This is a genomic window from Modestobacter italicus, assembly GCF_019799965.1.
GTDB classification, from domain to species: Bacteria; Actinomycetota; Actinomycetes; order Mycobacteriales; family Geodermatophilaceae; genus Modestobacter; species Modestobacter italicus_A.
Genome location: NZ_JABGCJ010000001.1, coordinates 734,606 through 791,263, shown reverse-complemented (window position 1 = coordinate 791,263; position 56,658 = coordinate 734,606). Strand labels below are relative to the sequence as shown.

The window sequence follows — 56,658 nt, the reverse complement described above, 5'->3', positions numbered from 1 at the left end:
GTCTCCGAGGCGCCGGCCTGGTCGAGGACGGCCGAGCGCAGCGGCTCGCGCATGGTGAACGAGCTGGAGATCGGCGCCCCGGCGAGCGTCGCGCCGGCAGCCTGCTGGGTGAGCTCCCAGGACCAGCCGTAGAGCCCGTCCGCCCCCGGGGCCAGCCTGCGCAGCACGTGCAGCAGCGCGAGGAACACCGGGGCCTGCAGCAGTGCCGGCAGGCAGCCGGCCAGCGGGTTGACCCCGCGCTCCTGCTGGAGCGCCAGGACCTCGCGGCTGAGGCGCTGTGCGTCGCCGGAGTGCCGCTCGCGCAGCGCCCGGATCTCCGGCTGGAGCTCCTGCACCGCCCGCTGCGAGCGCAGCTGCCGCACGAACAGCGGGAACAGCAGCAGTCGGACGGTGATGACGAGCAGGACGATGGCCAGCACCCAGGCGGGGCCGCCGGCCGGGTCGAGGAACGTGGCGAGCAGTGCGTGCCACTGCGCCAACGTCCAGGCGATCACGGTGTAGAGCCAGTCGAGCATGCGAGACCTCGAGACGGTTCGGGTGCGTCGCTGCGCGGCCGCAGTGGGAGACCGGTGCGGGGCGCGACGCGAGGGGACGGGGTAGCACCCGGGCTCCGTACGGAGACCGGGTGGTCGAGCCGGCAGCCCCCTCGGCCGACGAGGCGCGGCGAGCGCGATGGCTCAGCCGGCGGGCGCGGCCACCGAGGGGGTCAGGCGGGCTGAGGTGCGCGCGGCAGGACCCGGCCGGGCGCGTCGGGGCTGCTCTGCCGGCGGAAGGACCCTCGGCGGCACCGCTCGTCGGCGGCCGGGGCGTCGGGGGAGACGTCGACCCGCAGGGCCGACCGGCCGGTCAGCGGCGCGCGGGACAGCAGGCGCGCGGCGAGCGCGAGGGCCAGGGCCGTGCTGAGCGCGGTGACCGAGCCGGTGGACCCGTGCACCGGGAGCACCAGCAGCAGGGTGCTCAGCAGCAGAGCCAGCAGCAGGCTCCACCTGGCTGCCTCCGCCTCCGCACGCACGGCCTGAGTCTCTGCCTCCGGTACCCAGGAGGCAAGGACCGCGCGTGGCGGTCGGCTCAGCCGTACGGGGTGAGCGTGGCGGCCCAGGAGCCGGACGCCGTCCGGGCGAACGCGGCGGCCTCGTCGGCGGCGATGTCCCGGGCGGCGTAGCCACCGGTGCCGGCGCCGACGCAGGCGAGCACGGTGACCAGCCCGGCGCGGCGCTGCACCACCGACTGCCGCACCTGCCAGCCGACGACGGCGCGGCCCTGCAGCACGGTGTGCTCCCGCACCAGCCACCCCGACCGGACGGCGAACGAGCGGGGCCCTGCCGCGTGCCCGAGCGCGGCGTAGCGGGCCAGCCCGAGCGGGACGCCCAGCGCGGTCAGCACCGCGCCGGCGACCAGCACCGGCCACCAGCCGTGCAGGGCGGTGAGCACCGCGCCGGCGACCAGCACCAGCAGGCCCAGGGCGGTGGCGCGGACCACCGAGCGGCGCCGCGCGGCCGGCGGGTGGGCGATCAACGGGCCGGGGTGCTCGACCAGCCGGCCGGCCAGCGACCACGCCTCCGCGTGCGGCCCCAGTGGCAGCAGCTGGCCGCGGCGGGCGGCGTCCCCGAGGCCGGTCACCAGCGCGCTCGCCCGGGCCGCCCCGACCAGCCGCATGCCCACGCCCTGGCTCACCGTGCAGCCCCGGATCCGGTCGATCTCCAGCTCGGTGTGCCGGCGGGTCACCAGGCCGCGCACGGCGATCAGCGAGCCGCCGCGGCGGACCAGCCGGAACCCCCAGTTGACCACCGCGCTGCCCACGATCGACCCGAGGGCCAGCAGCACGACGGCGATGGCCACGGCGCCGGCGGCCACCGTGCCGTCGGGCAGGTCGGGCCGGTCGAGGTCGGGCACGAAGCGGTCGGGCACTTCGTCCAGCAGCCGGAAGAGCGCGCCGATCGCGGCCAGCGGGACGGCCAGGTAGCTGCCGACCAGTGGCGCGTACAGCAGCCAGCGCCGGTCGAAGCGGGCGATCTCCTCCTCCGGCTCCTCGGCCGGCGGCGCGACGGCACCCTCGGTCCCGGCTGCCGCGACGTCCCCGGCGACCACCCGCGCGCGGCGGGCCAGCAGCCGGGCGCGCAGCCGGTCGCCCTCCGCCTGGGGCACGCCGTCGACGAGCAGCTCCTCCTCCGTGCCGCCCGTCGAGCCCGCCGCGGCGTCGATCCGCACCCGGACCAAGCCGAACAACCGGTGCAGCGCCGGTGCCTCCACCTCCACCCCGCGCACCCGGTCCAGCGGGACGGTGCGCACCGACCGGGACAGCAGCCCGCGGGTGACGACCATGGCGGTCTCGGTGTCGGCGTAGCTGAACCGCCACCAGGTGACCGCGGCCCCCAGCAGCGAGAGCAGGGTGACCCCGACGACCAGCGCGACCACCGTGAGCGCCCCGCCGTCCAGGCCGCGGGTGGCGCCGAACGCCAGTGCCGCCGGCACCAGCGCGCGGGCCTGCCGGAACGTGATCGTGTGCAGCAGCAGCACCCAGGCCGACGTGCGCCGTCCGGGCACCTCCACCGGGTCGATCACGTCGCCTCGTCCCGCACCAGCTCCGCCCGGCGGGCCAGGTCGTCGGCGACCCGCCGGGCCACATCGGCGCCCAGGTGCGGGATCCGGACGGTGCCCTGCGAGGAGGCGGTGAGCACCGCGACGGTGGCCAGGCCGAACACCTGCTGCAGGACCCCGCGGGTCACGTCGACGGTCTGGATCCGGGAGATCGGCACCAGCGTCCAGGTGCGGGTGAGCCAGCCGGTGAGGGTGTAGACCGCCTCGTCGGTGACCTCCCACCGGTGCACCCGGTACCGCAGCCGCGGCTGCACCCCGATGTCGAGGACCACGGTGACCAGCACGAGCGCCGGCCCGCCCCAGCGCACCAGAGTGGGCCACCAGCCGGCGTCCCCGGGCACGAAGACGATGAGCGCGGCGACGACGGCCGCCTCGACCAGCGCGGCGATCACGCCCTGGGCGACCCAGAGGCTGATCGCCGAGCGGGACAGCGACCAGGCTGGTTCCCGGACGGGGGCCGGTGGGGGAGAGGACATCGGGCTCATCCTGGCAGTGCCGGGGCCCCGGTGAGCCGCTCCACCGGTGGTGGCGGCATGCGGATGGGACGATGGGTGCCGTGATGATGCCGATGCAGGTCCCCACCGTCCCCGCTGCCGAGGTCCCCGACGACGCCGTCGTGCTCGACGTGCGCGAGGACGACGAGTGGGCGGCCGGGCACATCGACGGTGCCACCCACATCGCGATGGGCGACGTCCCGGCCCGGCTCGCCGACGTGCCCGAGGGTGACCCGCTCTACGTCACCTGCCGCAGCGGCGGCCGCTCTGCCCGGGTCACCGCCTGGCTGAACCAGAACGGCTACGACGCGGTGAACGTGGGCGGCGGCATGGGCGAGTGGGACGCGGCCGGCCGGCCGATGGTCAGCGAGACCGGTCGCCCGCCCTACGTCGTCTGAGGGGGACCCTCGTCCGGCCATGTTGGCGAACATGGCCGGACGGGGATCAGCCCCGGGCCGGGTACTCGGCGAAGCGGGTGCGCAGGTCCTTCTTGGAGAACTTGCCGACGCTGGTCTTGGGCACCTCGTCGATGAACTCCACCGCGTCCGGCAGCCACCACTTGGCCACCAGCGGCGTGATGTGGTCCAGGATCTCCTGCTCGCTGGCCTGCTCGCCGGGCTTGAGGACGACGCAGGCCAGCGGCCGCTCGTCCCACTTGGGGTGCGGGATCGCCACGACCGCGGCCTCGGCGACCGCCGGGTGGCTCATGATCGCGTTCTCCAGGTCGACCGAGGAGATCCACTCCCCACCGGACTTGATCAGGTCCTTGGTGCGGTCGGCGATCCGGATGTTGCCGGCCTCGTCCATCGCGGCCACGTCGCCGGTCTTCATCCAGCCGTCCTCGGTCGACAGCTCCACCCCGGCGTCGGGCTGGTAGTAGTCGCGGGCGCACCACGGGCCGCGCACCTGCAGCTCGCCGGTGGCGGTGTCGTCCCAGGGCAGCCGGTCGGTCGTGCCGGCCTCCACGATCCGGGCCTCGACCCCGAACAGCGGCACGCCCTGTCGCGCCCGCCGGTCGGCCTTCGTGGCGTCGTCGGCGTCGGCCCAGCGTGCGGACAGGGTGCCGCCCGAGGCGACCGGGTGGGTCTCGGTCATGCCCCACGCCTGGTACAGCGGCAGGCCGACCTGCTCGCGGTAGGCCTCGGACAGCGCCTTGGGCACCGCTGACCCGCCGCAGCCGATCTTGCGCAGCCGGTGCGGGCGCCCGGCCAGGTGCGGCAGCGCCCCCTGGAAGATCGTCGGCACGCCGGCGGTGAAGGTGACCCCCTCGTCGACGATCAGCTCGGCCAGCGCCTGCGGCTGCATCATCGCGCCGGGGAAGACCATCGCCGCGCCGGCCGCCGGGGCCGCGTGCGCGATCCCCCAGGCGTTGGCGTGGAACATCGGCACGATCGGCATCGCGACGTCCTCCACGCCGATGCCGAAGCCGTTGGGGGAGACCACGGCCATGGTGTGCAGCACCGTCGAGCGGTGGGAGTAGACGACGCCCTTCGGGTTGCCGGTGGTGCCGCTCGTGTAGCACATGGAGGCCGCGGCGTTCTCGTCCGTCGTGTGGAAGTCGACCGGCTGTGCGTCGGCCAGCAGTGCCTCGTAGTCGTGCACCCGGGGGTCGTCGGGGATCTCGGCGTCCCCGCCGTCGTCCATCACCACCACGTGCCGGACGGTCGTCATCGTGTCGATCAGCGGCCACAGCAGCGGGAGCACCGTGCGGTCGACGAAGACGACCTCGTCCTCGGCGTGGTTGGCGATGTAGGTCAGCTGCTCGGGGAAGAGGCGCACGTTCAGGGTGTGCAGCACGCGGCCGGTGCACGGGGCGGCGAAGTAGAGCTCCAGGTGGCGGGCGGAGTTCCAGGCGAAGGTGCCCACCCGGCCGTCAGCGCTGATGTCGAGGGTGTCCAGCACCCCGCCCAGCCGCCGGGTGCGCATCGCCCACTCGGCGTAGGTGGTGCGGACCTTCCCGCCGGGGTTGTTCGTGACGATCGGGACGTCGCCGTGGTGCTGTTCGGCGTGCCGGAAGATCGAGTCGACGGTCAGGGGGACGTCCTGCATCAGCCCGCGCATGGCCGCATGGTGCCAGTGACCGGGCTCACGTTCCACCCGTGTCGGACGCGGTCCGGCCCTGCATGGTCGGGCCAGCCCGACCCCCGTACACCGGCTGGCGGCATCGTCTCCGGGCCGCGCGCCGGGTCATGATCATCCGTGGCGCGGCCACGTGGCGGCGCCCGGCCCGGCGGCTGCCCTCGTCGGCCCGTCCGAACCCGCGTGCCGGGTCTCGGGCGTCGGCCCGATGACAGCCGGCGGCCGCTCGGTCATGATCCGCATCGACAGTGCCGTCGCCTGACCTGACCCACGAGACAGAGAGGCACGGCATGAGGTCCAGCCGGCAGCGTTCGCGAGAGAGCGCTCCCACACCCGTCCCACCGTCGGAGACCGCGGACGTCGTCTCGCTGACCGACGTCACGCGCACCTTCGGGCGCGGCGACTCCGTGGTGCACGCCCTCCGGGGCGTCTCCATCGGCATGACCCGCGGCAGCTTCACCGCCGTCATGGGGCCGTCGGGCTCGGGCAAGAGCACGTTGCTGCAGACCGCGGCCGGTCTCGACCGGCCCAGCTCCGGGTCGGTCCGGCTCGGTGGCACCGAGCTGACCACGCTCAGCGAGGAGGAGCTCACCCGGTTGCGGCGGGAGCGGATCGGCTTCGTCTTCCAGTCCTTCAACCTGCTGCCCTCGCTGACGGCCGCGGACAACGTGCTGCTCCCGCTCCGCCTGTCCGGACGGCCGGCCAGGCAGCAGATGGCCCGCGAGGTGCTCGACCGGGTGGGCCTGGGCGGTCACGTCCGCCGCCGCCCGGCAGAGCTCTCCGGTGGCCAGCAGCAGCGGGTCGCCATCGCCCGGGCGCTGGTCAGCCGGCCCGACGTCGTCTTCGGTGACGAGCCGACCGGCGCGCTGGACAGCGGGACGGCGGCGGAGGTGTTGCGCCTGCTGCGCGGCATCGTCGACGAGGACCGGGCCACCGTGGTCATGGTCACCCACGACGCGCTGGCCGCCTCCTACGCCGACCGGGTGGTCTTCCTGGCCGACGGGCGGATCGTGGCCGACCTCGCGCGCCCGTCGGTGCAGCAGATCGCCGACCGGATGGTGGAGCTGACCGGCCCGGGGGCGCAGGCCGGGGCGCTGCGATGAGCTGGCGTCCCAACGGTCTGGCCAGGGCGTCCATCCGCTTCCGGCCGTCGTCGTTCGTCGGTGCCTTCGTCGCGCTGCTGTTCGCCTCGGCCACCGTGTCGGCCGCGGCGCTCTTCCTGCAGACCGGGATCACCGCCGGCGCCACCCCCGACCGCTACGTCACCGCGCCGGTGGTGGTCGCCGCCGGCGACGAGGTCCGCGAGGTCCAGGACGACGGCTGGACGGCGAGCACGGTGCTCGGTGAGCGCCCGCTGGTGGACGCCGGCCTGGCCGACCGGCTGGCCGCACTCGCCGGCGTGGGCACCGTCGTCCCCGACACCTCGTTCCCGGTCTCCCCGGCCGAGGACGCGTTGGCGACGGCGACCGGGCCGGCGTGGACGGCCGAGGGCTGGTCGGCCACCGCCCTGTGGCCGCCGTCCGACGTCCCGGCCTCGGACGGACCGGACAGCGGCGAGGTCGCGCTCGACCCGGCCACCGCTGGAGCGGCCGGGCTGCGGGTCGGTGACGACGTCGCGCTGACCACGCCGTCGGGCCAGGCGTCGTTCACCGTCGCCGCGCTGGTCGAGTCGCCGTCCGGGGGCGGCCCGCGGGCCTGGTTCGCCGATGCGGACGCCGCCACGCTGGCCGGGCACCCCGGCCGGGTCCAGGCGATCGCCGTGTTGCCGGCGGCCGGGACGTCGACCGCCGAGCTGGCCGGTGCCGTGCGGGACGTCGTCGACGACGCCGCGGCCGGCCCGACCGGCCTGGTGGTCACCACCGGGGACGAGCGGGGCGAGGTGGAGAGCCCGGGGTTCGCGATGACCCGGGAGATGCTGACCGCCCTGGGGGGCTCGCTCGGCGGCATCCTGCTCGTGGTCGCCGTCTTCGTGGTGGTGTCCACGACGTCGCTGGCGGTCGAGCAGCGGGGACGCGAGCTGGCCCTGCTCCGGGCGATCGGTGCGACGCCGCGCCAGCTGCGCCGCACGGTGGGGGTGGAGGCCGGCCTGGTGGCGCTCCTGGCCGCACCTCTGGGGCTGGTGCCCGGGGTGCTGCTGAGCCGGTGGCTGCTGGGCGCGATGCAGGACCGCGGCCTCCTCGTGCCCGGTGTCGAGCTGTCGGTCGGCCCGCTCGCGCTGGGGGTGAGCGCGCTGATCGTGGCGGCCTCGGCGATCGTCGCCGGGGTGCTGGCCGCCCGCCGTCCGGCCCGGATCCGGCCGGCGGAGGCGCTGCGCGAGGTCACCCTGGCCGGTGGCCGGCTCGGGCCGATGCGCTGGCTGCTGGGGCTCGTCGCGCTGGCCGGCAGCGTGCCGCTGGCCGTCGTGTCGGCCAACGCCCCGGGCGACCTGGGCATGGGCCTGGCCACGACCGTCGTGCTGACCCTGTTGATCGCCGTCGGGCTGCTCGGCCCGGTGCTGGCCGGGCTGATCGCCCGCCTGGTGCAGCCGCTGCTCGACCGGTTCGGGGTCGCGGGCCGGCTGGCCGCTGCCAACGGCCGTACGAACAGCCGCCGGCTCGCCTCGGCGATCACGCCGCTGGTCATGGCGGTCGCCTTCGCCGGCACGACGCTGTTCCTCCAGGGCAGCGTCGACCGGGCCGCCCGCACCCAGGCCGAGGCGGCCCTGGTCGCCGACACGGTGGTCACCTCCGCCGGCGTGCTGCCGGCCGAGGTGACCGGGCAGGTGGCCGACCTGCCGGGGGTCAGCGCGGCGATCGGCGTGCTGCCGAGCTCGGTGGTGGGCGGCTCGGTCGGTGAGCTGGTGCCCTACAGCGCCTACGGCGTGGCCGGCGACCTCGACGGCCTGTCCGAGACCCTCGACCTGGGGGTGCGCGCCGGTGACCTGGCGCGGTTGCGGCCGGCGACCGGCGGGGACGACGCCGGCACGATCGCCCTGGACCACCAGCTGGCCGGGGCACTGGGCGCCACGGTCGGCGAGCGGGTCGACCTCTACGCCCCCGACGGCACCCCGATGCGCCCGGAGGTCGTCGCCGTCTACAGCCGGGGCCTGGGCACGGCCTCGGCGCTGATGCCCTACGAGTCGGTGCGCGGGCCGGCCTCCGGCCCGGTGGTCCAGCAGGTGCTGGTCCGCCATGCCGGGCCACCCACCGACGGCCGGCTCGCCGCCCTCCGGGACGTGGCCGGGCCGGGGGCACGGACGGCGACCCCGGCCGCCCTCGCGGCCGAGCAGCGCGCCGAGGGGCAGGCCGACACGTGGCTGAACAACGTGGTGGCCGCGGCCCTGGCCGGGTTCGCCGCGATCGCGGCGGTGAACACCCTGGTGATGATCGGGCTCGCCCGCGGCCGGGAGGTCGCGCTGCTGGGCATGATCGGTGCGACCCGGCGTCAGGTGCTGCGCACCGCCCGGCTGGAGGCGCTCGTCGTCTCGGGGGCCGCGGTCGTGCTCGGCTCGCTGATCGCCTGGGGGACGCTCCAGCAGTCGGTGCGCGGGGCGACGGGGGCCGGGCCGTACGTGCCCGCGCCGGTCGCGGTGGCGATCCTCGGTGGGGTCGTCGTCCTCACCCTGGTGGCCACCGGCCTGCCCACCCGAGCGCTGCTGCGCCGATCGCGCGCGGCCGCGGCGGGCACCCGGGAGTAGCGGGCCCGGTGCCGACCCCCTCCCATCGGAGGGGGTCGGCAGCCGGGGTGCCCTGGTCGGGAGCACGTGAACGCGTCGTTACGCGACCGTGACGATCAACTTGGGGTCAAGGGGTTGACGCACCCCCGTTGTTAGCGCTCACACTGTCTCGGCCCGCACAGCGGCGGGCCTGCGCCAACGGGCGGCAGATGTCTCGAAGGAGAGATGTGGCAGTGAACAAGAAGCTCGGGCTGACCGCCCTCGGTGCCGCACTGGCCCTCGGCCTCACGGCCTGTGGCGGCGGCGGCGCCGGCAGCAACAACGACACCGCGGACGCCGACCCGGGTGACCTCACCATCGGTGTCGCGATGCCCACGCAGACCTCTGAGCGGTGGATCGCCGACGGCGAGGCCGTCGAGTCGCAGCTGGAGGAGGCCGGGTACGACGTCAACCTGCAGTTCGCCGGTGACGACATCCCGACCCAGGCGCAGCAGATCGACCAGATGATCACCGAGGGTGCCGATCTGCTGATCGTCGCCGCGATCGACGGCACCGCGCTGAGCGCGCAGCTGCAGAACGCCGCCGACCAGGGCATCCCGGTCATCAGCTACGACCGGCTGATCCGCGACACCGAGAACGTCGACTTCTACGTCAGCTTCGACAACTACAAGGTCGGCGTCGCGCAGGGCACCGCCCTGCTGGCCGGCCTGGGTGTCACCGACAAGGACGGCAACCCGACGGGTGCCACCGGTCCGTTCAACGTCGAGCTGTTCGCCGGCTCGCTGGACGACAACAACGCCGGGTTCTTCTTCAACGGTGCCTACGACACCCTGGAGCCGTTCATCGAGGACGGCACGCTGGTCGTGAAGTCGGGCCAGACGAGCATCGAGCAGGCTGCCACGCTGCGCTGGTCGCAGGAGACGGCCCAGCGCCGCATGGAGGACCTGCTCACCTCCAGCTACAGCGACGGCTCGGTCGTCAACGGCGTCCTCTCGCCCTACGACGGCATCTCGCGCGGCATCATCACCGCCCTGCAGAACGCCGGCTACGGCACCGACGCCAAGCCGATGCCGGTCATCACCGGTCAGGACGCCGAGATCGCCTCGGTCAAGCTGATCCAGGACGGTGTCCAGAGCTCCACGATCTTCAAGGACACCCGCCAGCTGGCCGAGCAGGCCGTCACCGCGGCCGAGGCCTTCCTCGAGGGTGAGGAGCCGGAGGCCAACGACACCGAGACGTACGACAACGGTGTCAAGGTCGTCCCCTCCTACCTGCTGCCCGTCGAGACGGTCTACGCCGAGGACATCCAGTCCAAGCTGATCGACTCGGGCTACTGGACGGCCGAAGAGGTCGCCTCGGGCCAGTCGGACTGACGTCCGGCCCCACAGTCCCGGCCGGGCTCGGCGCACAGCTGCCGAGCCCGGCCGGTACCACCTCCTGGACCTGCCACTGGACAGGGCCGGGACAGCCCGGGGAGCCGGGCAACCGGAAACGCGGGGCCGTGTGTCGCACACCGGCCCCCACCCATCCCGCTGAGAGGGCGAGGACGACGTAGTCCCATGGACAACATCCTGGAGATGCGCTCCATCACCAAGACCTTCCCGGGCGTCAAGGCGCTGTCGGAGGTCTCCCTCGCCGTGGCGCGTGGCGAGGTCCACGCCATCTGCGGCGAGAACGGTGCCGGCAAGTCGACGCTGATGAAGGTGCTGTCCGGGGTCTACCCCGCGGGCACCTACGACGGCGAGATCGTCTTCGACGGCGAGGTCAGCCGCTTCTCCGGCATCCGGGACAGCGAGCACGCCGGCATCGTGATCATCCACCAGGAACTGGCCCTGGTGCCCTACCTCTCGATCGCCGAGAACATCTTCCTGGGCAACGAGCGGCGCGGCCGCAACGGCCTGATCGACTGGAACAAGGCCAACGCCGAGGCCGCGGCACTGCTGGACTCGGTGGGCCTGCGGGAGAACCCGACCACCCCGGTGGGCCAGCTCGGCGTGGGCAAGCAGCAGCTGGTGGAGATCGCCAAGGCGCTGTCCAAGGACGTCAAGCTGCTGATCCTGGACGAGCCGACCGCAGCGCTGAACGACACCGACTCCGAGCACCTGCTGGGTCTGCTGCGCAGCCTCAAGGAGCGCGGCATCACCTCGATCATGATCTCGCACAAGCTCAACGAGATCACCGCGATCGCCGACAGCGTGACGATCATCCGCGACGGGCAGACCGTCGAGACGCTGAGCCTGCACGCCGGCGAGGTCACCCAGGACCGGATCATCCGCGGGATGGTCGGCCGCGACCTGGAGTCGTACTACCCCGAGCGTGAGTCGCACCCCGGCGAGGAGGTGCTCCGCGTCGAGGACTGGTCGGTCAAGCACCCCACCCAGGACCGGCTGGTCGTCGACGGCGCCTCGTTCTCCGTCCGCGCCGGTGAGGTCATCGGCATCGCCGGCCTCATGGGCGCCGGGCGCACCGAGCTGGCCATGAGCATCTTCGGCCGGTCCTACGGCCGGGACGTCACCGGCCGGATCTTCATGCACGGCCGCGAGGTCAAGGCCCGCAGCGTCACCGAGGCGATCGACAACGGCATCGCCTACGCGACCGAGGACCGCAAGAAGTACGGCCTGAACCTCATCGAGGACATCCGCCGCAACGTGTCCGCCGCGGGCCTGAGCAAGCTGGCCCGCCGCGGCTGGGTGGACGGCAACGAGGAGACGAAGGTCGCCGAGGACAGCCGGCGCAGCATGAACATCAAGGCGCCCAGCGTCTCGTCGATCGTCGGCAAGCTGTCGGGCGGCAACCAGCAGAAGGTCGTGCTGTCCAAGTGGCTGTTCACCGACCCGGACGTGCTGATCCTCGACGAGCCCACCCGGGGCATCGACGTGGGCGCCAAGTACGAGATCTACACCATCATCAACCGGCTGGTCGCCGCCGGTAAGGCCGTCGTGGTCATCTCCTCCGAGCTGCCTGAGCTGCTCGGCATCTGTGACCGCATCTACACGCTGTCGGCCGGCCGGATCACCGGTGAGCTGCCGGTGCGCGAGGCCACGCAGGAGAACCTGATGGTGCTCATGACCAAGGACAAGGAGCTCGCAGCATGACCAGGACCGTGCCTCCGTCGTCGGAGCCGGAAGCGCAGTCGGCCACCGCCCAGAAGGACGTGGCGCCTGCCATCGCCGCTGGCGGCGAGGGCAGCGACTTCCGCTCGCTGTTCTCCCGCAACCTGCGGACCAGCGGCATCTACATCGCCTTCGTGGCGATCGTCGCGCTGTTCGCGATCCTGACCGAGGGCACCTCGCTGAGCCCCGGCAACATCACGAACATCGTCCTGCAGTACTCCTACATCCTGGTGCTGGCCATCGGCATGGTCATCGTGATCATCGCCGGCCACATCGACCTGTCGGTCGGCTCGGTGGTGGCGCTGACCGGTGCCGTCTCCGCGGTGCTGGTCATCCGGCAGGGCGTGCCCTGGTGGGTCGGCGCGCTCGCCGCGATCGCCGTCGGCCTGGTGGTCGGGGCCTGGCACGGCTTCTGGGTCGCCTACGTGGGCATCCCCGCCTTCATCGTGACCCTCGCCGGCATGCTGCTGTTCCGCGGCCTGACCCTGCAGGTGCTGGAGAACATCTCCCTCTCGCCGTTCCCCAGCGAGTACCAGAAGATCGCCAGCGGCTTCTCCAACGGGCTGATCGGCGGCAACGGCTACGACGCCTTCACCCTGCTCATCGGTGGGGTCGCGGTCGCCGGTTACGCCTTCAGCCAGTTCCGCACCCGCCAGGCCCGCACGGCCTACAAGCAGCCGGTCGAGTCTTTCCCGCTGTTCGTGGCGAAGATCGTCGCCGTCGGCCTGGTCGTCATGGCCTTCGCCTGGCAGCTCGCGAACGCCCGTGGCCTGCCGTACGTGCTGGTCATCCTGGCGGCGCTGATCCTGGTCTACAGCGTGGTCACCAAGCGGTCGGTCTTCGGCCGCCAGGTCTACGCGATCGGCGGCAACCTGTCGGCCGCGACGCTCTCCGGCGTCAAGGTCAAGGCCGTCAACTTCTGGATCTTCGTCAACATGGGCTTCCTGTCCGCGGTGGCGGGGATCATCTACTCCTCGCGGTCCAACGGCGCCCAGCCGGCCGCCGGTGAGATGTTCGAGCTCGACGCCATCGCCGCCGCGTTCATCGGTGGCGCTGCCGTCACCGGCGGTGTCGGCACCGTCGTCGGCGCCATGGTCGGTGGTCTGATCATGGCCGTCATGAGCAACGGCATGCAGCTCATGGGCGTCGACCAGTCGATCCAGTCGGTCGTCAAGGGCCTGGTGCTCCTGCTCGCCGTCGCCTTCGACGTCTACAACAAGCGGCGCGCCGGCTCCTCCCGCTGACGTAGTCCGCAGCACCACCGGTCGGGGGGCGGCATCGGGGCCGCCCCCCAGTCGAGGACGGCATCGTCGCCGTCCTCCGGAAGGGGGAACCGTGCTGCCGGACGGATCGACGCGTTCCCTCGGGCTGTCCGACGTGGCGGCCCGCGCCGGGGTCTCGCACCAGACGGTCTCCCGGGTGGTCAACGGGCACCCGAACGTGGCGCCCGGCACCCGCGAGCGGGTGCAACGGGCGATCGCCGAACTCGGGTACCGCCCCAACACGGCCGCCCGCGCCCTGGTGACCGGCTCGACGCGGACGATCGGGCTGGTCACCTCGCACATCAACCAGTACGGCCCGGCCCAGACGCTGCTCGGGCTGGAGAAGGCCGCCCGCGCCGCGGGCTACTCGCTCAGCGTCGCCATCCTGGACGACGACAGCGAGGTCGCCATGCGTGAGGCCGTCGACCTGTTCGTCGGCCAGTCGGTCGACGCAGTGGTGGCGTTGTCCACCTACGGGCAGGCCGTCGATGCGCTGCGCCGGTTCGAGGCGCCGGTGCCGCTGATCGCCGTCCAGGTCGGTCGGGACGACGCCCGGCCGACCGTCTGGGTGGACCAGGAGGTCGGCGCCGCACTGGCCACCCGCCACCTGCTCGACCTGGGGCACCGCACGGTGCACCACGTGACCGGGCCGGGGGACTCCCTGGAGGCGCGGGGCCGGCGGGTCGGCTGGCGCCGCGAGCTGGAGGCCGCCGGGGCGCCGGTGCCCGAGGTGCTGTGCGGCGACTGGTGGCCCTCCTCCGGCTTCGCGGCCGGCCGGGAGCTGGCCGCCATGGCGCGCGCCGCCCGTGGCACGGCCGACGAGGTCACCGCGGTGTTCGTGGCCAACGACCAGATGGCCCTGGGGGTGCTCAACGCGCTCTGCGAGGAGGGTCTGTCGGTGCCCGGTGACATCAGCGTGGTCGGCTTCGACGACGTCCCCGAGTGCGCCTACTACCTGCCCCCGCTGACGACGGTGCGCCAGGACTTCGCCGAACTGGGGCGCCGCGGCGTCGAGCTGGTGCTCGCCCGGCTGCGCGGTGAGGAGCTGGAGGCCGATCCGGTGCTGCCCGAGCTGGTGGTGCGGGCGTCGACCGCGCCGGCCCGACTCATGCCCCGTGCCGTTTGACGACGCGGATGTTAACGCTAACAATCACGACTCGTGCCGCGTCTCGCGGTCGATCGGATCGCTGAGACGAGCCCACCCACCGGTGGGCGGGAGGGAACCCCTGACATGACGACCGACGCCGGCGCCGCGATCACCTCGGGCCGCACGGCCCTGGGCATCGAACTCGGTTCGACCCGGATCAAGGCGGTGCTGATCGGGCCGGACCACGAGCCCCTGGCCGTCGGCAGCCACGACTGGGAGAACCAGCTGGTCGACGGGCTCTGGACCTACTCGCTGGACGAGGTCTGGTCCGGCGTGCAGCGGAGCGTGTCCGCCCTGGCCGAGGACGTGCGCCGCCGGCACGATGTCGAGCTCGCCGGGGTCGGCGCGCTCGGGGTGTCGGCGATGATGCACGGCTACCTCGCCTTCGACGCCGACGGGACGCTGCTCGCGCCGTTCCGCACCTGGCGGAACACCAACACCGGCCGGGCGACCGAGCGGCTCAGCGCCGAGTTCGGGGTCAACATCCCGCACCGGTGGAGCGTGGCGCACCTCTACCAGGCCGTGCTGGACGGCGAGGAGCACGTCGGTCGGCTGGACCACCTGACGACCCTGGCCGGGTACGTGCACTGGCAGCTCACCGGCGAGAAGGTCCTGGGCGTCGGCGACGCCAGCGGCATGTTCCCCATCGACGCCACCACCGGCGGGTACGACGCCACCATGCTTGCCCGGTTCGACCAGCTGGCCGCCGAGGCCGGGGCCGAGCTCGGCCTCGCCGGGCTGCTGCCCGCCGTCGCCGTCGCCGGCCAGCCGGCCGGCACCCTCACCGAGGCCGGCGCGCGGCTGCTCGACCCGGCCGGACGGCTGCGGGCGGGCACCCCGCTGTGCCCGCCGGAGGGGGACGCCGGCACGGGGATGGTGGCCACCAACTCGGTCGCGCCCCGCACCGGCAACGTCTCCGCCGGCACCAGCATCTTCGCCATGGTCGTGCTCGAGGGCGACCTCGCCGGGGTGCACCGCGAGCTGGACCTGGTCACCACGCCGGCCGGTGACCCGGTGGCGATGGTGCACTGCAACAACGGGGCCAGTGAGCTGGACGCCTGGGCCGGGCTGTTCACCCAGTTCGCCCGGGCACTGGGGGCCGAGGTCGACTCCGCGCAGGTGTTCCAGACGCTGTTCACCGCCGCGCTGGACGGCGCGCGGGACGGCGGCGGGATGCTCGCCTACAACTACCTCTCCGGTGAGCCGATCACCGACTTCGAGGAGGGGCGCCCGCTGTTCCTGCGGTCCCCGGACAGCCCGCTGGACCTGGGCAGCTTCATGCGCACCCAGCTGTTCTCCTCGCTGGCCACGCTGCGGATCGGCATGGACGTGCTGCAGGCCGAGGGCGTGCGGCTGGACCGGATGTTCGCCCACGGTGGCCTGTTCAAGACCGAGGGAGTGGCGCAGCGGTTCCTGGCCGCCGCGATCGACACCCCGGTCTCGGTCGGCGACGTGGCCGCAGAGGGCGGTGCCTGGGGCATCGCCGTCCTGGCCGCCTTCGCCACCGGTCGTGCGCCGGGGCAGGACCTGGCCGACTACCTGGCCACCTCGGTCTTCGCCGGCACCAGCCTGCAGACCGTCGAGCCCGACCCGGACGACGTCGCCGGCTTCGACGCCTTCATGCGCCGCTACGTCGCCGCCCTCCCGGTCGAGCGGGCCGCCGTGGCGCACGTGCGCGTGGGCGACCGGCCGGCCGCATCCGACCCGACCCCGTCCACCACCAGCGAGGAGCAGCCGGCATGACCGCCACCCCCACCCGCACGGAGCAGGGGACGTTCCGCGCGCAGCGCGAGCACGTCGCCCACCTGCACTCGTACCTCACCCGCTACGAGCTGGTCACCTGGACCTCGGGCAACGTGTCCGAGCGGGTGCCCGGCGAGGACCTGTTCGTCATCAAGGGCAGCGGCGTCGAGTACGACCAGCTGACCTGGGAGGGCATCACCGTCTGCGACCTGGACGGCAACGCCGTCGACGGCGTCCGGGCGCCGTCGTCCGACACGGCCGCGCACGCCTACGTCTACCGGAACATGCCCGAGGTCAACGGCCAGGTGCACACGCACAGCACCTACGCCGCGGCCTGGGCGGCCCGGCACGAGGAGATCCCCTGCGTGCTCACCGCGATGGCCGACGAGTTCGGCGGACCGATCCCGGTGGGGCCGTTCGCGCTGATCGGTGACGACTCCATCGGCCAGGGCATCGTCGCCACCCTGCAGGGGCACCGCTCGCCGGCGGTGCTGATGAAGAACCACGGCGTCTTCACCATCGGGCCCTCGGCCAAGGCCGCGGTCAAGGCCGCCGTGATGACCGAGGACGTCGCCCGCACCGTCCACCTCTCCCGCCAGCTGGGGGAGCCGAAGCCGATCGCGCAGGCGGACATCGACTCGCTGTACGCGCGCTACCAGAACGTCTACGGACAGCGATGAACACGAAGGAGCAGCAGGTGGCATTCGAGGGTTCCGAGATCTGGTTCCTCACCGGCAGCCAGGGGCTGTACGGCGAGGAGACCCTCCAGCAGGTCGCCGAGCAGTCGCAGCGGGTCGCCGCGGCCCTGGACGGCGCCGACGCCGTGCCGGTGCGGGTGGTGTGGAAGCCGGTGCTCACCGACGCCGGCGCCATCCGGAAGACGATGGGCGAGGCGAACGAGGACCCGAACTGCCTGGGCGTCATCACCTGGATGCACACCTTCTCCCCGGCGAAGATGTGGATCTCCGGGCTGGACGCGCTGCGCAAGCCCCTGCTCCACCTGCACACCCAGGCCGACGCCGCCCTGCCGTGGGCGACGATCGACATGGACTTCATGAACCTCAACCAGGCCGCCCACGGCGACCGGGAGTACGGGTTCATGCTCACCCGGCTGCGCACCCCGCGCACCACCGTCTCCGGCCACGCGGGCAGCCCCCGGGTCCAGGCCCGGGTCGGCTCATGGGCCCGCGCCGCCGCCGGTGCCGCCGCCGCGCGCGGCCTGAAGCTGGCCCGGTTCGGCGACAACATGCGCAACGTCGCCGTGACCGAGGGCGACAAGGTCGAGGCGGAGATCCGCTTCGGCATGTCGGTGAACACCTGGGGCGTCAACGACCTGGTCGCCGTGGTCGAGCGGGTCTCCGACTCCGCCGTCGACGCGGTCGTCGCCGAGTACGGCGACCTCTACGAGATGGACGCCGACCTGCGCCCCGGCGGCGACCGGCACCACAGCGTCCGCTATCAGGCCCGGATCGAGGTGGCGCTGCGCTCGTTCCTGGAGGAGGGCGGCTTCGGCGCGTTCACCACGAACTTCGAGGACCTCGGCGGGCTGCGCCAGCTCCCCGGCCTGGCCGTGCAGCGGCTGATGGCCGACGGCTACGGCTTCGGCGGCGAGGGGGACTGGAAGACCTCGGCGCTGCTGCGGGTGCTCAAGGTCGCCGCCCAGGGCCTGCCCGGTGGCACCTCCTTCATGGAGGACTACACCTACGACCTGGCCTCGGAGACCCCGAAGATCCTCGGCGCGCACATGCTCGAGGTGTGCCCGACGATCGCGGGGGAGAAGCCGCGGCTGGAGGTGCACCCGCTGGGCATCGGCGGCCGCGAGGACCCGGCCCGCCTCGTGTTCACCGCCGCCCCCGCCGCCGGCATCACCATCGGCTGGTCGGACCTGGGCGACCGGTTCCGCTGGGTGGCCAACGAGATCGACGTCGTCGAGCCCTCCGAGCCGCTGCCGAACCTGCCGGTGGCCCGGGCGGTCTGGGAGCCCCGGCCGGACTTCGAGACCGCGACCGAGGGCTGGCTGACCGCCGGCGGGCCGCACCACACGGTGCTGTCCACCCAGCTCGGCGCCGACGAGCTGACCGACCTGGCCGAGGTCTTCCAGACCGAGCTGGTGCTCATCGACGCCGACACCACCCGCCGCAGCCTGGCCAAGGAGCTGCGCTGGTCCGCGGCCTACCACCGCCTCAACCAGCGCCTCTGAGGCAGAGCCCCCACCACGCGCAGGCTCGTGGTGGGGGCACAGGGCCGTGCGACGCCCCGGCCGGGACTCCCGGCCGGGGCGTCGTCGTCCCTCGGACCCGGCGGAGGGCTCAGCCCTCGCGGCCGGGCCCGAGCAGGCGCACTCCCGCCGCGGCCAGCTCGACCAGCGTCGGGTCGTCGGCCGGCACGTCGGTGACCACGCCGGCGACCTCGGTGAACGGCAGCACGGTGAACGGCGAGGCCGCCCCGATCTTCTCCGCGCTGGCCAGCACGTAGGTGTCCGCCGCCCGGCGGGCCAGGGCCCGCTTCATCGCGGCCTCGTCCGCGTCGCCGGTCGTGAGCCCGGCGACCGGGTGCACCCCGGTGACCCCCAGCAGGAACAGGTCGGCCTGGACGCCGGCCAGCGCCTCGACGGCGGCGGCCCCGCTGGTGACCGCGGAGTGCTTGAACAGCCGCCCGCCGATCACGAACACCTCCACGGTCGGGTGCTCGACGAGCGCCGCGGCCACGGTCGGGCTGTGGGTCACCACGGTGGCCCGCAGGTCCGGCGGCAGGGCGTGCGCGACGGCCAGCGCGGTGGTGCCGCCGTCCAGCAGCAGGGTGGCCCCCGGCCGGACCAGGGCGGCCGCGGCAGCGGCCACCACCTGCTTGCTCGCCGTCCCCACGGACTGGCGGGCCCGGTAGTCGGCGACGGCCGGGGACGCCGGCAGCGCCCCGCCGTAGACCCGCTGGCACAGGCCGGCCGCGGCCAGGTCCCGGAGGTCGCGGCGCACGGTGTCCTCGGAGGTGCCCAGCTCCTCGGCGAGGTCGCGGGCGATGACGCGCCCCTCGGTGCGGAGCCGGTCCAGGATGGTGTCCCGTCGTTGCGCGGCCAGCATGCACGTTCTCCCTCGTTCTTGCACGATTGTGCCGATACTATGCCGGCCATGACGACGACCATGGCGAGACCGATGCTCATCCTGCTGGCCGGCCCCTCCCGGTCGGGCACCGGCGACGACCCGGAGCCGACGGCCGCCGGGCCGGAGGAGTCGGTGGGCGCCGACCAGGACGTCGCCCTCGCCCGCGATCGGGGTCTCCCTGTCCACCGGTCGGTCGACGAGGTGCCCGGGGTCCGGCCGTGACCGGGGCGCGGGCCACCGGGCGGCCGGGCATCGACGTGCCCGATCACCGCGGCCGCACCGGGCTGGACCAGGCCGGGCGCGACCTGACCGGCAACCCCGACGTCCGCGTCGTGGACGTCGAGCTGCTCGCCTCCGGCTGGCACGTGCTGCGCAAGAGCACCTACGACCGGCGCCGGTCGGACGGCACGTGGGTCCGCGAGGCGCGGGAGACCTACGACCGCGGCAACGGGGCCACCGTGCTGCTGTACGACACCGCGCGCCGCACGGTCCTGCTGACTCGCCAGTTCCGCTGGCCGGTGTACGTCAACGGCCACCCCGACGGGCTGCTGGTCGAGACCGCCGCGGGCCTGCTGGACGACGACGCGCCCGAGGCCGCCATCCGCCGGGAGGCCGCCGAGGAGACCGGTGTCGCGATCGGTGAGCTCGAGCACGTGTTCGACGTGTACATGAGCCCCGGGTCGGTCACCGAGCGGCTGCACTTCTACGCCGCGCCCTACACGCCGGCCCAGCGCACCACCGCCGGCGGCGGGCTGGCCGAGGAGGGCGAGGACATCGACGTGCTGGAGCTGCCCTTCGACGAGGCGCAGGAGATGGTCGCAGACGGGCGCATCGCCGACGCCAAGACGATCCTGCTGCTCCAGTGGGCGGCCCTGAGCGGGCCCTTCCGCCCCTGACGGCCATGGTGGCCGACATGGCCGTCAGGGGGTGAGGACCACCGGCAGGTCGTGCAGGCCGCGCAGGACGAACTCCGGACGGCGGCGGGCCGGGGCGCCGAGCTCGAGCGCCGAGGTGCGGCCGAGCAGTGCGCCGAAGGAGGCCTGCAGCTCCACCCGGGCCAGCGGGGCGCCGATGCAGAAGTGCACGCCGGCACCGAAGGAGATGTGCGGGTTGTCGGTGCGCCCCACGTCCAGGGTGTCGGGGTCGGCGAAGACAGCCGGGTCGCGGTTGGCGCTGCCCAGCAGGGCGGCGATCTTCTGTCCCCGTTCGACGGTGACCCCGCCGATCTCGACGTCCTCGGTGGCCGTGCGCTCGAACAGCTGCAGCGGTGAGTCGAAGCGCATCAGCTCCTCGATCGCGGTGGGCAGCAGTGCCCGGTCCTCCCGCAGCCGCTGGAGCTGGGCGGGGTGTTCCAGCAGCGCCAGCAGGCCGTTGCCGCTGACGTTCACCGTCGCCTCGTGCCCGGCGTTGAGCAGCAGGATGCAGGTGGTGACCAGCTCGTCCTCGGTCAGCCGGTCGCCCGCGGAGTCCCGCACGGTGACCAGGTGGGTCAGCAGGTCCTCGCCCGGGGCCCGGCGGCGCTCGGCGGCCAGCTCACGCAGGTAGGCGACGAACTCGGCGGCGGCCCGCTCGGCGTCGTCCTCGACGGCCGTCGTCCGGCCGTACTCGTACATCTTCACGATCGCGTTGGACCACGGCCGCAGCAGTGGCCGGTCGGCCGCGGGCACCCCGAGCAGTTCGGCGATGACCGCGACCGGCAGTTCCTCGGCCATCCCGGACAGCACGTCGACCGGCGTCCGCCCGGCGGAGCGCTCGACCAGGCCGTCGACGAGGGAGTCGGCCAGCTCCTGCACCCAGGGCCGCAGCCGCTCGACGTGACCGCGGGCGAAGGCGGCGCTGATCAACCGGCGGAGCCGGGTGTGCTCCGGTGGCTCCATCTCCAGGATGGCGTTGCGGTGGATGAGGTTGAAGCTCTCGAACCGCTCCGCCGGCGCCTTGTCCGACCACAGCCGGCCCAGCCGGCGGTCGCGCAGCACCGCGTTGGACTCGGCGTGGGTGAACGCGAGCCACAGCCCCAGGCCCTCGTGCCACTGCACCGGCGCGGCCGCGCGGGCCAGGGCGAACGCCGGGTAGGGGTCGGCGACGACCGTGGCGTCGGTGAGGTCCAGTGGAGCAGGAGCCAGGGTCACTGGAGTGAGTCTAGTGAGCGGCGCCGCCGGTCCGGCCCCTCCCGCGGCCGCCCGGCGTGCGCTCGCGGGGGTCGGCCGGGGGAGCCACATAGGCTGGCGGGCATGGCTCCACGCAAGCGCTCCGCCGCCGCTGTCGCCCCCGCCGCCGGGGAGGTCAACCCCAAGGCCCCGTGCCCCTGCGGCTCCGGTCGCCGTTACAAGCACTGCCACGGCTCGGGCTACGCCCAGCCGGTGCTGCGGCCCTTCGAGGGCCTGCCCGCCGAGGTCGACTGGGTCGCGCTGCGCGAGCTGGTGCCGGCCGCCACGGCCACGCTGACCACCACCGACAGCCGCTCGGTCACGCTGGCCAGCGTGCTGCCCGGCGGCACCCCGGCGCTGGTGCGCGCGAACGGCGAGATCCTGCTCGGCGTCCAGCTGGCGACCTCCTCGGACGACGTGAGCCGCGACCTGGGGACGGCGCTGGCCGCGGCGCTGGAGGCCCCGGCGGGTGCCCCGGTCGACCCGGGTCCGATCGGTGGGGCCGGCTCGGCCGGGCCCCGGCTGCAGGAGCTGCTGGACCTCTCCGCGCCGTTCGAGGTCACGGTGCACGACGACTTCGAGTTCTGGCTGGAGGGCGCCCAGGTCGACCCGGCTGCCCGGGCCGGGCTGCAGCACGCCAACGAGATGGTCATGCCCACGGTGCGGCTGGCCGGTCTGGAGGCCGCCTACTGGTGCCGGCCCAGCGACGACCGGGCGCACGTCCGGTGGGTGCGGCCGGAACCGGAGGAGCAGCTCCTCGACGCGCTGGCCCGGCTGCGGGCCGCGGAGCAGCTGACCCTGGGGGAGGGCACCCGCTACGCCGGCGCCTTCCGCGCCCTGGGCCTGCTGGTGCCGGTGTGGGACGTGCCGGCGGAGACGCCGGGCGCGGACTGGGCCGGCCCCTCGGCCGAGCTGCAGACCCGGCTGGAGGCCGCGCTCGCGGTCACCGAGCCGCTCACCGCGGACGAGCGCCGCGCCCGGGCCGGTCTGCTGTCCCGCCAGGTCACCCTTCGCTGACCGTGTGAGGCCGGGTCGTGGTCGCCTCCCCCCGTGCGGAGGCGACCACGACCCGGCGGTCGCGGGGGAACGCCGTCCACGCTGACGGCGCTCCCCAGCGGGATCGGCAACCGGCGCCCAGCCTCCAGGCGAACGGCCGAACTCGTTCCGGAGACAGTGTCGGGGGTCACGGCGGCGGCCGTGCACGCACCCCCGTCGGCGGCGGGCCTACCGTGGAGCCGGCACGGCAGGGCGCGAGGGAGGACGAGCGTGGGACACGAGCACGGCGGCATGGGGTCGATGCACATGCCCGACCTCCCGCCGACCACCGGCCGGGTGCTCGGGCTGGACCTGGGCGCGGCGTCACCGGTCGCCTGGCTGGCCGTGCTGCTCGCCGCCGCGTACCTGGTCGGCCTGCTCCGGATGCGGCAGCGCGGGATCAGCTGGTCGCCGCTCCGGACGGCGTCCTGGCTGGCCGGCTGCGCGAGCCTGTTCTACGTGACCGCCAGCGGGCTGCAGTCCTACGGGATGGCGCTGTTCAGCCTGCACATGGTGCAGCACATGGTGCTGAGCATGATCACGCCGTTGTTCCTGCTGCTGGGCGCGCCGGTGACCCTGGCGCTGCGGGTGCTGCCGGCCGATCGAGGTCCGGCGGGCATGCCCCGGCGGCTGCTGCTGGCCGGGCTGCACAGCCGGCTGGGCCAGGCGGTCGCCTCACCGCTGTTCACCGTGCCGCTGTTCATCGCCAGCCTGTACGGCGTCTACTTCACCCCGGTCTTCGACGACCTGATGGCGACGACGCCCGGGCACACGTTCATGCTGCTGCACTTCCTGGTCACCGGGCTGCTGTTCTTCGGCCCGATCCTGGCCATCGACCCCTGGCCGCGGCGGTCGGGGCACGGCGCGCGGATGCTCGAGCTGCTGCTCCCGGCCCCGTTCCACGCCTTCTTCGGCGTCATCGTGATGATGAGCAGCTCACTGCTGCTGACCAGCTACGCCACCCCGCCGGAGTCCTGGGACGTCGACCCGCTCTACGACCAGGGCCTGGCCGGGGGCATCGCGTGGTCCTTCGGTGAGTTCCCGACGGTGCTGGTGCTGGCCGTGGTGTTCTTCCAGTGGGTGCGTTCGGAGGAGCGGTCGAACAAGGCCGCCGACCGCGCCCGGGACCGGGCGATCGCCCGCGGCGAGAGCGGCGACGACCCCGAGCTGGTCGCCTACAACGAGCGGCTGCGCCGCCTGGCGGCCCACAACCCCTGAGCTCCCGTCCGGCCGTGTTCGCCGACATGGCCGGGCCGCGCCGCGCCGGGGTGGGTCAGGAAGGGCGGCGGGAGCGCGGGTGGTCGGCGGCGACCAGCGCGTCGACCAGGTCGGCGCGGGCCCGGGCGACCCGGGAGCGGATGGTGCCGATCGGGCAGCCGACCACCTCGGCGGCCTCGGCGTAGGGCAGCCCGATCAGCTGGGTGAGCACGAAGGCCTCCCGGCGCTCGGGCTCCAGCCGGTCCAGCACGTCCTGGGCGGCGACCGTTCCGCCCACCTCGTCGGCCGGGACGTCGCGGGCCAGCTCGGCCAGCTCGGTGTCCTCGCCGACCAGCACCAGCCCGCGCCGGGTGCGGGCGCGCAGGTGGTCGGCGCAGACCCGGCGGGCGATGGACAGCAGCCAGGTGCGCAGTGACGACCGGCCCTCGAACCGGGCCAGCGCCGGCAGGGCCCGCAGGAAGGTCTCCTGGGTGAGGTCCTCGGCGGCCTGCCGGTCGGCGAGGTGGGCGCACAGCCGCCACACGTCGGCCTGCGTCTCCCGGATCAGCGCGGCCTGCGCCGCACCGTCGCCCTCGGCCGCTCGTGCCGCGAGACGTTCCAGCTGCCCCACGTCACACCCTCCGGGAACTCTGCGTCTGTCGGCGGCGACTATGCCAGCGTGAGCTGTGCAGCGTGTCGCGAGGCCGTCTCGGCCGGTCTGGACGGCGAGTCCCCGGGCCGGCCGCAGCGCTGGGTCGACGAGCACCTGGCCGGCTGCGCCGCCTGCCGGAACTGGGCGGACGCCGCGGCCGAGGTGACCCGGCGGGCCCGGCTGACGCCGGTGGTCGCGGTGCCCGACGTCACCGCCGCGGTGCTGGGCCGGCTGCCGGCGCCCGCACCCACCCGCGCGCCGGTGGCCGGCGGACGACGCCGGTGGCTGGACACCGTCGTCCGGTTCGCGCTGCTGGTCGTCGGGGCCGGTCAGCTGGCCGTGAGCCTGCCCGCGCTGGGCGGTGCGGGCACGGGGATGAGCGCGCCGGTGCACCTGGCGCACGAGACCGGGGCCTGGAACCTGGGGTTGGCCGCCTGCTTCCTGGTGGTCGCCGTGCTGCCCCGGCTGGCCACCGGGTCGCTGCCGTTCCTGCTGCCGTTCACCGCCGTCCTGGCGTGGGTGACCGTCGCCGACCTCGGTGCCGGGCACGTGCACGCCGGCCGGGCGGGCGGGCACCTGCTGCTGCTGGCCGGGGCGGTGCTGGTGAGCGTGCTGGCGCTGCGGACCAGGACGCGGCCCACCGGACCGGTCGGCCGGGCCCGGGACCGGCCGCAGGGCCTCCTGCCGGCGGCCGACGAGCCGGCCTGGGGATCGGCGGACGACGACGCCCGCGCCGACTGGCCGCGGGATGCGACCGCGACCGCCGGGGAGCGCCGCGCCGCCTGACCCGGTCGGTGGCCGTCCGGGCAGGAGGACGGGCCGGCGGGCCGCTGACCTGGTTGACTGCCCGCGGTGATCAACGGGGCCGGCGTGGCCGGCCCGCACCGGAGAGCGACCAGCCCGTCATCGAGTGCGGAGAGTGCCCACGTGGATCGTCGTCCGGCGGCTGTGCCGCTCGCCCTGCTCCTCCTGGTGGCCGGGTGCACCGGCTCCGGGGACGACGGGGACGCCGCGGCGACCTCGGGTGCCGCCGCCCCCCGGGCGGTCGAGTGGGGGGCGTGCGAGGTCGAGGTGCCGGCCGGGGTCGACCTGGACTGCGGCACGCTGGAGGTGCCGGCCGACCGCGAGGACCCGGACGCCGGCACGGTCACCCTGGCCTTCGGGGTCGTCCGGGCCGCGGCCGAGGAGCCGGCCGACGACCCGCTCGTCTACCTCTCCGGCGGGCCGGGGCAGGGCGCGCTGGAGTTCGTGCCCCTGGCGTTCGGGCAGCTGTACGAGCCGCTGGCCCAGGACCGCGACCTGATCCTGCTCGACCAGCGGGGCACCGGGCTCAGCGAGCCGTCGCTGGCGTGCGACGAGTACAGCTCCTGGGTCCGGGAGTCGCTGGGGTCGGGGGCGCCGGTCGAGGAGCTGGCGGCCCAGGCCACCGCGTCGCTGGAGGAGTGCCACCAGCGGCTGGTCGACGAGGGCATCGACCTCTCCGACTACGACAGCGCCGCCTCCGCCGCCGACCTCGACGACCTGCGCCGGGCGCTGGAGCACGAGGAGTGGAACCTGTACGGGATCTCCTACGGCACCCGGCTCGCGCAGACCGCGATGCGTGACCACCCCGAGGGGATCCGGTCGGTGGTGCTGGACGCCGCCTACCCGATCGACGCCGACCTGTACGAGGAGGGCCCGGAGAACGCCGCCCGGGCGATCGAGGCGCTGTTCGCCACCTGCGCCGCGGACGCCGGGTGCGCCGAGCAGTTCCCCGACCTCGAGCAGACCGTCACCGACCTCGTCGCGCAGCTGGACGCCGCCCCGGTCCCGGTCACCGTCGTCGACCCGACGACCGGCGAGCGGGTGGAGAGCCCGCTGGACGGCGCGGGTCTGGTCGGGTTCCTGTTCCAGAGCATGTACTCCACCGAGCTGATCCCGCTCCTGCCCGAGGTGCTCGACGCAGCGGCGAACGGCGAGTTCGGCACGATCGGCCTGCTGCTCGGCGCCTCCGCCCAGCAGCTGGACCTGGTCAGCGTGGGCCAGCAGCTGTCCGTGCAGTGCCAGGAGGAGGTCAGCTCCAGCGACCGGGAGGCCGTGGCGGAGGCGGCCACCGAGCACCCCCTGGTCGAGGGCTTCTTCACCGGCAACCCGACCCAGGGGGCCGGCATCTTCGACGTCTGCGCCGACTGGGACGCCGGTGCGGGCGGGCCGGGTAAGGACGAGGCGCTCAGCAGCGACCTGCCCACCCTGGTGCTGGCCGGCGAGCTGGACCCGATCACCCCGCCGCGCTGGGGTGAGCAGCTGGCCGGGGACCTGTCCAACGGGGTGTTCGTCGAGTTCCCGTACACCGGTCACGGCTCGGTGGGCACCCACGAGTGCGCGGCCCAGCTGGTCCGGGACTTCCTGGCCGATCCGGACGCCGAGCCCGACGTCTCCTGCGTGGCGGACGTCGAGCCGCCGGTCTTCACCGCCGAGGACGTGACCGTCGAGATGACGCCGTGGGAGAGCGAGGACCTGGGCGTCTCCGGGGCCCGGCCGGAGGGATGGGCCGAGGTGCTGCCGGGGGCGTTCCAGCAGTCGCCGCTGGTCACCCTGGTGCAGCAGGTCGTGCCCGGGGCGACGGCCGACCAGGTGCTGCAGCAGCTCGCGGCGCAGCTGGGCTCCGGCGCGCCCCAGCCGGTGGACCAGGTGCAGGCGGGAGCGCTCACCTGGGACCTGTACCGCCTCGACGACCTCGGCCAGCGGGTCGACCTGGCCCTGGCCGAGACCGGGGCGGGCCTGGCGGTGGTCCAGGTGACCAGCAGCCCGGCCCGGAGCGACGTGTACCGGGAGCAGGTGTTCCTGCCCGCGGTGGAGGCGTTCGACCCGGGCGCCTGACCTCAGCGCGCGGCTGGGAGCGGGTCGCGGAGCACCGGGCAGGACATGCACCGCGGGCCGCCCCGCCCGCTGCCCAGCTCCGACCCGGCGATGGCGAGCACCTCGATGCCGGCCGCCTCGAGCGCGGCGTTGGTGACCGTGTTGCGCTCGTAGGCCACCGCCAGCCGGGGTGCCAGCGCCAGCGTGTTGTTGCCGTCGTCCCACTGCTCCCGCTCGGCGGTGACCGGGTCCAGGCCGGTGTCGATCACCCGCAGCCGGTCGATCCCCATCGCTGCCGCGGCCGCGACCAGGAACGGCTGCGGGCCGCGCACCGACAGCTCGGTGGTGTCCGCGGCGTCCGGGGGTTCGTCGCCGGCGGTGACCGTCCAGGCCTGCAGCTGGTCGGCGACGGCCGGGTACATGACCATGGCGTCGACGTCGACCATCGTGGCGATGGTGTCCAGGTGCATCGTCGCCCGCTCCTGCGCGATGGGGACGACGAGCACCGTGTGCGCCAGCCCCCGGGCGAACACCCGCCGGGCCAGCCGCTCGGCCCCGCCGGCCGTCGTCCGCTCGCCGACCCCGACCGCCACCACACCCGGGGAGAGGAGCAGGACGTCGCCGCCCTCCAGGTGCTCCAGGTGGGGGCCGTAGAGCTGCTCGGCACCGGCGAAGCGTGGGTGGTGGGTGTACAGCGCCGCGGTGAGCGCGCTCTCCCGGTCCCGGGCCGGCATGGCCAGCGAGGTGACGGCGACCTGCCCGCCGACCCACACCGAGGAGTCGCGGGTGAACATCAGGTTCGGCAGCGGCGGGACGACGAACTCACCGCGTCCCATCAGCTGGTAGGCCAGCCCGCGGCCGCCGCGCAGCTCGTCGTGGGCGACCCCGGCGATCAGCGCCTGCGCCAGGTCTGCCGGGGCGAGGCCGTCGAGGTGGGCGGTGGTGGCGTGCCGCAGCGTGGCGCCCAGCCGCGGGTCGTCGACGGCGACGGTGATCACCTCGGCCCGGGCCTCGGGCACCGTCATCACCTCGGCGAGCAGCCGGTCCAGGTGCAGCACCTCGACCCCGCGCTCGGTGAGCGCCGCGGCGAAGGCGTCGTGCTCCTCCTGCGCGCGGGCGACCCACGGCACGCCGTCGAAGAGCAGCTCGTCGTTGTTGCGTGGGGTCAGCCGGCGCAGCTCGGCACCGGGCCGGTGCAGCAGCACGGTGCGCAGCCGGCCGACCTCGCTGGTGACGCCGGTGGTGGCCTGGATCGGGGCGCTCATGCCCCGAGCCTGGCCGATCTTGCTCGGCTCGGCCAACCCGGTCCGGGTGCGGCTGCGCCGGGTCGGCCGGCGGTCGTGGTGCACTGGCGCGGTGAGCACCGAGCACCCCGCCCGCCGTCCCGACGCCCCGGCCGGTCCGCCGCGGTGGCTGCTGGTCCTGCTCGCCGCCGGGCTCTCGCTGCTGCTGGCGGCGTCCGCCCTGCTCGCGCTGGACGCTGCCGGGGTCGAGTCGGTCAGCCAGGTGGGGTTCTTCGCGGTCGTGGTGGCGGCCGCCCTCGCCGGCGGGGGGCTGACCCGCCTGCTCGGGCCGCGGCTGCCCCCCGTCCGCCGTCCACCGCGCTCGTGACGCGGTGGACGGCGTCCCGCTGGGCCGCGCTCGTGACGCGACGGCAGCGGTCCACCCCACCGCGCTCGTGACGCGGTGGGCGGTGTGTGCGGTCAGGCGTTGACCGGCAGGCCCGGCATCGGCCGGCAGGCCCAGCTGGGCGCCAGTGGGTAGTCGCCGGTGGTCGCGACGCGGGAGAACACCTCGGCGATCGTCTCGGTGTACTCGGTGAGCACCGTCTCCGCGCTCGGGGTGTCGGGGTGCCGGATCCCCAGGTGCACGCCCTCGTGGTTGCGGGATGCCCAGACGTGGGTGTCGTCGGCGACCGACACCTCCCCGATGGTGATCGGGTTCCACTGCTCGTAGCGCTCGGCGCCGGGCATCTGCCGGTAGTCGGTGTAGGACACCATCGAGAACAGGTCCCGCCGGGTGACGGTGAAGTCGCTGCCCAGCAGCTCGATCACCCGGGCGGCGGGGTACCGGGACAGCCGCATCGCGTGGCGGGCGGTGGCGTTGGCCCGGGGGAGGACGTCGCGGAACGCGGCAGCGCCGGTCAGGGAGAACTCCAGCGGTGCGCAGGTGATGAACCAGCCCATCGACGTCCGCCAGCGGTGCTTGTGCCGGGTGTGCACCGGGGTGATGGTGCGGAAGTCCTCGGACCCGGTGACCTCCCGGACGGCGATGCCCATGGCGGTGAGCAGCCCGGCGAAGAAGCTGCCGCCGGCGGCCACGCACACCTCCTCGAAGGCCTCGGCGTCCTTGGCGGAGGCGACCACCCGGTCGAACAGGCTCTGTGGCCAGACCTGCCCCGGCTCGACGCCCAGGTGCAGCGGGAAGGTGGGGGTCGTGCCGCCGCAGCGGCCGACGAACCCGCGCCAGTGGGCGACGACCGGGTCGGCCGGGTCGATGGCCTCCCCGCGGGCCCGCTCCTCGGTGCAGTGCTCCAGGTAGCTGCCGATCTCCGGCAGCGACGGCTCGCGGCGCTCCACGGCGGCCTCGTAGAGCGACTGGAGCTCCCAGATGGCGAAGGCCAGGGAGTACCCGTCGCCACAGACGTGGTCCATGGCCACGAACACCGTCGACCCGCCCGGGCGGCTGATCACGCCGAGCACGAGCGGGGGCCAGCTGAACGGGTCGGTGCCGCTGACGAACCGCTCGTCGAGCTGGTCGTGCAGCGCCCGCGGGCAGGTGACCTCCTCCGCCCGGCGGGCCAGGCTGATCTCCTGGACGGCGAGGGTGAAGCGCTCGATGCCGGCCGGGCCGTGGCGGAAGCCGCTGCGCAGCCCCTCGTGCCGCCGCAGCCAGGCGGTGAAGGCGCTCTCCAGGGCGTCGAGGTCGGCGGCGCCGGTCACGTCGAACGTCGCCCCGATCCAGGGGTTGCCCGGCAGGCCCAGCAGCGCGGCGGCCTGCGCGGACTGCAGGTGCAGCTGCTGGTTGTAGCTGGCCGGCACCGGGTCCGGTGGCGCGGCCCGGGCGACGTCGGCGGTGTCCGGGCTCACCTCCCACTCGACCAGGAGTCCCGGCGCGGGATGGAAGTCGGAGAAGGACATCGTCTGCATGGCAGAGCACCGCCTCTGGGGCACCGGGAGCCCGGCGTCCGTCGGTCACGGGGTAACGGAACGGTCCCTGTCTACGAGCGTGCCGTTACCGCGCCGTGACCCAGGACGTGGTTCTGTGTGAACGCAGAGCAGCCATGCGGTCACTCGGCGTGTCGGATCCGCCGGGCGGTCCGTGGGGCCGGCAGCCTCAGGTGGGGCTGGGCGCCGCGCCGGGGCGGGGCAGCAGCCGGGAGAGCCCGGCCCGGGCCAGCGGCGCCTCCAGCTCGGGCGGCACGGCGAGCAGCTGCAGCTGCCGCCCGTGGCGCTGGGGCTTGCGGCTCAGGTGCACCAGCAGCTCCAGCCCGGCCGGGTCGATCCCGGTGACCGCGGCCAGGTCGGCCCGCTCCGGCCACGCCGTCGGTGGGACCTGCAGCCGGAAGCGGCGCACGGCCTCGCGGTCGACGCGGCCGGAGAACTGGAGCAGGGGGCCGGTCCCGTCCTCGATCAGGAGCACCTCGCCCGAGCCGGGCTCGGCGCCGTGCACGTGACCGCTGGACATGGCCAGACCCATACCCGGTCTGAGCTGCTGAAACGCGATCATCCGGGGCAGCCCCCCGGGGTCGCGGCTGCCCGGCGGGTCCCGCTGCCGGTCCACCGCGCGCAGCGCGTCCACGCCCGCCGAGCCGATCTCACGGTCCGGTCCGGTCCGGTCCGGTCCGGTCCGGTCCGGGCCGGTGGCCGGTGGGGTGGTGGGGCGGCGTCACACCGGCGGCGAGCACCGCGTCCATGGCGGCGGGCTCGGCGACCGGCGGCCCCAGCCCGGGATCGCCAGTTCGGGGAGATCGGCCACGGCTACAGTCTGCCGGTGCCCCAGCCGGACCCCAGGGACCTCGCCCGCCCCGGGACGCTGGACCTCCGGCAGCGGGCGCGCGACCTGGACCGGCTCACCGAGCACGGGGTCGACGTGCTGGTCGTCGGTGGTGGCGCAACCGGGGCGGGGATCGCCCTGGACGCCGCGGCCCGGGGGCTGACCGTCGCCCTGTGCGAGCGCACCGACCTCGCCGCCGGCACCAGCCGGTGGCCGTCGGCGCTGGGCTCCGGCGGCCTGCGGCGCCCGGCGCGCGGGCAGGTCGGAGCGGCCCGGCAGCGCGCCCGGGAACGTGCGGTGCTGATGCGGGTGACCGCGCCGCACCTGGTCCGCCGGCTGCCCTTCCTGGTGCCCGACGTCGCCGGGCGGCAGGTCAGCGCGCTGGCCGAGCTCGGCGGCCGGCTGGGCGACGCCGCCCGGGTGTCGGTGCGCGGTGGCCGCGGGTCCCTGCCGGGGACCGGTCGGGTCGGGGCGGAGGGCGTCGGGCGGCTCCTGCCGGCGGTGCGGCCGGGCCGGGGTGGCGTCGTCTTCTGGGGCGGGCAGCTCGAGGACGACGCCCGGCTGGTGGTCGCCCTGGCGCGGACGGCCGCCGCCTTCGGCGCCCGGGTGCTCACCGGTGCCACGGTGACCGGCGTCGACGGCGGGACGGTCGGGCTGTCGGTCGACGGGACCCCGACCGCGGTGCGGGCAGGAGTGGTCGTCAACGCCGCCGGGGTGGAGGTGCAGCAACTGGCGCCCGACGTCGGGCTGGCGCCCGTCCGCGAGGTCCACCTGGTGGTGCCGGCCGCGCGGCTCGGCCGGCCGATCGCGGCGCTCACCGTGCCGCTGCCCGGCTCGCGGACGACGTCCGTCGTGGCACTGCCGCAGCCGGGCGGGCTGGTCCACCTGGGCGTCACCGACGAGCCGGTGGCCGGCCCGGTCCCCGACGAGGTCGCCGAGCCCGGCGACGCGGAGGTGGGCCGGCTGCTGGCGGCGGTGAACGCGGTGCTCGCGGTGCCGTTGCAGCCCGCCGACGTGGTCGGCGCGTTCGCGGGCCTGCGGCCCGGAACACGGGCCGGCGGCGCCGCCGACCTGTCCCGGCAGGCGCTGTCCTGGGACGGGCCGGTACTCACCGTGGTCGGCGGCGAGCTCCCCACCTACCGGGCCACCGCGGCCGAGGTGGTCGACGCGGTGGTCGACCGGCTCGGCCGCGGCGCCCGTCGGTCCCCGACCGCCCGGCTGCCGCTGGTCGGCGCGGCGCCCGAGCGGGTGCTCGCCCGGGTGGACGCCCCGGCGCGACTGGTGCACCGGTACGGCACCGAGGCTCCTGTGGTGGCTGCGCTCGGGGACGAGCTGGTGGTCGAGGGACGGGAGGAGACGGTGGGGGAGCTGCGGTTCGGCGTCCGGTTCGAGGGAGCGCGCACCGTGGCCGACCTGCTGGACCGGCGCACCCGGACCGGCCTGGTCACTTCCGACCGGGAGCGTGCCGTGGCGGTGGCCGGGGCGGTGCTCGCCGAGGTCTGAGCCCTCGGTTCGAGTTGCCTCCTGCACCTGTGCTGCCGATAGCTCCTCCGCAGGCGCAACCGGACGTCGTCCGGTCGGGCCGTGCCGGTGCAGCAACCGGTCGAGGACCTCGGGTGGTCCGCCGACCGCGGCGCCGGTGCGGTGGGGCCGGCGCCGGTCTCCCCGCCGGCGTCGGGGAGAGGAGTGGCAGTGAGCGTGTCGAACGGGACCCCAGGTCCGGAGGCGACGGCCGTCGAGTCGGTCGCCGACCTGGGCTGGTGGCTGGTCGACGGCGGCGCCCAGGTGGTGGCCGGGCCGTTCCCGACCCACGTGGACGCCGCGCTCTCCGAGGTCTCCTCCGGGGTGGCCACCGACGCCGTGGTCGCCGCCTACGGCGTCCGCCGGGACGACGGGACGCTGGCCCGGCGGTTCTCCCCGGACGACCGTGCCTTCCTCGCCCACCTCTCCGCGCAGCTGGACCGGCTGGCCGACGACTGGGACCTGCTGATCTCCGACGCCGACCCGCTGACCGGGCTGGTCTGCGAGGTCGCCGCCGCGCTGGCCGAGGCGGGCCTGCCGCTGCACGACTGCTCCGGGCGCACGTCCAGCAAGGCCCTCGGCGGGGTGTGCCTCACCCCCAGCCCGGCGCAGCAGGCGGTGATCGTCTCGTGGGCGCAGCACGACCGGATCTCCCTGGGCCAGGCCCGCGGGCGGCTGGCCGAGGGCGCCGTGCAGGACACGATGACCGCTGCGGTGGGGGAGGTGCTCGCCGCCTTCGGCTTCGTCGTCGAGGGACTGGGCGACGCCGCTGCCCACCTGGTCCGAGCGGCCGAGGGGCATCCCACAGTCTGGGAATGACGTCCCACTGAGTGGTGCAGTGCGGCACGATGCCGCCGTGGACACGTACACGCACGGGCACGCCGAGCCGGTCCTGCAGTCGCACCGCTGGCGCACCGCCGAGAACTCCGCCGGGTACCTGCTGGCCGAGCTGCGCCCCGGGCTCGACGTGCTCGACGTGGGCTGCGGTCCCGGCACGATCACCGTCGACCTGGCCACCCGGGTGCGGCCCGGACGCGTCGTCGGCCTGGACGTCGCGCCGGCGCCGCTGGCCGAGGCCCGCGAACTCGCGGACCGGGCGGGGGTGCACGTCGAGTTCTCGGTCGGGGACGGCTACGCGCTGGCCTTCCCGGACGACTCCTTCGACGTCGTGCACGCCCACCAGGTGCTGCAGCACCTGACCGACCCGGTGGCCGCACTGCGCGAGATGGCCCGGGTGTGCCGACCCGGGGGAGTGGTCGCCGTCCGGGACGTCGACTACGCGGCCACCACCTGGTTCCCCGCCGCGCCGGGGCTGGACCGGTGGCTGGAGCTCTACGCGCAGGTGGCCCGGCGCAACGACGCCGAGCCCGACGCCGGACGGCGGCTGCTCTCCTGGGCGCACGCCGCCGGGCTGCGGGACGTCACCGCGACCACCTCCGCCTGGTGCTTCGCCACCCCGGCCGAACGGGAGTGGTGGGGCCGGTCGTGGGCCGGGCGGGCGACGTCGTCGGCGTTCGCCGAGCAGGCGGTGGCGTACGGGCTGGCCACGGCGGCGGAGCTGCAGACGATCGCGGACACCTGGCTGGCCTGGGCCGCGGCCGACGACGGCTGGCTCGGCATGCTGCACGGCGAGCTGCTCATCCGGGTGTAGTCGCTCGCCGCCGCGGGTCAACCCGCCTGCGATGGCGTTGAGCCGCGTGCTGCCGCGGCTCAACGTCACCCGGTGCGGGTTGACCCGGCCCGCCGTCGGCCGGGCGTGGCGGGAAGGGTGCGGGCGACGTCGCGGCCGGTGGCGACCCAGCGGCGCAGCGTCTCCTCGTCGTCCAGCGCCTCGGCGGCGACCAGCAGCCAGCCGTCCAGGGCGCGGCCGCGCATCACCATCCGCTCCACGCCCTCGGCAGCGGTGAGCTCGTCGGCGCGGGCCGGGTCGCTACGCACCATCAGGCCACCCTGGCCGCTGACGGCCACCGCCATCGCGCCGCCGACGAGGAACGCCAGGCCGCCGAACATCGCCTTCTCCGACACGTCCGGCGCGGTGGAGAGCGCGGCCCGCACCCGGTCGGCCAGCTCCCGGTCGTAGGTCATGCGCGCAGCATGCCGCGCCGGCGCCGTCCTCAGGCGGTTGCCGGCACCGGCTGTTCGTCGGCGTGGGCGACGTGCCGCAGCGAGCGCCAGATGAGCACCACGAACACCGCCGACCCGGCGAAGGCGAACCAGAACGGGGCGGTGACGCCCCAGTGCTGGGCGAGCACGCCGCCGATGGCCGAGCCGACCACCAGCCCGCCGTAGACGCCGACCACGTTGACGCTGCCCACCCGCCCCTGCAGGGGGCCCGGCACCGCCCGCTGCCGCACGGCGACCGACGTCGTCCCCCAGATGAAGGCGTGCGCGCCGAACGCGAAGAAGACCGGCAGTGCGACCCACGCGCTGGTGGTGAGGGCCAGGGCCAGGTGGGTGACGGTCTCGACGACCAGGCCGATCCGCATCAGGTCGCCCAGGCTCACCCGGCGGGTGATCCAGCCGTAGGTCAGGCCGCCGACGATGCCGCCGACGGCGCCGACCGTGGTCACCAGCCCGAAGCCGACCTCGCCCAGCCCGATCCGCTCGGTGGCGTAGAGCACCAGCACCGACCAGGCGGCGCCGAAGGTGACGTTGAAGATCGTGATGGTGAGCACCAGGGTGCGGACGGCGGCGTGGTGCCGCACCCAGCGCAGCCCCTCGGCGATGTCGTGCCGCATCGCGGTGCGCGGCCCGGCGACCCGCTCGGGGGGCGGCAGCACCACCCGGGTGATCAGCACCGCCCCGAGGGCGATCACCACCGCCTGCGCGCCGAGGGCCCACGCGGCGCCGACGGTGAACAGGGCAGCGCCCAGCGGCGGGCCGGCGAGCTGGTTCACCGTGATGAACCCGGTCTGCAGCCGGGAGTTGGCCACCGCCAGGTCGTCGCGGGCCACCAGCATCGGCACCAGCGTCTGCGAGCTGTTGTCGGCGAACACCTCGGCGGTGGCCAGCAGGAACAGCGCGGCCAGGACGGCGGCGATGGAGACCCGGTCGGTGGCCACCGCCAGGGTGAGCACGGTGAGGACGACGGCGCGGGCGAGGTCGACGGTGAGCACGATCAGCCGCCGGTCCAGCCGGTCGGTCAGTGCGCCGGCGACCAGCCCGAACAGCAGCGGCGGCAACCACTGCACCGTCGCGGCGAGGGCGACCAGGAAGGCGTCGCCGGTGAGCGAGGCGACCAGCAGCGGCCCGGCGGCCAGCGCGATGCCGTCGCCGAGGTTCGTCGTCCAGGACGAGGCCAGCAACCACCGGAAGCCGTTGCCGAGCCGCGCCGGGACCAGGACCTCACCGATGCGGCTCACGAGCGCCAGACCTTAGCCGGACTCAGGGACGGCGTCGTCCGGTTTCGCCGACGGCGCACGTTCCACGTGCAACCTCGTCCGGCCGTGCGAGGACGCCACCCGGCCCGGTCCATGGCGGCCATGTTGGCGAACATGGCCGCGGCGCGGCCGGTCCGTGCCGGGGGCGGCGACCCCGTTCCCCGTCCGGGTCGCCTGTGGACCCGGCCATGGTGGCGAACACGGCCGGGAGGTGGCCTGGGTCGGGTCAGGCGGGGGCGGGGAAGCGGACGTGCGCCTCGAGGGTCTGCAGCGAGCGGTGCATCCCGATCGTCACCGCGCTGAGGGCGAAGAACCCCTCGTCGTCGCCGATCTCCGAGGCGCGCACCAGGCTGGTCAGCCGGTTCGCGGCGGCCAGCGCGGTGGCGACGGCGGCGTCGCGCTCGTCGGGCTCGGTGTCGGTGTCGTGGAACGGCAACCGGACCACCCCGGCGAGCCCGTCCAGCGCATCGGCGACCACCCAGCCGGTGCCGTCGTCCACCCGGTCCAGGCCGCGCCGGTGCGGCTGGAACTCCACGACCAGCGTGGTGAGGTCGTCGATCAGGACGGCGACGCGGTCGAGCGCGCGGGACTGCTCGCGGATGCTGGCCGCGGTGCCCTGCCACCTCCGGGCCCGCGGGTTGGCCCGGCGGGCCCGCTCGACCTGCGCCTCGGCCGACCGCATCCGGTCCAGCGCCCGGTCCAGCTCGTCGCCGCGGGCCGCCCACTCCCCGGGGCCGGGGACCTGGCCGCTGCGCAGCGCCGCCGCGATCGTCTCCAGGCGCTCGGCCAGCAGCGTCCGGGTGCGGGCGACCCGCTCGACGGCGGTGGTCAGCTGCAGCGGCGGGAACAGCAGGCTGGTCACCAGCACGCCGATCGCGGCGCCCAGCAGGGTCAGCCCGGCGTAGCGCACCGCGTACTCGGCCGGGTCCGCCGTCCCGACGGTGAGCATCAGGACGGCGGCGAAGCTCACCCAGCTGGCCTGCTCGCGGAACAGTGACCGCCACTGCTCGACCACCACCGCCAGCGCGACGATCAGTGCGATGGTCAGGGCGTTGGGCACCGCGCGGGTGACCTCGTAGACGACCACCGCCAGCGCGAAGCCCACCAGGATGGCGATGATGCTGCGCCACGCCGCCGAGGCGGAGTCGGCGATCGTCGGGCTGACCGCGATGACCGCGCCCAGGGGGGCGTAGTAGGCGTACTCCGACAGCGACGGCGGCAGCAGCAGCGCCACCTGCCAGGACAGCCCGGCCGCCAGCGCCGCCCGGACCGCCCGTTGCACCCACGGCTGCTGCAGCCGCCCGATCACCCACCCCACCGGGCCAGCATGGGGCCTGTCCACCACCCGGTGGGAGCGGGGGGAGGGTGACGTCCCTCGCCAGAGGGGCCGAAGTCGCGACTTCGGCCCCTCCTCGGGCGAGCTCAGCCCTGGCGGGCGGCGTTGGCCTGGACGGCGGAGCTCACGTACTGCGCCAGGCCCGGGGCGATCCGCTCGTAGTACGCGGTGAAGCGCTCGTCCTCGACGTACATCCGGCCGAGCCCGCCGTGCACCTCCGGCGAGCAGTCGTAGAAGTGCCGGCTGATCTGCTGCCGGTGCTCCTCGGCGAGGTCCATCGCCGCGACGGAGTCGGCCGGGACGCCGCCGGCCAGCGCGGCGGCGAACCGGCGCTCGACGTCGTCGCTCTCGGCCTTGACCCGCAGCCAGTCCTCCTTGCTCATCGCCGCCGTCCGGCGCTGGGACTGGGCCCACGCCTCGGTGTCGCCCCACCTCTCCTCGGCCTCGCCGGCGTACTCCTCCGGGAGCCAGTCGCCGAAGACCTCGAACCGTTCCTCCGGGGTCAGGGAGATCCCCATCTGCCGTGCCTCCATCTCCTTCTCCACGGCCGCGACCATCGCCGAGGTGCGCTCGAGCCGGTCCCGCAGCAGCCGGTGCTGCCGGCGCAGGTGCGCCGCGGGGTCGGCGTCGGGGTCGTCCAGCAGGGTCGCGACCTCCTCGAGGGGGAACCCGAGCTCGCGGTAGAGCAGCACCTGCTGCAGCCGGTCCAGGTCGCGCGCGTCGTAGCTGCGGTAGCCCGCCGACGTGCGCTCGCTGGGCCGGACCAGCCCGATCCGGTCGTAGTGGTGCAGCGTGCGCACCGTGACCCCGGCCAGCCGGGCCAGCTCACCCACCGTCCAGCTCATCGCCCCTCCTCTCTCGTTGACGGAGACCACGCAACAGCCTGACGCCACGTCAGGGTCAAGCCCGTTCCGCCCCAGGGCAGAAATGGCCATTTCTGCCCTGGGCGGTTCGGACGGCGGGGTGGCGGGGACACCCCCGGCATGGCCGACGACGTCCGCACGCCCGTGCCCGCCGACGACCCGTTCCCGCGCTCCCGCGTGCGGGTCGGGGAGCAGGAGATGGCCTACGTCGACACCGGCAGTGGCGACCCGATCGTCTTCCTGCACGGCAACCCGACGTCGTCCTATCTGTGGCGCAACGTCATCCCGCACGTGCAGCACCTCGGGCGGTGCATCGCGCCCGACCTGATCGGCATGGGGGAGTCGGACAAGCTGCCCGACCCGGGGCCGGGCACCTACTCCTTCGACCGGCACGCTCAGTTCCTGGCCGGGTTCATGCGGGCGGTGGGGGCCACCGAGCGGGTGACGCTGGTGCTGCACGACTGGGGGTCGGCGCTGGGCTTCGACTGGGCTGCGGAGAACCCGGGCGCGGTGCGCGGCATCGCGTTCACCGAGGCGATCGTGACCCCGGTGATCTGGGCGGACTGGCCGCGCGCCGCGAAGCCGGTGTTCCAGGCGATGCGCGGCCCGGACGGCGAGCGCAAGGTGCTGGATCAGAACGTGTTCGTGGAGAAGATCCTGCCCGCCGAGGTGCGCCGGGGGCTCTCACCCGAGGCGCACGACCGCTACCGGGCGCCCTTCCGGGAGCGCGAGGACCGCTGGCCGACGCTGGAGTGGCCGCGGCAGATCCCGATCGAGCACGCGCCGCCGGACGTGCACGACGTCGTGAGCCGCTACGGCCAGTGGCTGGCGCACAGCGAGGTGCCCAAGCTGTTCCTGAACGCCGACCCGGGGTCGATCCTGGTCGGCCGGCAGCGGAAGCTGGTGCGCCGTTGGCCGGCGCTGACCGAGGTGACGGTGCCGGGTGGTCACTTCGTGCCGGAGGACTCCCCGGACGAGATCGGCCGCGCGCTCGCCGACTGGGTCCCGACGCTGGGCTGAGCCGACCGGTCAGCCGTGCCGGCCGCTGCCCTGGCGGTCGTGCCGGATCTGGGTCATCGCCTCGTTGGCCGCAGCGATCAGCGACTCGGGGGTCGAGGCCCGGCCCGACAGCGCCACCCCGACGCTGAGCCGGACCCGGTGGGTGAGGTCCGGCCGCGGTTGCAGCGGCTCGTCGAAGGCGGCCGCGACCCGCTGGGCGATGCCCTGGGCGTCCTCGACGGCGACGATGCCCGGGCAGAGCAGCACGAAGGTCTGGGCACTGATCCGGGCGACGACGTCGCCCTGGCGGACGGCGTTGACCAGCCGGCCGGCCGCCTCGGCGCGGGCGGCATCGGCGGCGGCGGCGCCGGCGGCGTCCTCCAGCGCGGTGATCCCGTCGAGGTTGCAGGACAGCACGGCCAGCCGGCCGGTGTCCGGGCCGGCGGCGGCCAGGGCCAGCTCGAGCCGGTCGACCAGCAGGCTGCGCACCGGCAGACCGGTGAGGGGGTCGGGGACCGTCCGCTGGCGCAGTCGCTGCGCGAACTGGCGCTGCGCGGCGATGACCGCCGCCGTCTGCACCAGCACGTCCTGCGACTCCTCGAGCCGGATGGTGTCCATGGCCTCTCCCGTCTCCTGCGGCCGCTCACGGGCCCGTTCACCGACAGAGGTCGGCAGGACGGCGGGGTCACTTGAGGGCGGGGCGGGGAGTCTGACCCCTCCGGGGGTCGGCCGGGGAGCCGCCACGGCCGTACGGTCGGGGCATGAACGACGTCGCAGTGGTGGTGCTCGTCGTCCTCGCGGTGCTGGTGACCGTGGCGGCGGTGGTCTGGTTGCGCCGGCCCGCCCAGGACGAGGGCCCCCGCTTGATGGGCAACGACCCCGCGCCCTACGACGACCCGGCCCAGGCGGACGCCCGGGGCGCGGTCAACAAGAGCAGCTGGATGCTCGGCGGTGGAGGCGGGGGCGGTGGCGGCTGATCAGGTCAGGGCGCGGACCGTCTCCACCACGGCGACCACCGCGAACACCAGGAACAGCCCGGCGGCGACCCGGTGCAGCAGCCGTACCGGCAGCCGGTCGGCGAGCTTGCGGCCGAGGAAGGCGGCCAGCCCCGAGATCACCAGCAGCGCCGCCCACGCGCCGATGAACACCGACAGCGGCTCGGCGTACCGGGCGGCCAGGCCGGCGGTGGCCAGCTGGGACAGGTCGCCCCACTCGGCGGCGAACAGCACGCCGAAGGAGATCGCCGCCGCCCGCACGAACGAGGTCTGCTCCCGGGCCTGGGCGGTGGCCTCGTCGTCCTCGTCGTCCTTGCGGGACTCCCGCCACAGCAGGACGGCGCCGGCCAGGAAGAGCACCGCGACCACGGCGCTGACCAGCGCCTCGGGGAGCAGGGACAGCAGGCTGCCGGCGGTGACCGCGATGGCGACCTGCAGCCCGAACGCGGCGCCGACGCCGACGAAGACCGGCAGCGGCGGGAACCGGGTGGCCAGCACCAGGGTCGCGAACAGCGTCTTGTCGGGCAGCTCGACGGGCAGGATCAGCACGAAGGCGGCCAGGATGACCGAGGGGACCACGGGTTCTCTCTCTGCTCGCGCCACCGGCCGGCTGCGCGGGGGGCGCCTCCGACCGGCAGCGCACCGGACGGTGGCTGCGGATCGGAAGGTCTCGCCCACCCGCTGGTGGCGGGCCCGCTGACCGGGCGCGCGGACGCGCCAGCATGTCGACCAACGGTCGGGGGGCTACTCCCCTTCTGCCGGAGGAGAGTAGTCGACGCTGTGGCTGTCCCGGGTGTGACGTCGGCGGCGGTCAGTCGGCCGGGGTCACCGGATGGGCGCGCTCCGCCGCCGCGGTGGCGGCCCGCAGCACCTCCTTGACCGGCAGCTGCAGCTGCTGGGCGAGCGCGGCGACGTCCTCGAACTCGACGCTGACGTTGACCACCCGGCCGGCCGACCGGGCGACCTTCACCCCGACCTGACCGCCCAGCACCTCGACCTGTGCCTGGGTGCGATCCAGCGCGACCTTCTGCACCGGCTGCACCCGCATCCCGATGGTGGACGTCGTCGCGACGACCACCTCCTGGACGGCGACCAGCGCGCCCGGCCGGCACAGCACCGACAGGGTGTGCGCCGGGCGGCCCTTCTTCATCAGGATCGGGGTGAGCCAGGCGTCCGAGGCCCCGGCGGCCAGCAGCTCGGCGAGCACCCCGGGCCACAGCCGCGGGTCGAGGTCGTCGACGTTGGTCTCCAGCAGCAGCCCGTCGCCCGGCTGGTCGGCCGGCTCGCCCAGCACCAGCCGGACGACGTTGGGCAGCTGCTCGGGGTCGCGCCCGCCCGCACCCGAGCCGACCCGCTGCACCCGCATGGCGGGCAGCGTCGTCCACTCCTGCACGAGGACGGCGAGCAGGGCTGCGCCGGTCGGGGTGCAGGTCTCGGCCGGCACCGGCCCGGCGACCACCGGGGCGCCGCGCAGCAGCTCCAGCACGGCGGGGCCCGGGATGGGGACGACGCCATGCGCCCCGCGGGCCGAGCCGCTGCCCAGCGCGACCGGGGAGGCGGTCAGCCGGTCGAGCCCGAGGTGCGCGAACCCGGCGACCACCCCGAGGACGTCGGCCAGCGCGTCCAGCGCGCCGACCTCGTGGAAGTGCACCTCCTCGGCCGGCACCCGGTGCACCCGCCCCTCGGCGACCGCTAGCCGCTCGAACACGGCCAGCGCACCCTCCCGGACGGCGGGGGCCAGGGCGGCGTCGGTGAGCAGCGCCCGGACGTCGGCCCACGTGCGGTGGACGTCGCTCGGCGGGGCGTGCACGTGCACCCGGGTGGCGCCCAGCCCGTGCCGGGTGGCCGCCTCGGTGGTGAGGGTGACCGGCTCGACCGGCAGCGCGGCAACCGGGGCCGCCAGCACGTCCACCGGCACCCCGGCGTCGACCAGCGCGCCGAGCAGCATGTCCCCGCTCGCCCCGGCCGCCAGGTCCAGCCACCCGATCGTCACCGGCCGATCATGGCCCACGGGGCCCCGCGCACGCCCTAGGGTGCGCGGCGATGGGGTACTTCGACGAACCCGGTGCCTGGAGCCGCTACAACGCGACCCAGGTCGACCGCGAGCCCCGACCACTGGCCGTCGCACTGGTGGAGCACGCCGGCGAGGGGGCGGGCCGGCTGGCACTCGACCTGGGCTTCGGCGCTGGCGTGGAGACAGCGCTGCTGCTCGACCACGGCTGGCGGGTGCTGGCGATCGACGGCGACCCGGCGGCCGGTGACTCCCTGACCGCCCGTCTCCCGGCGGACCAGGCCGAGCGGCTCACTGTGGGCACAGAGACCTTCGCGGAGCTCGACGCGCTCCCGCCGGCGCACCTGGTGCACGCCGGCCGGTCACTGCCCTACGCGGGGGCCCACCTGTCGCGCCTGTGGCAGCTGATCCGGGCCGCGCTGCTGCCCGGCGGCTGGCTGGCCTGCGACCTGTTCGGCGAGCGGGACACCACCACGGACGCCGACGACATCGCCACGCTCACCGACGCCGAGGTCGACCGCCTCCTCACCGGCCTGGACGTCGTCCGGCACGAGGTGCAGGAGGCCGACGGCACCGCCTACGCCGGCCCGCAGCACTGGCACACCCATTCCGTGCTGGCCCGCCGTCCGTCCGACGACGGGAGTTGATCATCGGCAGGTGGTCGCCCGACACGGTCTGTGGGCAGCCGATCGCCGATGATCGACTCAGGAGCACGCGATGCGGCGGATGATCCTGGCGGCGAAGATGCCGGCCGACCAGCCGTCGTCCACGTCGCAGCCTCACTGGCCGCCTGTTCCACACCGATGTGGCGATGACTGACCGTGACGGACGGGCGGGTCACGTGCATGCAATTGGACTGAGCAGTTCCGTTCAGGCGTCGATGTAGAGGGGTCTCGAGGGGTCACAAAGCGCACGAGTGTTGATCAACACAGTGCCTCCAACTGGCGATCCTGCACCGCACCGCTGGGCATGAGAGCAGCAAGGGTGGCGGTCGTGCACATGAACGCATCTGCGACCAGCTCCACTCTTCCCGGGAGTGATTCAGCTCGTCTTCGGTCGCCCTATGTGGAACTGGCGCGGTCGACGCTACGTGATGTGAAAACTTGCATGCCGCTGTGCCACGGCGACATCGAAGATCCGCGGCAGGCGCGGTGCTGATGTAACCACTCGGCGACCGCAGCGAACACTTGGTCAGGCGCTGAGTCGACGGTCGGAACGACGTGCTATTGGCACGGGAGCCTTCGGCTTGGCGAAGGTTGCAGGGAAGCACCACATCTATTCCATGGACGCGTTCCGGTTCGTTCTCGCTAGCCCCGAATTCAACCGGGAAACGAGTACTGGTACGACATGGAGGCATTATGCGTACGCGGATGAAATCACATGTGATCGCTATGAATGTGTGTTGAGCGATTCGCGGCAGGTGAAGTTGGTGCAGGATCAGCGACTCCTCTCGGATGGTGAGCCGTTCGGTCTGGTCACGATGTACTGCCTCGACCCCAACGCCGCATTCGGCGTTGAGCGTGAGGTCGAGTGTCCGGCATGGGTTGACGTAGCTCTTGTAGCGGGCTGGAACAGTGGCGGAAGCGGGATGATGAGCCGTTCGGCGGAAGTTTCCGGCCCTAGGGCGCCTTCGACGTCTGGCTACAGGGCTCAGCACGTCACCTACGTCAGCTCGCTGTCGCCTGTTACCGCGCACGGTTAGGTCCCTGAACGACCGTTGCGGGTGGCCTAGGTGTCGGACGATTGGTCGGCGCCTAGGCCACGCACGGGGCGGTCCCCTTCGGGCCACTCACTGCCCGGCCTCATGAGAGTGGCGACAGGGCGTTGTTCAAGCGGGTGCATCGATCGACATAGGCGATCACCTCTGGACAAGTACTCAGTTTCCCCGATTGGCGCTAACGAATCGACGCCATATTCGCCAGTGGGGCCGCTGACGAGTGCAACGATGACCACCGACGCGCCTGGGGTGCTGTCCACGACGCGCCCTGGGTGACCCTTCCAAATCCGCAGATCGGGAATGTCGTCTCCCGTGTACTCCACGGCATCCCATAGCTGGAAGGTGTTCATTCGTGGTCCTTGTGTTTGGGGTCGTAAACTTCTCGGCCACGTGCCGCGTGTGCTCTGGCCAGCCGAATAGCCCAGTAGGTAGGTCAGTTAGTCATAACGCCCCCAGTCGCTCGGTGTGGCCACGCTCGGGATGGCAGCCTATGAACGGGCCGAATTCTGGCCCCATGAGCGCCCCCGGACGTGGTGGTCGGCACGGTGGCGCAGCTACGCCGACATGCCGGTGGCTCGATCTAAGCGCAAGTGCTCGCAGGACGGCCACAGCGCCGCCGGGCGCACGATCGCTGCAAGGTGCTTCCACCAGGCCGGGCACCAGGTCTGGTGCCTGCCATCGACCGGCCGCCACTAGGTCGGAGCCAGTAGTTCGGTGACGAACCGGTCCAGCGTCGGGTGAACCAGCTGCGTCTCGGGGGCGAGGCCGGCCGGCTTGTCTGCTAGGTCAGTCGACACTATGGCCTCGGTGGGTGCGGTGTCGTCGTCGCCCCGTTCGGCTACGTCGCTCATGCTGGGCCGATCCCACGGGCACCGATCACCGGGACGGCACACCCGTGGGACGGGTCGTGCTCCTCGATGAAGGCCAGGATCGCTGCGGCGCCGGCGCTGTCCATCCAGGCTGGGTGCGGACGAGCACCGGCGGGACGCCGGCGGTGCGCGCCACCGCGCGGAACGCGGCATCAGACGTCCCGTTGGCGCGGGTGGTCCGGGTGCAGCGCTGTCCGGGCCTGGGTCTACGCCGACGTGGAGTTGGAACACACTCTGGCTCAGCCCGCTGTTCCCTTGGCGTTAGATCTGGCCGGATTGCACCTCGCGAGCGGGGTCTACCCAACAGGGGCTCAGCGATTCGCAGCGCCGGCGGTCGCAGCGTCAGCGACCCGGAACGGTTGGGCAGGGCTGCCGATCGCCGGTGATGGACTCAGGAACGCGCGGTGCGGCGGGCGATCCGGGCGGCGAAGACGCCGGCGGACCAGCCGTTGTCGATGTTGCTGACCACCACGCCGGGCGCGGCCGAGTTGAGCATCGTCATCAGCGCGCCGAAGCCGCCGAACGAGCTGCCCTGCCCGGCGGAGGTGGGCACCGCGACGACCGGCACCTCGGTGAGGCCGCTGACCACGCTGGCCAACGCGGCGTCCAGGCCGGCGACGACGACCAGGCAGTCGACGTCGGTGAGCAGCGACCGGTCGGTGAGCAGGGGTGCGATCCGGCTGCCGCCGACGTCGTCGACCCGGACGACCTCGGTGCCGGTGACCCGGGCGACGAACGCGGCCTCGGCGGCGATCGGGGTGTCGCCGCTGCTGGCGCAGAGCACGCCGACCCGGCCGACCGGCTCGGGCACCGGCCCGACCGCCGCGGACATCGCCGCGGCGTCCATCGTCGTGTAGGCGTCGTGCTCGCTGGCCAGGGCGACCAGGGTGTCGGCGCTGGCCCGCACCACGATGGCGGGGGAGTCGGGGTGCTCGCGACGGGCCTCGCGCACCAGGGCGAGCACCTGCTCGGTGCTGCGGCCGGTGGCCCAGATGACGTCCGGGCCGGTGGGCAGGGCCGGCTCCCGGGAGACCGGAGCCGCGGGCGGCACGGTCATCGGGGGCGGCGGCACGGCCGCGCTGGGGGCCGTGGCCGGGCGGGTCGGCTCCGGGGCCTCGGCCGGGGCGGAGACGGGCTCGGCCGGGCCGATCCGGCGGCCGCTCGGCCGGCGGACCGGGCCGCCGAACAGCTCGTCGAGCGGGTTGCGCGGCCGGGCCGGGAGCTCACCGTCGGCCTCGCGCTCGTCCGGCACCGCGGTGGGCTCGGGTGCCTCCTCCGCGGCCGGCTCGACCAGCAGCCGGGCGAACCCGACGGTCACGTCGGCCGGGTCGCCCTCGGCCTGCTCGTCGAAGCCGTCGGGCAGCGGGGAGGCAGTCATGGTCTCCATGATGAGGGCCGTGCCGGCGCCGTCCGGGACGCCGGCGGAGGTCGTGTCGGCCACCACCTCGGCGGCGCTGTCGACGGTCTCCGCGTCGGTCGTCGTCCCGGTGTCGTCGGCCCGGGTCTGGGTGACCCCGGACAGCCGGACCACCCGGTCGCGGCCGGCGCGCTTGGCGTCGTAGAGCACCCCGTCGGCGGCGGCGAACAGGGTGCGCCGGTCGTCGCCGCGGGCGGCCTGGGCGATGCCCACGCTGATCCGCACCGGCACCTCGACCCCGAGGGCCGACCAGTCGTGCCCGGCGATCGAGCGGCGGATCCGCTCCATCGCCCGCTCGGCCTGCTCGGCGGTGGTGTCGGGGAGCAGGATGACGAACTCGTCGCCGGCCCAGCGGCACACCTCGTCGGTGTCGCGGCAGCCGTCGACCAGCAGCTGGCCGACCGCGCGCAGGACGGCGTCCCCGCCCGGGTGCCCGGCGGCGTCGTTGATCGCCTTGAACCGGTCGACGTCGACCACGGCCAGCGCCGGCAGCGCTCCCGACGACAGCAACCCGTCCAGCCGGGCCTCGGCGTAGCGGCGGTTGGGCAGGTGGGTGAGCGGGTCCTCGTAGGCCTGCCGGCGCAGCTGGCCGGCGGCCCGCTCGGTCTCCAGCAGGCTCTTGCGCCGGCCGAACAGCTCCACCCAGCGGGTGCGCCGCTCGTCGACCCGGTCCAGCTCGTCGGCCAGGTAGGCCTGCAGGTAGGGCAGCGCGCGGGCGGCGTCGTCCAGCTCGGCGTGCAGCGTGCACAGCTCCCGCAGCGCGGCCCGGCGCAGCCGGGGCAGGCCGTGCTCGGTGGCCAGCGCGAGGGCGGCGGCGAGGTGGTCGTCGGCGCGGTGCGGCTCGCCGGAGCGGCGCAGCGCGCGGCCCAGGCCGAGTTCGGCGGAGGCCAGCAGGCCCCGGTCGTCGGCGGTGGTGGCCACCGCGACCACGTGGCGCAGCAGGGACGCCGCGGCCTGGTGCTCGCCGAGCCCCACCAGCGCCCAGCCGTGCACCACCTGGGTGTCGAGCACCCCGGGGTCACCGGCCGGCAGCCGCTCCAGCGCGCCGGCGGTCAGGTCGCGGGCCTCGGTGAAGTGCGGCAGGGCGGCCGCGGTGCTGCCGTCGTCCAGCAGGCCCTCGCCCAGCTCGGCACAGAGCGCGGCCAGCCGGGTGGCCGCCTCACCGGCCAGCCCGGCGTCGGGTGCCTCGGCGGAGACCTCGGCGGCGCGGCGCTGGTAGTCGAGGGCCAGCGGCATGAGCTCCAGGTCGGCCAGCACGGCGGCCAGCGAGCTCAAGGTGTGCACCAGCAGGGGGCTGGGCGGCAGCGCCGGGTCCAGCAGGCTGGCGGCCTCGACGGCCTCGTCCATCGCCGCGTCGACCCGGCGGGACAGCAGCTCGATCCGGGCGTGCCGGGCCAGCCCGGCGGCGCGCTGCAGGTCGTCGTCCTGGGCGTCGAAGGCCGCCCGCGCGGAGCGGACCAGCGCGATCGCCTGCGCGGCGTGCGTCGCCGATGCCGAGCGGGACTCGCGGTCCACCGCCTCCTCGCCCGTGCCGTCGACCGGGGTGCGCAGGTCCAGCGGGCCCTCCTGCTCCGGGCCACCCTCCACGAGCGGCTCGCCGAGCAGGGAGTAGCCGGCCAGCCGCAGCCGGCGCACCAGCAGCTCGGCGCGCAGCGTGTCGGCCCAGGCGCGGGCCAGCGAGGTGAGCGGGGCCGCCGACCGGTCACCGGTGGGCAGGGTGCCGTCGATCTGGTGCAGCAGCGCCTCGGCCGCGTCCAACTGCCAGTTCGCGAGAGCTGAGCTCACCTGGCGGTGCAGCAGACCGGGTGGCACGAGGGCACTGTGCCCGTCGGCGGGGGGCGTGTCACGCACCGGGGCCTCGGGCCGCCCCTCCTGCCCCAGCGGCCCCTCCGGACCCCGGGCACGGCGCAGCCTCACGAGGTCACCTCGCCGTCCTCGAACGCCCAGCCGGGGCGTCGCGGAGCGCTGCCGAGGACCTCGGCGACCAGCTCGTCGACCGAGGCGTCCGCCAGCAACCCGGCCGACCGGGGAGCCGGGGCCGGCGCGAGCTGGCCACCGCCGGTGGCCCGCACCTGGTCGCGGCCAGCCCGCTTCGCGCCGAACAGGTGCAGGTCCGCGGCGTCGAACAGCTCACGCCACGTCCGCGCCCCGGCCGGCCCCGCCGGGCCGGCGGAGGCGACGCCGATGCTGACGGTGACCGGCGCGGGCAGGCCCAGGGCGGTCCAGTCGGCGCCGGCCACGGCGCTGCGCAGCCGCTCCATCGCCACCACCGCCCGCGCCTCCCCGGTGTTGGGCAGCACGACCACGAACTCGTCGCCGGCCCAGCGGAACACCTCGTCGCCGGTGCGGGAGTGCTGGCGCAGCAGCTCGGCCACCCGGCGCAGCACGGCGTCACCGTGCAGGTGCGAGTTCTCGTCGTTGACGGCCTTGAAGCCGTCGACGTCGACCACCGCCAGCGACACCGGCTCCCGGTCCAGCCGCAGCTCGCCCATCCGGCGCTCGGCGCTGCGCCGGTTGCCCAGGCCGGTGAGCGCGTCCTCCAGGGCGTGCCGGCGCAGCACCGCCGTCTGCCGCTGCGCCTCCCGCAGCCGGCTCCGGCGCACGAACATCTCCGCCCACAGCTCGCGGCTGCGCCGGTGCGCCCGGGTGGTCTCGTGCCGGTACGCCTCCAGCCAGTGCAGCGCCTCGCCGGTCGAGCCCATCGCCGCCGTCGCCTGGCCCAGCTCCAGCAGGCACTGCCGGTAGCGGCGCCGGTCACCGACCGCGGCGAACGCGCCCGATGCGCTGACCAGCAGCCCGACGGCCTCCTCGCCCTGCGGGCGGCCCGGATCGTCGTCCCGGGCGCAGCGCAGCGTCAGCAGGCGGGCCAGCAGCAGGTCGGCGTAGCCCATCAGCCAGGTGCTGCCCTGACCGCTCGCCAGGTGCCGGCGGACCCGGCGCAGCGGCGGCAGTGCCTCGTCCAGCTGCCCGGACAGCGTCATCGCCCAGGCCTGGACGACGTCGAGCAGGTCGGTGTCGGTCTCGGCCGGCTCCCAGGGCAGGGCCCGGGCCGCGGTGGCGCACTGCACCGCCACCTGGGCGAGGTCGCGGGAGCGCGTCGTGTCGCCCCGGCGGTGCACCGTCTGCGCCAGTTCGGCGTGCTGCTGGGCGCACAGCCGCAGCAGCTGCCACTGGTCACCGAGGTCGGGCAGCGCCGAGGCCACCCGGGCGCCGCGCAGCGACTGCGCGACCGCCAGCTCCTCCAGGTCCAGCCCGGTCAGCGCCAGCGACAGCCAGGCGTGCGCCTGGTGCAGCTCCCGGCTGGGGTCCTCGGCGGCGACCTGGTCGGCCAGCAGGCTGGCGTCCACGGCCAGGTGCAGGGCGGCGTCGAACCGGTCCGCGGTCACCTCGAGGTGGGCCAGGTAGGCCAGCACCAGCGCCCGCTCCGCGGTGGGAGCGCAGAGCTCGAGCGCGGCCCGGGCTGCCGCCACCCCGGCGTCGGCGGTGTCCGGGTCGCCGTCGAAGAGGGCGGCGCGGGCGGTGAACGCGGCCGACCAGGCGTCCCAGCAGGGCCGGCCCGTGGTGGCGAGCGGGCCGGCGATGCACGCCAGCTCGTCGGTGAAGAGCTGCGCCTCCTCGGCGGCGCTGGCGGCCAACAGCCGCCACCGGGCGGTCTCCAGCTGCAGTTCGTCGAGGACGTCCGGGCCGGCGGTCACGCGTCCCTCCCCTCCACAGTCAGGGCACGCGACACGCACGTACCCGGCCGGTGACGAGGCAGCTCCCCCCGCGCCGGGGCCCGCGGGACCCGGAGCGGCCGCACTACCCTCGCCGGATGCCGCGTGCCACGGACAGCAGTTCCACGGACAGCACAGCTCCGGCGGGGTTCGCCTATCTGGGACCCGAGGGTACCTTCGCCGAGGCCGCGCTCGGCAGCCTCACCGCTGCCTCCGGGACGCCCGCGGGGTGGACCTCCCGGCCCGAGCCCAGCATCGCCGCGGCGCTGCAGGCCGTGCGCACCGGCAGCGCCTCGGCCGCCCTGGTGCCGCTGGAGAACTCGGTCGAGGGATCGGTCCCGGCCACCATGGACGGCCTGGTCGACGGCGACCCGCTGGTGATCACCCGGGAGGTGTTCCTCGACGTCGCGTTCGTGCTCGCCGTCCGCCCCGGGACGACGCTCGGCCAGGTGCGCACCGTGGGCAGCCACCCGCACGCGCTGGCCCAGTGCCGCGGCCGGATCGCCGAGCTGCTGCCGGCCGCCGACGTGCTCCCGGCGGCCTCGACCGCCGACGCGGCCCGCCGGGTGGCCGCCGGAGAGCTCGACGCCGCGGTCTGCGCGGCCATCGCCGCCGACCGCTACGACCTCGACACCCTGGCCACCGACCTGGCCGACCACCCTGGCGCCGTCACCCGCTTCGTGCTGGTCCAGCGCCCCGGTCAGCTGCCCGCCCCCACGGGTGCGGACAAGACGACGGTCACCGCGGTGGTCGCCGACCGCACCGGGGCGCTGCTGGACCTGCTCGCCGAGTTCGCCGTCCGCGGGATCAGCCTGACCCGGATCGAGTCGCGGCCCACCCGGGAGCGGCTGGGCGTCTACTCCTTCTCCATCGACTGCGAGGGGCACGTGGCCGACCGGCGGGTGGGCGACGCGCTCGCGGCGCTGCACCGGCTCGCCGAGGAGCTGCGCTTCCTGGGCTCCTATCCGCGGGCGGACGAGCTGGCGGGCAAGCCGGTCCAGGAGCGGGTGGGCGACGCGGCCTTCGCCGCCGCCGAGGCCTGGCTGGCCCGGGTGCGGACCGGGCAGGCCGGCTGACCCCGCTGCACTGCCCGCCATGGCCGTCCAGTCTGCGCGCCGGGGCAGCCCGGCACACCTGGAGGACGCTGACCCCGTGCTGCCACCGCTCGTGAGCGGAGCTTGCGCTGGAGTGCACTCCAGCTCCTAGCGTCGCCGGCATGAGAGCAGTCACCGGATACGCCACCACCGGCCCGCACGGGCCGCTGCGGCCGATCCAGTTCACCCGCCGGGCCCTGCGACCCGACGACGTCGCCGTCCGGGTGACCCACGTGGGCGTCTGCCACAGCGACCTGCACGCCGTCGAGGGCATCGCGCCCGGTGCGCCGCGGCTGGTGCCCGGTCACGAGTTCGTCGGCGAGGTGACCGAGGTCGGCGCCGAGGTGACCCGTTTCCAGGTCGGGGACGCCGTCGCCGTGGGCAACATCGTCGACTCCTGCGGGGAGTGCGAGAACTGCCTGGCCCACCGCGAGCCCTACTGCCGCGAGTTCCCGACCCTCACCTACGGCGGCGTCGACCGGCGCGACGGCACGCCGACCCAGGGCGCGTACTCGACGGGGTACGTCGTCCGGGACGCGTTCGTCCACGACCTGCCCGCCGGGCTGGACCCGGCCGCGACCGCGCCGCTGATGTGCGCCGGCGTCACCACCTGGTCGCCGCTCAGCCGGGCCGGCGTCGGGCCGGGGACGCAGGTCGGCGTCGTCGGGCTCGGCGGGCTGGGCCACCTGGCGGTGAAGTTTGCCGTCGCACTGGGCGCCCGGGTCACGGTCTTCACCACCTCGGCGGCCAAGGCCGACGACGCCCGGGCGCTGGGCGCGCACGACGTCGTCCTCTCCACCGACCCCGGTGCGATGGCGGCGGTCGCCGGGCGGCTCGACTTCGTGCTGGACACCGCCTCCGGCGCCCACGACCTCGCGCCCTACCTGGCTGCGCTCCGGATCGACGGGACGCTGTGCGTGCTCGGGCTGCCCGAGCAGTACGTGGTGTCGCCGATGAGCCTGCTCGGCCGCTCGCTGACCGTCTCCGGCTCCGGCGGCACCGCGGAGACCCAGGAGATGCTCGACTTCTGCGGCGCGCACGGCCTCACCGCAGACGTCGAGGTGCTGCCGATCGACGAGGTCAACACGGCCTTCGAGCGGCTGGCACGCAACGACGTCCGGTACCGCTTCGTGCTGGCGGTGGCCTCGTGAGCGGGGTCGACTGGCGCGGGCAGACCACGCTGGTCACCGGCGCCAGCGCGGGCATCGGCGCCGAGTTCGCCCGCCGGCTCGCGGCGCGCGGCTCGGACCTGGTGCTGGTGGCGCGTCGGGCCGAGCGGCTGACCGCCCTGGCCGCCGAGCTGACCGCAGCGTCCGGTGTCCGGGTCGACGTCGTCCCGGCCGACCTCAGCCGGCCCGCGGCCGGCCGGGCGCTGGCCGCGGAGGTCGACCGGCTGGGCATCGCGGTCACCGGCGTCGTCAACTGCGCGGGCTTCGGCACGCACGGTCCCTTCCACCACGAGGACGCCGACCGGCTGGCCGAGATGATCGCCGTCGACGTCACCGCGCTGGTCGACGTCAGCCGGGCGTTCGTCGACCGGCTGCGGGCGTCCGGCACCGGCGTGCTGGTCAACGTCGCCAGCATGGCCGCGTACGTGCCCAGCCCGGACATGGCGGTCTACGCGGCGAGCAAGGCCTTCGTGCTCAGCTTCACCGAGGCGCTGTGGGCCGAGTCGCGGGACAGCGGGCTGCGGGTGCTCGCGCTGTCGCCCGGAGCCACCGACACGGAGTTCTTCGAGGTCCTGGGCAACGACGCCGCCGACGGCGGCCGGGGCCGCCAGTCGCCGGAGGAGGTCGTGACCACCGCGTTCCGGGCACTGGACCGGCGCACCCCGCCGCCCAGCGTCGCGGTCGGCCGGGCGAACCGGGCGGCGGTCCGGCTGACACGGCTGCTGACCCGGCGGCGCGTGGTCCTGCTGATGGCCAGGCTCACCGAGCGCGCGGTGACCGGGGACGGGACGGACCACCGTGCCGCGGCCTAGCCTGGCCGCCGTGACCGCGGCTCCCCCGGAGACCACCCTCGGCATCCGGCAGGTCTCCGAGGAGACCGGGCTGAGCATCGACACGCTGCGCTGGTACGAACGTGAGGGCCTGCTGCCGCTGGTCGAACGCACTGCCGGCGGTCAGCGGCGCTACCCGCCCGCGGCGCTGCGGTTCATCCGGCTGGTGCAGGCGCTCCGCCGGACCGGGATGCCGGTGGCCGACGTCCGGCGGTTCATCGAGCTCGGCGGCGGCGAGCTGGCCAACCACCCCGAGCGGATGGCGCTGCTGGAGCAGCAGTGCGCCCAGATCGAGCAGCGGCTGGCCGAGCTGCAGGACGACCTGGCGGTGGTGCGGGCCAAGATCGCCACCTACCGGCACCTCATCGCCCGGGGCCTGGACTGCGAGGACGACCTGTCCGAGGAGCTCGTCGACCAGCTCCGCACCGACGAGCTGCTGGCCGGCACGCTGCTGGACCTTCAGAGGTAGAGGCCGGTCGACTCCTCGATCCGCTCGGCGGCGACGGCGTGCACGTCGCGCTCCCGCAGGATGATCAGGTCCTCGCCGTGCACCTCGACCTCGTGCTGGTCCTCGGGGGAGAACAGCACCTGGTCGCCGACCTTGATCTGCCGCACGTTCGGCCCCACGCCCTTGGCCTCGCCCCACACCAGCCGCTTGGCGACCTGGGCGGTGGCCGGGATCAGGATGCCGCCGCTGGACCGGCGGTCACCGTCCTCTTTGCGGAGGGAGACCAGCAGTCGGTCGTGCAGCATCTTGATCGGCAGGCGGGCGACGTCCTCGGGCACGTCCGGCAACGCTACCTGTGCCCTCGACCGCGGCATCCACCCGAACCACGCCCTCACCGCACGCCCGCGTGCCTTCGCGCGCGGGACCCCCGCGCGATCTCGCGCGCGAGACCGGGGGAGTGGGGGTCAGCCCCAGCCGAGGGCGTGGAGCTTGTCCTCCTCGATGCCGAAGTGGTGCGCGATCTCGTGGACGACGGTGATCGCGACCTCCTCGGCCACCTCGTCCTCGTCCTCGCAGACGTCGCAGATCGCCTCGCGGTAGATCATGATCCGGTCGGGCAGCGCGCCGCCGTAGTCGGACCCGCGCTCGGTGAGCGCGTACCCCTCGTAGACGCCCAGCAGGTCCGGCTCGTCGGGGTTGCGGTCCTCGACCAGGACGACGACGTTGTCCAGCAGGTCGAGCAGCTGGGCCGGCACCTCGTCCAGCGCGTCGGCGACCAGCTCCTCGAACCGGGCCAGCGGGATCGCGTCCATCAGTGCATCGTCACGGGTGGGTCACCAGCTGGTCGGCAGCGGGCGGCCCTCCTCGTAGCCGGCCGCGCTCTGCACCCCCAGCACCGCGCGCTCGTGCAGCTCGTCGACGGTGCGCGCGCCGGCGTAGGTGCACGAGGAGCGGACGCCGGCCACGATCTGGTCGATCAGGTCCTCGACGCCGGGGCGGGCCGGGTCCAGGTACATCCGGGAGGAGCTGATGCCCTCCTCGAACAGCCCGGCCCGGGCCCGGTCGAAGCCGCTCTGCGACGACGTCCGGGCCTTCACCGCGCGGGCTGAGGCCATCCCGAAGCTCTCCTTGTACTGCCGGCCGGTGCCGTCCTCGCTGAGGTCGCCGGCGCTCTCGTAGGTGCCGGCGAACCAGGACCCGACCATCACGTTCGCCGCACCGGCGGCCAGCGCCAGGGCGACGTCCCGGGGGTGCCGGACGCCGCCGTCGGCCCACACGTGCTTGCCGAGTTCGCGCGCGGCAGCGGCGCACTCCTCGACCGCGGAGAACTGCGGGCGGCCGACGCCGGTCATCATCCGGGTGGTGCACATGGCGCCCGGGCCGACGCCGACCTTCACGACGTCCGCCCCGGCCTCGATGAGGTCGCGGGTGCCCTGCGCGGTCACCACGTTGCCGGCCACGACCGGGGTGCTGCCGGCCACCGCGCGCACCGCGGCCACCGCCTCGATCGCCTTCTCCTGGTGCCCGTGCGCGGTGTCCACGACGAGCACGTCGACCCCGCCGGCCAGCAGGGCGCTCGCCTTGCCGGCGACGTCGCCGTTGATGCCGACCGCGGCGGAGGTGAGCAGGTGCCCCTCGGGCCCGGTCGCCGGGGTGTAGATCGCCGAGCGCAGCGCGCCCTTGCGGGTGACGACGCCGACCAGACGGTCGCCCTCCACCACGGGTGCGGCGCTGATCCGCTCGCCGGAGAGCACGTCGAAGACCTTGGGCAGGTCGGTGCCGGCCGGGATGGTCAGCGGGTCGCGGGTCATCACCTCGGACAGCTGGGTGAACCGGTCCACGCCCTGGCACTGGCCGTCGGTGACCACGCCGACCGGCGCGCCGCCCTCGACCACCACGACGATGCCGTGCGCCCGCTTGGTCAGCAGCGACAGCGCCTCGCCGACGGTGGAGGTGGGGGAGAGGGTGATCGGGGTGTCGTAGACCGGGTGCCGGTGCTTGACCCAGTCGACGACCTCGGTGACCACGTCGACCGGGATGTCCTGCGGCAGCACCGCGAGCCCGCCGCGCCGGGCGACGGTCTCGGCCATCCGCCGTCCGGAGATGGCCGTCATGTTGGCGACGACGATCGGGACGGTCGTGCCCACCCGGTCGGGGGTGGTCAGGTCGACCTCCAGCCGGGAGCCGACCGTCGAGTGCGCCGGCACCATGAACACGTCGGCGTAGGTCAGGTCGTGGGCCGGGCGAGTGTCACCGAGGAACCGCATGCCCCCAGTGTCCCAGGCCCCGGCGCCTCGCCGGCGATCGCGGAGCCGGGTGGCGACACGCCGGCGGGGCGGGGCGTGTCGTGGTCGCGGCCCCGTGGTCGTCGCCGGACGGCGGCGGTGGTGGTGGGAACTGGGCGGAGGGGGTGCGGCCCGGCACCTACGATCAGGGCGTGATCGACCTGCGCCTCGTCCGCGAGAACCCCGACCTCGTCCGCGCCAGTCAGCGTGCCCGGGGGGCCGACGAGTCCCTGGTCGACCAGTTGCTGGCCGCCGACGCCGAGCGGCGGGCCGCGGTCAAGGCCGCCGACGACCTGCGCGCGGAGCAGAAGGCCGCCTCGCAGGCGGTGCGCGGCGCGTCGAAGGAGGAGCGCCCCGCCGTCCTGGAGCGGGCCAAGGCGCTGGCCGCCCAGGTGAAGGAGGCCGAGGAGGCCGAGCGCACCGCTGACGCGGCGCTGCACGCGCTGCACCTGCGCATCCCCAACGTCGTGCACCCCGACGTCCCGCCGGGCGGTGAGGACGACGCGGTGGAGATCCGGACCGTGGGGGAGGTGCCCGCCTACGACTTCGAGGTGCGCGACCACCTGCAGATCGGCGAGGCCCTCGGCGCCATCGACATGGAGCGCGGCGCGAAGGTCTCCGGCGCCCGCTTCTACTTCCTCACCGGCCCCGGCGCGCTGCTGGAGTTCGCCCTGGCCCAGCTGGCGATCACCCGCGCGGTGTCCGCCGGCTTCACCCCGGTCATCGCCCCCGCGCTGGTCAAGCCCGAGGCGATGGAGGGCACCGGCTTCACCGGCGAGCACGACGAGGAGATCTACCGGGTCGAGCGCGACGACCTCTACCTGGTCGGCACCTCCGAGGTGGCGCTGGCCGGGATGCACGCGCGTGAGGTGCTCGACCTCTCCGCCGGGCCGAAACGCTACGCCGGGTGGTCCTCCTGCTTCCGCCGCGAGGCCGGCTCCTACGGCAAGGACACCC

Annotated in this window: 51 protein-coding genes and 1 pseudogene (2 of these 52 only partly in view); 28 read left to right on the top strand and 24 right to left on the bottom strand. The window is 74.5% G+C overall.

Translation table 11 applies throughout. The annotated features are described in order from the left end of the window. The 4 genes from yidC to HLA93_RS03805 form a co-directional block, all read right to left on the bottom strand. A protein-coding gene (gene yidC / locus HLA93_RS03820; RefSeq protein WP_222192913.1) for a membrane protein insertase YidC crosses the window boundary here: on the bottom strand, window positions 1-515 show its 5' portion. The gene continues 343 nt to the left of window position 1, outside the view; the window shows 515 of its 858 coding nt (coding positions 1-515); the start codon lies at window positions 513-515; its stop codon lies beyond the left edge, outside the window. 191 nt (window positions 516-706) lie between these two features. Continuing rightward, entirely contained in the window at window positions 707-1,012 is a 306-nt protein-coding gene (locus tag HLA93_RS03815; RefSeq protein ID WP_222192912.1) for a DUF6412 domain-containing protein, read from the bottom strand. 56 nt (window positions 1,013-1,068) lie between these two features. After that, entirely contained in the window at window positions 1,069-2,562 is a 1,494-nt protein-coding gene (locus tag HLA93_RS03810; RefSeq protein WP_308127923.1) for a PH domain-containing protein, read from the bottom strand. After that, on the bottom strand, window positions 2,559-3,074 hold the full coding sequence (locus tag HLA93_RS03805) for a PH domain-containing protein (protein WP_222192911.1): 516 nt from the start codon (window positions 3,072-3,074) through the stop codon (window positions 2,559-2,561). Before HLA93_RS03805 ends, HLA93_RS03810 begins: the two co-directional genes overlap by 4 nt. 71 nt (window positions 3,075-3,145) lie before the next feature. Between HLA93_RS03805 and HLA93_RS03800 the strand changes: the two genes are divergently transcribed. Beyond that, window positions 3,146-3,490, top strand: a complete 345-nt coding sequence (locus HLA93_RS03800; protein ID WP_246625503.1) for a rhodanese-like domain-containing protein — start codon at window positions 3,146-3,148, stop codon at window positions 3,488-3,490. Between the two features lie 46 nt (window positions 3,491-3,536). Here the strand turns inward: HLA93_RS03800 and HLA93_RS03795 are convergent, their stop codons facing one another. After that, window positions 3,537-5,153, bottom strand: coding sequence for a long-chain fatty acid--CoA ligase (locus HLA93_RS03795; RefSeq protein WP_222192910.1), 1,617 nt, complete (start codon window positions 5,151-5,153; stop codon window positions 3,537-3,539). Between the two features lie 308 nt (window positions 5,154-5,461). On the opposite strand from HLA93_RS03795, the gene HLA93_RS03790 reads away from it, so the two are divergent. The 9 genes from HLA93_RS03790 (at window position 5,462) to araA (ending at window position 18,291) form a co-directional block, all read left to right on the top strand. Next, window positions 5,462-6,274, top strand: a complete 813-nt coding sequence (locus HLA93_RS03790; RefSeq protein ID WP_222192909.1) for an ABC transporter ATP-binding protein — start codon at window positions 5,462-5,464, stop codon at window positions 6,272-6,274. Then, window positions 6,271-8,847 carry an FtsX-like permease family protein gene (locus tag HLA93_RS03785; protein WP_222192908.1) on the top strand — a complete coding sequence of 859 codons (2,577 nt, stop codon included), beginning with the start codon at window positions 6,271-6,273 and terminating at the stop codon, window positions 8,845-8,847. The genes HLA93_RS03790 and HLA93_RS03785 overlap by 4 nt, the downstream gene beginning before the upstream one ends. Window positions 8,848-9,059: 212 nt before the next feature. Then, a complete protein-coding gene (gene chvE, locus HLA93_RS03780; protein ID WP_222192907.1) occupies window positions 9,060-10,199 on the top strand; it encodes a multiple monosaccharide ABC transporter substrate-binding protein in 1,140 nt (379 codons plus the stop codon). Between the two features lie 186 nt (window positions 10,200-10,385). Next, window positions 10,386-11,921, top strand: a complete 1,536-nt coding sequence (gene mmsA / locus HLA93_RS03775; protein WP_222192906.1) for a multiple monosaccharide ABC transporter ATP-binding protein — start codon at window positions 10,386-10,388, stop codon at window positions 11,919-11,921. Next, complete coding sequence (gene mmsB, locus HLA93_RS03770) at window positions 11,918-13,183, top strand: multiple monosaccharide ABC transporter permease (protein WP_222192905.1); 1,266 nt, start codon at window positions 11,918-11,920, stop codon at window positions 13,181-13,183. The genes mmsA and mmsB overlap by 4 nt, the downstream gene beginning before the upstream one ends. 91 nt (window positions 13,184-13,274) lie before the next feature. Continuing rightward, window positions 13,275-14,327 (top strand): LacI family DNA-binding transcriptional regulator, encoded by a 1,053-nt coding sequence (locus HLA93_RS03765; RefSeq protein ID WP_222192904.1) that lies wholly within the window; start codon window positions 13,275-13,277, stop codon window positions 14,325-14,327. A 105-nt stretch (window positions 14,328-14,432) separates the two neighbouring features. Continuing rightward, window positions 14,433-16,091 carry a xylulokinase gene (locus HLA93_RS03760; protein ID WP_222192903.1) on the top strand — a complete coding sequence of 553 codons (1,659 nt, stop codon included), beginning with the start codon at window positions 14,433-14,435 and terminating at the stop codon, window positions 16,089-16,091. Then, a complete protein-coding gene (locus tag HLA93_RS03755; RefSeq protein ID WP_222192902.1) occupies window positions 16,088-16,771 on the top strand; it encodes an L-ribulose-5-phosphate 4-epimerase in 684 nt (227 codons plus the stop codon). The genes HLA93_RS03760 and HLA93_RS03755 overlap by 4 nt, the downstream gene beginning before the upstream one ends. Further along, window positions 16,768-18,291 carry an L-arabinose isomerase gene (gene araA, locus HLA93_RS03750; RefSeq protein ID WP_222192901.1) on the top strand — a complete coding sequence of 508 codons (1,524 nt, stop codon included), beginning with the start codon at window positions 16,768-16,770 and terminating at the stop codon, window positions 18,289-18,291. The genes HLA93_RS03755 and araA overlap by 4 nt, the downstream gene beginning before the upstream one ends. Window positions 18,292-18,400: 109 nt before the next feature. Here the strand turns inward: araA and HLA93_RS03745 are convergent, their stop codons facing one another. Next, on the bottom strand, window positions 18,401-19,168 hold the full coding sequence (locus HLA93_RS03745; protein WP_222192900.1) for a DeoR/GlpR family DNA-binding transcription regulator: 768 nt from the start codon (window positions 19,166-19,168) through the stop codon (window positions 18,401-18,403). Window positions 19,169-19,216: 48 nt separating this feature from the next. Here HLA93_RS03745 and HLA93_RS03740 point away from each other — a divergent pair, with 48 nt between their 5' ends. Beyond that, a complete protein-coding gene (locus tag HLA93_RS03740) occupies window positions 19,217-19,411 on the top strand; it encodes a hypothetical protein (protein ID WP_222192899.1) in 195 nt (64 codons plus the stop codon). Beyond that, window positions 19,408-20,085: an NUDIX domain-containing protein gene (locus tag HLA93_RS03735; protein WP_222192898.1), complete on the top strand. Its 678-nt coding sequence runs from the start codon at window positions 19,408-19,410 to the stop codon at window positions 20,083-20,085. The genes HLA93_RS03740 and HLA93_RS03735 overlap by 4 nt, the downstream gene beginning before the upstream one ends. 24 nt (window positions 20,086-20,109) lie before the next feature. Here HLA93_RS03735 and HLA93_RS03730 read toward each other — a convergent pair whose 3' ends face one another. Next, the gene (locus HLA93_RS03730; protein WP_222192897.1) at window positions 20,110-21,318 is read right to left on the bottom strand and encodes a cytochrome P450; all 1,209 of its coding nucleotides are present in this window, start codon (window positions 21,316-21,318) and stop codon (window positions 20,110-20,112) included. Between the two features lie 102 nt (window positions 21,319-21,420). Between HLA93_RS03730 and HLA93_RS03725 the strand changes: the two genes are divergently transcribed. Continuing rightward, window positions 21,421-22,353: a DUF5926 family protein gene (locus HLA93_RS03725; RefSeq protein WP_222192896.1), complete on the top strand. Its 933-nt coding sequence runs from the start codon at window positions 21,421-21,423 to the stop codon at window positions 22,351-22,353. A 249-nt stretch (window positions 22,354-22,602) separates the two neighbouring features. Continuing rightward, window positions 22,603-23,589 carry a cytochrome c oxidase assembly protein gene (locus HLA93_RS03720; RefSeq protein WP_222192895.1) on the top strand — a complete coding sequence of 329 codons (987 nt, stop codon included), beginning with the start codon at window positions 22,603-22,605 and terminating at the stop codon, window positions 23,587-23,589. A gap of 55 nt (window positions 23,590-23,644) precedes the next feature. On the opposite strand, the gene HLA93_RS03715 is transcribed toward HLA93_RS03720, so the two are convergent. Further along, the gene (locus tag HLA93_RS03715; RefSeq protein WP_222192894.1) at window positions 23,645-24,199 is read right to left on the bottom strand and encodes a sigma-70 family RNA polymerase sigma factor; all 555 of its coding nucleotides are present in this window, start codon (window positions 24,197-24,199) and stop codon (window positions 23,645-23,647) included. 48 nt (window positions 24,200-24,247) lie between these two features. Here HLA93_RS03715 and HLA93_RS03710 point away from each other — a divergent pair, with 48 nt between their 5' ends. Both HLA93_RS03710 and HLA93_RS03705 read left to right on the top strand, forming a co-directional pair. Then, window positions 24,248-25,006 carry a zf-HC2 domain-containing protein gene (locus HLA93_RS03710; RefSeq protein ID WP_222192893.1) on the top strand — a complete coding sequence of 253 codons (759 nt, stop codon included), beginning with the start codon at window positions 24,248-24,250 and terminating at the stop codon, window positions 25,004-25,006. A 141-nt stretch (window positions 25,007-25,147) separates the two neighbouring features. Beyond that, window positions 25,148-27,079: an alpha/beta hydrolase gene (locus HLA93_RS03705; RefSeq protein ID WP_222192892.1), complete on the top strand. Its 1,932-nt coding sequence runs from the start codon at window positions 25,148-25,150 to the stop codon at window positions 27,077-27,079. Window positions 27,080-27,081: 2 nt separating this feature from the next. Here the strand turns inward: HLA93_RS03705 and HLA93_RS03700 are convergent, their stop codons facing one another. Further along, window positions 27,082-28,323, bottom strand: coding sequence for an arginine deiminase (locus tag HLA93_RS03700; RefSeq protein WP_222192891.1), 1,242 nt, complete (start codon window positions 28,321-28,323; stop codon window positions 27,082-27,084). On the opposite strand from HLA93_RS03700, the gene HLA93_RS03695 reads away from it, so the two are divergent. Further along, on the top strand, window positions 28,322-28,669 hold the full coding sequence (locus tag HLA93_RS03695) for a hypothetical protein (RefSeq protein ID WP_222192890.1): 348 nt from the start codon (window positions 28,322-28,324) through the stop codon (window positions 28,667-28,669). The two genes, HLA93_RS03700 and HLA93_RS03695, sit on opposite strands and share 2 nt — an antisense overlap. A 92-nt stretch (window positions 28,670-28,761) precedes the next feature. Here HLA93_RS03695 and HLA93_RS03690 read toward each other — a convergent pair whose 3' ends face one another. Both HLA93_RS03690 and HLA93_RS03685 read right to left on the bottom strand, forming a co-directional pair. Then, a complete protein-coding gene (locus HLA93_RS03690) occupies window positions 28,762-30,207 on the bottom strand; it encodes a condensation domain-containing protein (protein WP_222192889.1) in 1,446 nt (481 codons plus the stop codon). A gap of 187 nt (window positions 30,208-30,394) precedes the next feature. Further along, window positions 30,395-30,745, bottom strand: coding sequence for an STAS domain-containing protein (locus tag HLA93_RS03685; protein WP_222192888.1), 351 nt, complete (start codon window positions 30,743-30,745; stop codon window positions 30,395-30,397). 306 nt (window positions 30,746-31,051) lie between these two features. Between HLA93_RS03685 and HLA93_RS03680 the strand changes: the two genes are divergently transcribed. The 3 genes from HLA93_RS03680 to HLA93_RS03670 all read left to right on the top strand — a co-directional run bounded on the left by HLA93_RS03680 (window position 31,052) and on the right by HLA93_RS03670 (window position 34,226). Beyond that, on the top strand, window positions 31,052-32,557 hold the full coding sequence (locus tag HLA93_RS03680) for a glycerol-3-phosphate dehydrogenase/oxidase (protein ID WP_308127922.1): 1,506 nt from the start codon (window positions 31,052-31,054) through the stop codon (window positions 32,555-32,557). Window positions 32,558-32,746: 189 nt separating this feature from the next. Next, on the top strand, window positions 32,747-33,394 hold the full coding sequence (locus tag HLA93_RS03675; RefSeq protein ID WP_222192887.1) for a hypothetical protein: 648 nt from the start codon (window positions 32,747-32,749) through the stop codon (window positions 33,392-33,394). Window positions 33,395-33,431: 37 nt separating this feature from the next. Continuing rightward, complete coding sequence (locus tag HLA93_RS03670) at window positions 33,432-34,226, top strand: methyltransferase domain-containing protein (protein WP_222192886.1); 795 nt, start codon at window positions 33,432-33,434, stop codon at window positions 34,224-34,226. 65 nt (window positions 34,227-34,291) lie between these two features. Here the strand turns inward: HLA93_RS03670 and HLA93_RS03665 are convergent, their stop codons facing one another. The 4 genes from HLA93_RS03665 to HLA93_RS03650 all read right to left on the bottom strand — a co-directional run bounded on the left by HLA93_RS03665 (window position 34,292) and on the right by HLA93_RS03650 (window position 38,136). Then, window positions 34,292-34,660 (bottom strand): TfoX/Sxy family protein, encoded by a 369-nt coding sequence (locus HLA93_RS03665; protein WP_222192885.1) that lies wholly within the window; start codon window positions 34,658-34,660, stop codon window positions 34,292-34,294. Window positions 34,661-34,689: 29 nt separating this feature from the next. Next, a complete protein-coding gene (locus HLA93_RS03660) occupies window positions 34,690-35,937 on the bottom strand; it encodes an MFS transporter (RefSeq protein ID WP_222192884.1) in 1,248 nt (415 codons plus the stop codon). A 244-nt stretch (window positions 35,938-36,181) separates the two neighbouring features. Further along, a complete protein-coding gene (locus tag HLA93_RS03655; RefSeq protein WP_222192883.1) occupies window positions 36,182-37,273 on the bottom strand; it encodes an FUSC family protein in 1,092 nt (363 codons plus the stop codon). Between the two features lie 104 nt (window positions 37,274-37,377). Further along, on the bottom strand, window positions 37,378-38,136 hold the full coding sequence (locus HLA93_RS03650; protein WP_222192882.1) for a MerR family transcriptional regulator: 759 nt from the start codon (window positions 38,134-38,136) through the stop codon (window positions 37,378-37,380). Between the two features lie 138 nt (window positions 38,137-38,274). On the opposite strand from HLA93_RS03650, the gene HLA93_RS03645 reads away from it, so the two are divergent. Then, window positions 38,275-39,174, top strand: coding sequence for a haloalkane dehalogenase (locus HLA93_RS03645; protein WP_222192881.1), 900 nt, complete (start codon window positions 38,275-38,277; stop codon window positions 39,172-39,174). A gap of 9 nt (window positions 39,175-39,183) precedes the next feature. Here HLA93_RS03645 and HLA93_RS03640 read toward each other — a convergent pair whose 3' ends face one another. Next, window positions 39,184-39,771, bottom strand: coding sequence for a GGDEF domain-containing protein (locus HLA93_RS03640; RefSeq protein ID WP_222192880.1), 588 nt, complete (start codon window positions 39,769-39,771; stop codon window positions 39,184-39,186). A gap of 143 nt (window positions 39,772-39,914) precedes the next feature. On the opposite strand from HLA93_RS03640, the gene HLA93_RS03635 reads away from it, so the two are divergent. After that, on the top strand, window positions 39,915-40,130 hold the full coding sequence (locus tag HLA93_RS03635) for a hypothetical protein (RefSeq protein WP_222192879.1): 216 nt from the start codon (window positions 39,915-39,917) through the stop codon (window positions 40,128-40,130). Here HLA93_RS03635 and HLA93_RS03630 read toward each other — a convergent pair whose 3' ends face one another. Next, window positions 40,131-40,727, bottom strand: a complete 597-nt coding sequence (locus HLA93_RS03630; protein WP_222192878.1) for a TMEM165/GDT1 family protein — start codon at window positions 40,725-40,727, stop codon at window positions 40,131-40,133. A 232-nt stretch (window positions 40,728-40,959) separates the two neighbouring features. Beyond that, complete coding sequence (gene larC / locus HLA93_RS03625) at window positions 40,960-42,141, bottom strand: nickel pincer cofactor biosynthesis protein LarC (RefSeq protein ID WP_222192877.1); 1,182 nt, start codon at window positions 42,139-42,141, stop codon at window positions 40,960-40,962. Window positions 42,142-42,191: 50 nt separating this feature from the next. Here larC and HLA93_RS03620 point away from each other — a divergent pair, with 50 nt between their 5' ends. Beyond that, complete coding sequence (locus HLA93_RS03620; protein ID WP_222192876.1) at window positions 42,192-42,806, top strand: class I SAM-dependent methyltransferase; 615 nt, start codon at window positions 42,192-42,194, stop codon at window positions 42,804-42,806. 1,624 nt (window positions 42,807-44,430) lie between these two features. Here the strand turns inward: HLA93_RS03620 and HLA93_RS22165 are convergent. The 3 genes and pseudogenes from HLA93_RS22165 to HLA93_RS03605 form a co-directional block, all read right to left on the bottom strand. Further along, window positions 44,431-44,538 (bottom strand): annotated as a pseudogene (locus tag HLA93_RS22165) (DUF4913 domain-containing protein); the annotation flags it as partial. A gap of 598 nt (window positions 44,539-45,136) precedes the next feature. Continuing rightward, window positions 45,137-48,079: a diguanylate cyclase domain-containing protein gene (locus tag HLA93_RS03610; protein WP_222192875.1), complete on the bottom strand. Its 2,943-nt coding sequence runs from the start codon at window positions 48,077-48,079 to the stop codon at window positions 45,137-45,139. Then, window positions 48,076-49,857: a GGDEF domain-containing protein gene (locus tag HLA93_RS03605; protein ID WP_222192874.1), complete on the bottom strand. Its 1,782-nt coding sequence runs from the start codon at window positions 49,855-49,857 to the stop codon at window positions 48,076-48,078. The genes HLA93_RS03610 and HLA93_RS03605 overlap by 4 nt, the downstream gene beginning before the upstream one ends. A gap of 116 nt (window positions 49,858-49,973) precedes the next feature. Between HLA93_RS03605 and pheA the strand changes: the two genes are divergently transcribed. From pheA to HLA93_RS03585, 4 genes are all read left to right on the top strand, one after another. Then, a complete protein-coding gene (pheA, locus tag HLA93_RS03600) occupies window positions 49,974-50,951 on the top strand; it encodes a prephenate dehydratase (protein WP_222192873.1) in 978 nt (325 codons plus the stop codon). Window positions 50,952-51,091: 140 nt separating this feature from the next. Then, window positions 51,092-52,120 carry an NAD(P)-dependent alcohol dehydrogenase gene (locus tag HLA93_RS03595; RefSeq protein ID WP_222192872.1) on the top strand — a complete coding sequence of 343 codons (1,029 nt, stop codon included), beginning with the start codon at window positions 51,092-51,094 and terminating at the stop codon, window positions 52,118-52,120. Beyond that, window positions 52,117-52,950, top strand: coding sequence for an SDR family NAD(P)-dependent oxidoreductase (locus HLA93_RS03590; protein WP_222192871.1), 834 nt, complete (start codon window positions 52,117-52,119; stop codon window positions 52,948-52,950). The genes HLA93_RS03595 and HLA93_RS03590 overlap by 4 nt, the downstream gene beginning before the upstream one ends. Window positions 52,951-52,960: 10 nt before the next feature. Further along, a complete protein-coding gene (locus HLA93_RS03585) occupies window positions 52,961-53,437 on the top strand; it encodes a MerR family transcriptional regulator (RefSeq protein WP_222192870.1) in 477 nt (158 codons plus the stop codon). Here HLA93_RS03585 and HLA93_RS03580 read toward each other — a convergent pair. The 3 genes from HLA93_RS03580 to HLA93_RS03570 form a co-directional block, all read right to left on the bottom strand. Beyond that, window positions 53,428-53,754, bottom strand: a complete 327-nt coding sequence (locus HLA93_RS03580) for a GroES family chaperonin (RefSeq protein WP_308127921.1) — start codon at window positions 53,752-53,754, stop codon at window positions 53,428-53,430. The two genes, HLA93_RS03585 and HLA93_RS03580, sit on opposite strands and share 10 nt — an antisense overlap. Window positions 53,755-53,880: 126 nt before the next feature. Next, on the bottom strand, window positions 53,881-54,228 hold the full coding sequence (locus tag HLA93_RS03575; RefSeq protein WP_222192868.1) for a metallopeptidase family protein: 348 nt from the start codon (window positions 54,226-54,228) through the stop codon (window positions 53,881-53,883). A 21-nt stretch (window positions 54,229-54,249) separates the two neighbouring features. After that, on the bottom strand, window positions 54,250-55,683 hold the full coding sequence (locus HLA93_RS03570) for a GuaB1 family IMP dehydrogenase-related protein (RefSeq protein WP_222192867.1): 1,434 nt from the start codon (window positions 55,681-55,683) through the stop codon (window positions 54,250-54,252). 170 nt (window positions 55,684-55,853) lie between these two features. On the opposite strand from HLA93_RS03570, the gene serS reads away from it, so the two are divergent. Beyond that, window positions 55,854-56,658: the 5' portion of a serine--tRNA ligase gene (gene serS / locus HLA93_RS03565; RefSeq protein WP_222192866.1), read on the top strand. The gene runs 500 nt beyond the window's last position; the window shows 805 of its 1,305 coding nt (coding positions 1-805); the start codon lies at window positions 55,854-55,856; its stop codon lies off the right edge, out of view.

Bases quoted from the DNA above. Each gene is read 5' to 3' on its own strand.
- HLA93_RS03805 (WP_222192911.1), bottom strand. From the start codon at position 3,074: ATGTCCTCTCCCCCACCGGCCCCCGTCCGGGAACCAGCCTGGTCGCTG.
- HLA93_RS03800 (WP_246625503.1), top strand. From the start codon at position 3,146: ATGGGTGCCGTGATGATGCCGATGCAGGTCCCCACCGTCCCCGCTGCC.
- HLA93_RS03795 (WP_222192910.1), bottom strand. From the start codon at position 5,153: ATGCGCGGGCTGATGCAGGACGTCCCCCTGACCGTCGACTCGATCTTC.
- HLA93_RS03790 (WP_222192909.1), top strand. From the start codon at position 5,462: ATGAGGTCCAGCCGGCAGCGTTCGCGAGAGAGCGCTCCCACACCCGTC.
- HLA93_RS03785 (WP_222192908.1), top strand. From the start codon at position 6,271: ATGAGCTGGCGTCCCAACGGTCTGGCCAGGGCGTCCATCCGCTTCCGG.
- mmsA (WP_222192906.1), top strand. From the start codon at position 10,386: ATGGACAACATCCTGGAGATGCGCTCCATCACCAAGACCTTCCCGGGC.
- mmsB (WP_222192905.1), top strand. From the start codon at position 11,918: ATGACCAGGACCGTGCCTCCGTCGTCGGAGCCGGAAGCGCAGTCGGCC.
- HLA93_RS03760 (WP_222192903.1), top strand. From the start codon at position 14,433: ATGACGACCGACGCCGGCGCCGCGATCACCTCGGGCCGCACGGCCCTG.
- HLA93_RS03755 (WP_222192902.1), top strand. From the start codon at position 16,088: ATGACCGCCACCCCCACCCGCACGGAGCAGGGGACGTTCCGCGCGCAG.
- araA (WP_222192901.1), top strand. From the start codon at position 16,768: ATGAACACGAAGGAGCAGCAGGTGGCATTCGAGGGTTCCGAGATCTGG.
- HLA93_RS03745 (WP_222192900.1), bottom strand. From the start codon at position 19,168: ATGCTGGCCGCGCAACGACGGGACACCATCCTGGACCGGCTCCGCACC.
- HLA93_RS03740 (WP_222192899.1), top strand. From the start codon at position 19,217: ATGACGACGACCATGGCGAGACCGATGCTCATCCTGCTGGCCGGCCCC.
- HLA93_RS03725 (WP_222192896.1), top strand. From the start codon at position 21,421: ATGGCTCCACGCAAGCGCTCCGCCGCCGCTGTCGCCCCCGCCGCCGGG.
- HLA93_RS03695 (WP_222192890.1), top strand. From the start codon at position 28,322: ATGCCCCGAGCCTGGCCGATCTTGCTCGGCTCGGCCAACCCGGTCCGG.
- HLA93_RS03700 (WP_222192891.1), bottom strand. From the start codon at position 28,323: ATGAGCGCCCCGATCCAGGCCACCACCGGCGTCACCAGCGAGGTCGGC.
- HLA93_RS03690 (WP_222192889.1), bottom strand. From the start codon at position 30,207: ATGCAGACGATGTCCTTCTCCGACTTCCATCCCGCGCCGGGACTCCTG.
- HLA93_RS03685 (WP_222192888.1), bottom strand. From the start codon at position 30,745: ATGTCCAGCGGTCACGTGCACGGCGCCGAGCCCGGCTCGGGCGAGGTG.
- HLA93_RS03665 (WP_222192885.1), bottom strand. From the start codon at position 34,660: ATGACCTACGACCGGGAGCTGGCCGACCGGGTGCGGGCCGCGCTCTCC.
- HLA93_RS03650 (WP_222192882.1), bottom strand. From the start codon at position 38,136: ATGAGCTGGACGGTGGGTGAGCTGGCCCGGCTGGCCGGGGTCACGGTG.
- HLA93_RS03645 (WP_222192881.1), top strand. From the start codon at position 38,275: ATGGCCGACGACGTCCGCACGCCCGTGCCCGCCGACGACCCGTTCCCG.
- HLA93_RS03640 (WP_222192880.1), bottom strand. From the start codon at position 39,771: ATGGACACCATCCGGCTCGAGGAGTCGCAGGACGTGCTGGTGCAGACG.
- HLA93_RS03635 (WP_222192879.1), top strand. From the start codon at position 39,915: ATGAACGACGTCGCAGTGGTGGTGCTCGTCGTCCTCGCGGTGCTGGTG.
- HLA93_RS03620 (WP_222192876.1), top strand. From the start codon at position 42,192: ATGGGGTACTTCGACGAACCCGGTGCCTGGAGCCGCTACAACGCGACC.
- pheA (WP_222192873.1), top strand. From the start codon at position 49,974: ATGCCGCGTGCCACGGACAGCAGTTCCACGGACAGCACAGCTCCGGCG.
- HLA93_RS03595 (WP_222192872.1), top strand. From the start codon at position 51,092: ATGAGAGCAGTCACCGGATACGCCACCACCGGCCCGCACGGGCCGCTG.
- HLA93_RS03575 (WP_222192868.1), bottom strand. From the start codon at position 54,228: ATGGACGCGATCCCGCTGGCCCGGTTCGAGGAGCTGGTCGCCGACGCG.
- HLA93_RS03570 (WP_222192867.1), bottom strand. From the start codon at position 55,683: ATGCGGTTCCTCGGTGACACTCGCCCGGCCCACGACCTGACCTACGCC.